The sequence below is a fragment of the Mycoplasma sp. 6243 genome (assembly GCF_051200785.1).
Taxonomy (GTDB): domain Bacteria; phylum Bacillota_I; class Bacilli_A; order Mycoplasmatales; family Metamycoplasmataceae; genus Mycoplasmopsis.
In genome coordinates, this window is sequence record NZ_CP195154.1 from 807,401 (window position 1) to 865,071 (window position 57,671).

46 protein-coding genes and 1 tRNA gene (1 of these 47 cut by a window edge) are annotated in these 57,671 nt (G+C 28.8%); 18 read left to right on the forward strand and 29 right to left on the reverse strand.

All coding sequences use genetic code 4. The annotated features are described in order from the left end of the window. Positions 1–56: 56 nt before the first annotated feature. Positions 57–671: a nuclease-related domain-containing protein gene (locus tag ACR82Z_RS03330; RefSeq protein WP_435128769.1), complete on the forward strand. Its 615-nt coding sequence runs from the start codon at positions 57–59 to the stop codon at positions 669–671. Continuing rightward, positions 652–2,799 carry a Tex-like N-terminal domain-containing protein gene (locus ACR82Z_RS03335; RefSeq protein WP_435128772.1) on the forward strand — a complete coding sequence of 716 codons (2,148 nt, stop codon included), beginning with the start codon at positions 652–654 and terminating at the stop codon, positions 2,797–2,799. Before ACR82Z_RS03330 ends, ACR82Z_RS03335 begins: the two co-directional genes overlap by 20 nt. 86 nt (positions 2,800–2,885) lie before the next feature. Here the strand turns inward: ACR82Z_RS03335 and ACR82Z_RS03340 are convergent, their stop codons facing one another. Genes ACR82Z_RS03340 through ACR82Z_RS03380 form a run of 9 tightly spaced genes read right to left on the reverse strand, consistent with a single transcriptional unit; the run spans position 2,886 to position 10,411 of the window. Further along, positions 2,886–4,253: a M17 family metallopeptidase gene (locus tag ACR82Z_RS03340; RefSeq protein ID WP_435128774.1), complete on the reverse strand. Its 1,368-nt coding sequence runs from the start codon at positions 4,251–4,253 to the stop codon at positions 2,886–2,888. After that, the gene (locus tag ACR82Z_RS03345; RefSeq protein ID WP_435128777.1) at positions 4,241–4,627 is read right to left on the reverse strand and encodes a YigZ family protein; all 387 of its coding nucleotides are present in this window, start codon (positions 4,625–4,627) and stop codon (positions 4,241–4,243) included. Before ACR82Z_RS03345 ends, ACR82Z_RS03340 begins: the two co-directional genes overlap by 13 nt. Next, positions 4,620–5,471, reverse strand: coding sequence for a ribosome biogenesis GTPase YlqF (ylqF, locus tag ACR82Z_RS03350; RefSeq protein ID WP_435128780.1), 852 nt, complete (start codon positions 5,469–5,471; stop codon positions 4,620–4,622). The genes ACR82Z_RS03345 and ylqF overlap by 8 nt, the downstream gene beginning before the upstream one ends. Then, on the reverse strand, positions 5,458–5,745 hold the full coding sequence (locus tag ACR82Z_RS03355; RefSeq protein ID WP_435128783.1) for a hypothetical protein: 288 nt from the start codon (positions 5,743–5,745) through the stop codon (positions 5,458–5,460). The genes ylqF and ACR82Z_RS03355 overlap by 14 nt, the downstream gene beginning before the upstream one ends. Continuing rightward, positions 5,745–6,461, reverse strand: coding sequence for a TrmH family RNA methyltransferase (locus ACR82Z_RS03360; RefSeq protein WP_435128786.1), 717 nt, complete (start codon positions 6,459–6,461; stop codon positions 5,745–5,747). Before ACR82Z_RS03360 ends, ACR82Z_RS03355 begins: the two co-directional genes overlap by 1 nt. Beyond that, positions 6,448–6,987, reverse strand: coding sequence for a tRNA (cytidine(34)-2'-O)-methyltransferase (locus ACR82Z_RS03365; RefSeq protein WP_435128789.1), 540 nt, complete (start codon positions 6,985–6,987; stop codon positions 6,448–6,450). Before ACR82Z_RS03365 ends, ACR82Z_RS03360 begins: the two co-directional genes overlap by 14 nt. 8 nt (positions 6,988–6,995) lie before the next feature. After that, on the reverse strand, positions 6,996–8,852 hold the full coding sequence (locus tag ACR82Z_RS03370; protein WP_435128792.1) for a hypothetical protein: 1,857 nt from the start codon (positions 8,850–8,852) through the stop codon (positions 6,996–6,998). Next, entirely contained in the window at positions 8,842–9,717 is an 876-nt protein-coding gene (locus ACR82Z_RS03375) for a DNA adenine methylase (protein WP_435128795.1), read from the reverse strand. Before ACR82Z_RS03375 ends, ACR82Z_RS03370 begins: the two co-directional genes overlap by 11 nt. Beyond that, positions 9,707–10,411, reverse strand: a complete 705-nt coding sequence (locus ACR82Z_RS03380) for a DNA-methyltransferase (RefSeq protein WP_435128798.1) — start codon at positions 10,409–10,411, stop codon at positions 9,707–9,709. Before ACR82Z_RS03380 ends, ACR82Z_RS03375 begins: the two co-directional genes overlap by 11 nt. Before the next feature lie 172 nt (positions 10,412–10,583). On the opposite strand from ACR82Z_RS03380, the gene ACR82Z_RS03385 reads away from it, so the two are divergent. The 3 genes from ACR82Z_RS03385 to ACR82Z_RS03395 all read left to right on the forward strand — a co-directional run bounded on the left by ACR82Z_RS03385 (position 10,584) and on the right by ACR82Z_RS03395 (position 12,364). Continuing rightward, positions 10,584–10,736, forward strand: a complete 153-nt coding sequence (locus ACR82Z_RS03385; RefSeq protein WP_435128801.1) for a hypothetical protein — start codon at positions 10,584–10,586, stop codon at positions 10,734–10,736. Between the two features lie 11 nt (positions 10,737–10,747). Then, a complete protein-coding gene (locus ACR82Z_RS03390; protein WP_435128804.1) occupies positions 10,748–11,131 on the forward strand; it encodes a hypothetical protein in 384 nt (127 codons plus the stop codon). A 138-nt stretch (positions 11,132–11,269) separates the two neighbouring features. Further along, positions 11,270–12,364: an Eco57I restriction-modification methylase domain-containing protein gene (locus ACR82Z_RS03395; protein ID WP_435128807.1), complete on the forward strand. Its 1,095-nt coding sequence runs from the start codon at positions 11,270–11,272 to the stop codon at positions 12,362–12,364. 672 nt (positions 12,365–13,036) lie between these two features. Here ACR82Z_RS03395 and ACR82Z_RS03400 read toward each other — a convergent pair. Then, on the reverse strand, positions 13,037–13,180 hold the full coding sequence (locus ACR82Z_RS03400; RefSeq protein ID WP_435128810.1) for a hypothetical protein: 144 nt from the start codon (positions 13,178–13,180) through the stop codon (positions 13,037–13,039). Between the two features lie 782 nt (positions 13,181–13,962). On the opposite strand from ACR82Z_RS03400, the gene ACR82Z_RS03405 reads away from it, so the two are divergent. From ACR82Z_RS03405 to ACR82Z_RS03425, 5 genes are all read left to right on the forward strand, one after another. Continuing rightward, on the forward strand, positions 13,963–14,862 hold the full coding sequence (locus tag ACR82Z_RS03405) for a Cof-type HAD-IIB family hydrolase (protein WP_435128813.1): 900 nt from the start codon (positions 13,963–13,965) through the stop codon (positions 14,860–14,862). Continuing rightward, positions 14,862–15,557, forward strand: coding sequence for a ribonuclease HIII (locus tag ACR82Z_RS03410; RefSeq protein WP_435128816.1), 696 nt, complete (start codon positions 14,862–14,864; stop codon positions 15,555–15,557). The genes ACR82Z_RS03405 and ACR82Z_RS03410 overlap by 1 nt, the downstream gene beginning before the upstream one ends. A gap of 69 nt (positions 15,558–15,626) precedes the next feature. Continuing rightward, positions 15,627–17,096, forward strand: coding sequence for a lysine--tRNA ligase (gene lysS, locus ACR82Z_RS03415; protein ID WP_435128819.1), 1,470 nt, complete (start codon positions 15,627–15,629; stop codon positions 17,094–17,096). Positions 17,097–17,225: 129 nt separating this feature from the next. Further along, positions 17,226–17,301 (forward strand) — tRNA-His (locus ACR82Z_RS03420). A gap of 131 nt (positions 17,302–17,432) precedes the next feature. Further along, the gene (locus ACR82Z_RS03425; protein WP_435128822.1) at positions 17,433–18,356 is read left to right on the forward strand and encodes a site-specific integrase; all 924 of its coding nucleotides are present in this window, start codon (positions 17,433–17,435) and stop codon (positions 18,354–18,356) included. A gap of 95 nt (positions 18,357–18,451) precedes the next feature. Here ACR82Z_RS03425 and ACR82Z_RS03430 read toward each other — a convergent pair whose 3' ends face one another. From ACR82Z_RS03430 to ACR82Z_RS03445, 4 genes are all read right to left on the reverse strand, one after another. Beyond that, positions 18,452–18,997, reverse strand: a complete 546-nt coding sequence (locus ACR82Z_RS03430; RefSeq protein ID WP_435128825.1) for a restriction endonuclease subunit S — start codon at positions 18,995–18,997, stop codon at positions 18,452–18,454. A 615-nt stretch (positions 18,998–19,612) separates the two neighbouring features. Then, positions 19,613–20,296 (reverse strand): deoxynucleoside kinase, encoded by a 684-nt coding sequence (locus tag ACR82Z_RS03435; RefSeq protein ID WP_435128828.1) that lies wholly within the window; start codon positions 20,294–20,296, stop codon positions 19,613–19,615. Further along, entirely contained in the window at positions 20,287–20,961 is a 675-nt protein-coding gene (locus tag ACR82Z_RS03440; RefSeq protein ID WP_435128831.1) for a deoxynucleoside kinase, read from the reverse strand. The genes ACR82Z_RS03435 and ACR82Z_RS03440 overlap by 10 nt, the downstream gene beginning before the upstream one ends. A gap of 217 nt (positions 20,962–21,178) precedes the next feature. Next, the gene (locus ACR82Z_RS03445; RefSeq protein WP_435128834.1) at positions 21,179–21,601 is read right to left on the reverse strand and encodes a hypothetical protein; all 423 of its coding nucleotides are present in this window, start codon (positions 21,599–21,601) and stop codon (positions 21,179–21,181) included. 97 nt (positions 21,602–21,698) lie between these two features. Here ACR82Z_RS03445 and ACR82Z_RS03450 point away from each other — a divergent pair, with 97 nt between their 5' ends. Next, a complete protein-coding gene (locus tag ACR82Z_RS03450) occupies positions 21,699–22,277 on the forward strand; it encodes a thymidine kinase (protein WP_435128837.1) in 579 nt (192 codons plus the stop codon). A gap of 40 nt (positions 22,278–22,317) precedes the next feature. On the opposite strand, the gene pgmB is transcribed toward ACR82Z_RS03450, so the two are convergent. The 15 genes from pgmB to ACR82Z_RS03525 form a co-directional block, all read right to left on the reverse strand. Then, complete coding sequence (gene pgmB, locus ACR82Z_RS03455) at positions 22,318–22,980, reverse strand: beta-phosphoglucomutase (RefSeq protein WP_435128840.1); 663 nt, start codon at positions 22,978–22,980, stop codon at positions 22,318–22,320. Continuing rightward, complete coding sequence (locus tag ACR82Z_RS03460; protein WP_435128843.1) at positions 22,973–25,351, reverse strand: glycosyl hydrolase family 65 protein; 2,379 nt, start codon at positions 25,349–25,351, stop codon at positions 22,973–22,975. Before ACR82Z_RS03460 ends, pgmB begins: the two co-directional genes overlap by 8 nt. Positions 25,352–25,358: 7 nt before the next feature. Next, positions 25,359–26,993 (reverse strand): alpha-amylase family glycosyl hydrolase, encoded by a 1,635-nt coding sequence (locus ACR82Z_RS03465; protein ID WP_435128846.1) that lies wholly within the window; start codon positions 26,991–26,993, stop codon positions 25,359–25,361. Further along, positions 26,974–28,995 (reverse strand): alpha-amylase family glycosyl hydrolase, encoded by a 2,022-nt coding sequence (locus ACR82Z_RS03470; RefSeq protein ID WP_435128849.1) that lies wholly within the window; start codon positions 28,993–28,995, stop codon positions 26,974–26,976. Before ACR82Z_RS03470 ends, ACR82Z_RS03465 begins: the two co-directional genes overlap by 20 nt. 204 nt (positions 28,996–29,199) lie before the next feature. Next, a complete protein-coding gene (locus tag ACR82Z_RS03475; RefSeq protein ID WP_435128852.1) occupies positions 29,200–29,907 on the reverse strand; it encodes a GntR family transcriptional regulator in 708 nt (235 codons plus the stop codon). 23 nt (positions 29,908–29,930) lie between these two features. After that, the gene (locus ACR82Z_RS03480; RefSeq protein WP_435128855.1) at positions 29,931–31,691 is read right to left on the reverse strand and encodes an alpha-amylase family glycosyl hydrolase; all 1,761 of its coding nucleotides are present in this window, start codon (positions 31,689–31,691) and stop codon (positions 29,931–29,933) included. Between the two features lie 85 nt (positions 31,692–31,776). Beyond that, positions 31,777–32,445: a hypothetical protein gene (locus ACR82Z_RS03485; RefSeq protein WP_435128858.1), complete on the reverse strand. Its 669-nt coding sequence runs from the start codon at positions 32,443–32,445 to the stop codon at positions 31,777–31,779. Continuing rightward, positions 32,445–33,665, reverse strand: coding sequence for an ABC transporter ATP-binding protein (locus tag ACR82Z_RS03490; RefSeq protein WP_435128860.1), 1,221 nt, complete (start codon positions 33,663–33,665; stop codon positions 32,445–32,447). The genes ACR82Z_RS03485 and ACR82Z_RS03490 overlap by 1 nt, the downstream gene beginning before the upstream one ends. Before the next feature lies 1 nt (position 33,666). Next, entirely contained in the window at positions 33,667–34,626 is a 960-nt protein-coding gene (locus ACR82Z_RS03495) for a sugar ABC transporter permease (RefSeq protein WP_435128863.1), read from the reverse strand. Continuing rightward, the gene (locus ACR82Z_RS03500; protein ID WP_435128866.1) at positions 34,626–37,808 is read right to left on the reverse strand and encodes an ABC transporter permease subunit; all 3,183 of its coding nucleotides are present in this window, start codon (positions 37,806–37,808) and stop codon (positions 34,626–34,628) included. Before ACR82Z_RS03500 ends, ACR82Z_RS03495 begins: the two co-directional genes overlap by 1 nt. Positions 37,809–37,811: 3 nt before the next feature. Further along, positions 37,812–38,330, reverse strand: coding sequence for a hypothetical protein (locus tag ACR82Z_RS03505; RefSeq protein WP_435128869.1), 519 nt, complete (start codon positions 38,328–38,330; stop codon positions 37,812–37,814). A gap of 12 nt (positions 38,331–38,342) precedes the next feature. Then, positions 38,343–40,832, reverse strand: coding sequence for a hypothetical protein (locus ACR82Z_RS03510; protein WP_435128872.1), 2,490 nt, complete (start codon positions 40,830–40,832; stop codon positions 38,343–38,345). A 39-nt stretch (positions 40,833–40,871) separates the two neighbouring features. Continuing rightward, entirely contained in the window at positions 40,872–41,315 is a 444-nt protein-coding gene (locus ACR82Z_RS03515; RefSeq protein ID WP_435128875.1) for a hypothetical protein, read from the reverse strand. A gap of 184 nt (positions 41,316–41,499) precedes the next feature. Then, positions 41,500–43,356 (reverse strand): alpha-amylase family glycosyl hydrolase, encoded by a 1,857-nt coding sequence (locus tag ACR82Z_RS03520; protein WP_435128878.1) that lies wholly within the window; start codon positions 43,354–43,356, stop codon positions 41,500–41,502. 47 nt (positions 43,357–43,403) lie between these two features. Beyond that, complete coding sequence (locus ACR82Z_RS03525) at positions 43,404–44,075, reverse strand: hypothetical protein (protein WP_435128881.1); 672 nt, start codon at positions 44,073–44,075, stop codon at positions 43,404–43,406. 213 nt (positions 44,076–44,288) lie between these two features. Between ACR82Z_RS03525 and ACR82Z_RS03530 the strand changes: the two genes are divergently transcribed. From ACR82Z_RS03530 to ACR82Z_RS03560, 7 genes are all read left to right on the forward strand, one after another. Continuing rightward, complete coding sequence (locus tag ACR82Z_RS03530; RefSeq protein ID WP_435128884.1) at positions 44,289–45,257, forward strand: ribose-phosphate pyrophosphokinase; 969 nt, start codon at positions 44,289–44,291, stop codon at positions 45,255–45,257. Between the two features lie 294 nt (positions 45,258–45,551). Then, the gene (locus ACR82Z_RS03535; RefSeq protein ID WP_435128887.1) at positions 45,552–51,059 is read left to right on the forward strand and encodes a PDxFFG protein; all 5,508 of its coding nucleotides are present in this window, start codon (positions 45,552–45,554) and stop codon (positions 51,057–51,059) included. 8 nt (positions 51,060–51,067) lie between these two features. Then, positions 51,068–54,109, forward strand: coding sequence for an ABC transporter substrate-binding protein (locus ACR82Z_RS03540; protein WP_435128890.1), 3,042 nt, complete (start codon positions 51,068–51,070; stop codon positions 54,107–54,109). Then, complete coding sequence (locus ACR82Z_RS03545) at positions 54,110–55,165, forward strand: ABC transporter permease (protein WP_435128893.1); 1,056 nt, start codon at positions 54,110–54,112, stop codon at positions 55,163–55,165. Beyond that, complete coding sequence (locus ACR82Z_RS03550; RefSeq protein WP_435128896.1) at positions 55,166–56,218, forward strand: ABC transporter permease; 1,053 nt, start codon at positions 55,166–55,168, stop codon at positions 56,216–56,218. Positions 56,219–56,226: 8 nt separating this feature from the next. Beyond that, entirely contained in the window at positions 56,227–57,534 is a 1,308-nt protein-coding gene (locus ACR82Z_RS03555; RefSeq protein ID WP_435128899.1) for an ABC transporter ATP-binding protein, read from the forward strand. Further along, positions 57,527–57,671, forward strand: the 5' end (the start) of a protein-coding gene (locus tag ACR82Z_RS03560; protein ID WP_435128902.1) for an ABC transporter ATP-binding protein. It continues 1,178 nt past the right edge of the window; 145 of the gene's 1,323 nt are visible here — the first part of the coding sequence; its start codon is at positions 57,527–57,529; its stop codon lies beyond the right edge, outside the window. Before ACR82Z_RS03555 ends, ACR82Z_RS03560 begins: the two co-directional genes overlap by 8 nt.

Here is a 57,671-nt window from a genome sequence, read left to right on the forward strand (position 1 = left end):
CCATCTTTTTTATTAGTTTTTTTACTTTACTTTTTATAACCCTTGTGATTTGATATTTGATATGAAAATACAAATACGATTATAAAAACAATAAAAAAGGACATATATATGAACAAAAAGTTTCGCAAGCAATCAAAAAAGCATTAGTTAAAAAGAGTTTTGAATATGTAAATGGTGGAATTTTTTATTATCAACAAAAAGCATTTGAAACAGATGGATATTTAATTTCTGATTCTTTTTTAGTCATATGCGAAATTAAGTTATATCAAGGAGAAATAGTAGGTTCAAGCACAGATGATAAACTTAAAATATATAACAAAAATCACAAAAAACCAAATTTTGTAAATAACCCAATCTTACAAGCACAAAGAAATCTTAATCATACCTTCAAAATTATTGGTAAAAATGTTCCATATGCATATTTAATTATTGTTCCAAATATTTCAGATATACAGATAAAGGATTTAGAATCTCATATTATATTTATAACCGATGATAAAATTGATGAAACAATTTCAATGCTTGATGATTTTGCTAAAAAACAAATACCAATTATAAATAAAGGTGATGTTAAAACACAGTTAAATGCAATGAAAGCAAAAACAAATAAAGAAAAAAAGGACTTTAAGAAACTTATTCAAAAGGAAAAATATGAATCAAAAAGTAATTAATTTATTATCCGAAAAACTAAGAATTACAACATATCAAGTAAACAAAGTTTTATCGATGCTGCAAGAAGGAAATACAATCCCTTTTATTTCTAGATACCGTCAAGATGAAACAAAGGGTTTAAATGAAGAACAAATTTTTGAAATAGAAAAAGAATATAAGTATAATGTTGAACTTGAAATGCGCAAAGAAAGTATCATTGAAATACTTAAAGAAAAAGATTTGCTAACAAATGAAATCAAAAATGCGATTTTTAAAGCACAAACAAAAAGCGAGTTAGAAGCAATCTATGAACCCTTTAAAGTTGGTAAAATTACAAAAGCCAGTCATGCTATTTCATTGGGTTTAAAACCACTTGCAGATAGTATTTTAAATAATAAAAATCCTAAATTTAACATCCGCAATGAGGCCTCAAAATATTTAAATGATAAGATTACATCAATAGATTTTGCTATTGAACAGGCTAATTTCATTATTGCTCAAAATATATCTCAAGATGTTAAAGTTAGAGATTTTGTTAAAAAATATATCATTAAGAATGCTCATTTAAAAACTAAACGAAACAGAAGTGTAGAAGACCCTGAAAATAAGTTTTTAAGTTATTATAAATTTGATCGACACATTAGAGATGTTAAAAACTATAACATACTTGCAATTAATCGAGCAAGCAAGCTAAAAATCATAACTAAAAACTTTGAATATAAAAAAGAACCTATTATAAATGGTATTTTAAGGATAGTTGATAAACATAAAATTAACGAAAAAAAACTACTTTTACCATTACAGGATGCTTTAAAACGACTTATTTTAACTTCGATTGAAACAGAAATATTTAATGAACTTTTTGAAATAGCACAACATAAAGCAATTCAGATTTTTGCTAACTCAGTTGAAAAACTTCTAACTGCTCCTGCAACATACGGACATACAGTTTTATCAATCGATCCTGGTTATAAAAATGGTTGCAAAATTGCTGTTTTAAATCCAAACGGAGATGTTTTAAAAGTAGATAAAATTTTTCCTTCTTTTACAAGGTTTTATAGTAAAGAAAACAATAATCAACCAAGTGCTACTGGCAAATTAAATGAATTATTTTCTCAGTTTCCACAAATAGATATAGTCGTTATAGGAAACGGGACTGCTTCACAAGAAACCGAGAGATTTATCGCTGAATTCATCAAAAAAAGAAAAATGAAAGTTAAATGAACTGTTGTTTCAGAGGTTGGAGCTAGTGTTTATTCTGCATCAAAAATAGCCCAAGAAGAATTTCCAAACTTATCCGTTGAAGAACGTAGTGCAATTAATATCGGACGCAAATTCTTGGATCCACTAAATGAACTAGTAAAAATCGATCCTAAATCAATTGGTGTGGGGCAATATCAACATGATGTAAACCAAAAAGAACTCGAAGAATCACTAAATCATAAGGTAAATAAGGTAGTAAATGAAACTGGAGTTGACTTAAACTCGGCAACAAAATCAATTTTGTCTTATGTTTCAGGTTTAAACAAATCAAATGTTGAAAAAATACTTGAACATCGTAGAAATAATGGTGTATTCACAAATCGCAAGCAACTGCTATCTATCAAAGGATTGGGTGAAAAAACTTATCAACAGTGTATAGGTTTTTTGAGAATCTTTAATTCAGATAACTTTTTAGACAAAACCTTCATCCACCCTGAATCATATGATTTAGCAAATAAAATTATTAACAAATACAATCTAATACCAAACGAAAAAGGAATAGATGTTTCACATTTAAATATTGAACAACTTATTGATGAATTTAATTCAAACGAATATGATATTAAACTGATTCTGGATGCTTTATCTAATCCGATAAAGAATTTTGACAAAGATAAAACTGGTTTTTTGGTAAAAGATTTTTATCTAGATGAATGAGAATTGAACCCAGGTAATAAATTAAAAGGTACAGTTGAAAATGTAACTGATTTTGGTTTATTTATTTATATTGGACTTAAAAAACATCTTTTTGTTCCAAAAAAAGATGCTAATTTACTTGGTAGCTCAATCTATGAAAAATTTTATGTAGGAATGATAGTAGACACAGAAATAGTCGAAATAGATGAAAAAAGACATCGTGTCAGCGGAAAGATTATAGATAAATAACTATATTAAGTAAATCAGGACAAAAAGATTAATAACTAATTATGATAATATTTTTCCTGCTTTAGCGATAATATAAATAAATAAGTTTAATTTTGCTGCAACCTTAATATCGCTTCAACCAATGTTGCTACCAATTCTCCTTGTGGTATCCCGTTTTTATCTGCTGTGCCAGCAACATCACAATGAATAAAATCCACTCCTTTTGTAAACTCTTTTAGAAATAATGCAGCTTGATTTGAATCGGAACGAACCTTGCTTGATCAATTTGCTAGATCAGCAACTTTTGAACCTTTATTTCCTTTATCAAAGTCTTTATGAAACGGCATTCTTCATACTTTTTCTTGTGCTATTTTTGCTGATTCACTAAATACATCTCATTTTTTATCACATGTAGATCATATTCCGGTATAAACATTTGATAATGCTGTCAAAATTGTTCCAGTTAATGTTGCTACATCGATAATAGTAGTAGAATTTAATTTTTCAGCTGCATAAAAAATCCCATCAGCAAGCACTAAACGACCTTCTGCATCAGTGTCAACAACTTCAACCCATTTACCAGACATCGATTGATAAACATTTTCTGGTAGAGATGCATCACCATCAAGTCTGTTGTCTGTAATACACATAACAGCATATGCATTAACCTTAGCTTTCAATTGAGCAAGTGCTTTCACAGCATATGCAACTATAACTGAACCTGACATATCATATTTCATTCCGTTCATATGATATCCTTTTGTATTAACTCCACCTGTATCAAATGTGATTCCTTTACCTACAACAGATGTGATTTCCCGGCTTTCTGGATTTGCTAAATATTTAACAATAACAACTCTTGGTTCGTGGGTGCTTCCTTGATTTACGGATAAAATAAGTCCCATATTTAGTTCTTGTATTTCTTTTTTAGTTAAAATTTTAACTTCTAAATTTTCTATTCCGCTAAAGTCACTTGCAATATGTGCTGCTAATTGCTCAGAATTTAGGAAGTTTTCTGGTGTAATTTGTAGATTTCGGACATCTGAAACTGCTTTAGCAACTATTTTGAAGTTATTAAATATTTCAAATGTTTTCTCATCTAAATCTACATCTAAAATCCCGATGTTTTTTTCAACTTTTTCTTCTTGCTCATAGTGTTTTTGGAATAATTTTGCTTTTGCAAAATATATCCCAAAAACAAATAAACGAAGTAACTGTTCTTTGTTAAAAAGTGATGCAAATGCCTCTAAATCAATTTGATAATCAAAATTTAAATTGCTTGCAAAGTTTTTAATTCACTCTTTTAAAGAAAAAATATTTTGATCTTCTTTCTTAATATATACATATACTTCTTTTGTAGCGTGATTGTTAGTTACACAAAACTCTTTCTCACCTACATAATCAGGAAAATCCATTCCTTCGAATGCTGGTTTTAACAATAAAGAATCATCTCTTTGTTTGGTTAATTTAATCATTTTTTCTCCTTAAATTTATCTATTGCTAATAAGCTTGCTTGTCTATATGCTCTAATTAAACCACCCGCACCTAATTTTATACCACCAAAATATCTTACAACAACAACTAAAATATTTTCAAGCTTCATAAGCTGTAACAGTTGATAAATAGGTTTTCCAGCAGTGTTTTTTGGTTCTCCATCATCGTTATAACCTGCTGATTGAATACCGTTTTGTGAAGTTATATAAGCATATACTATGTGACGAGCTTTTTTGTGTTGGTTTTTAACAAAATCTAAATATTTTGGTATTTGTCTTTTAGATTTTATCGAAAATACATATCCTATAAATTCAGATTTTTTTATAAAATATGATACTTTGACAAAATTAATCAAATGTAACACCTTTTAATTTTTTTACCCATTGTACAAAATGATTTTGTGCTTTTGGTAAATCAATTTTACCTTTTTCTTTATAGATATTAAATTTTTGAGCATAATCATAAAACAGATTATAAATTTTGCTAACATCTTCTTGTGGTTGCATACCTATTTCGATTAATTTTTGTGGATAATATTTAGATAATAGTGCTCATATTTTGTTAGCAACGCTCGCTATGGGGAAATTTTCTAATTTTATTGAACCTATAGTGAGTAATTTAACAGCTGTTTCTTGATCATTAAACCTTGGTAATAATATCCCTGGTGTATCTAAAAACAAAAATTCATTATTTACTACTCATTTTTGTTCTCTGGTAACTCCAGGGAAATTAGCAACTTTTAACGTCGCTTTTGATGAAACTAAATTAATCAATGTACTCTTTCCACAATTAGGTATTCCCACAACAAAAGACTTAATTTTTGTTTGAATAATTCCTTTGGTTTTATCTTTTGCCATCCGTTCCTTGTTCATCTGTTTTAGTTTATTTAAAATTATATTTTTTGATCTCTTATTCCTCAAATCAAGTCATAAAAGTTGTTCATTAGCAAATCTTTTTTGTATTTGTTGTTTTTTGCTTACATCCATTAAGTCGCTTTTTGTGATAATAAAAAGTCTTGGTTTTTGTGGTGAAATTTGATCAAAATCTTCATTATATGAACTTATTGGACATCTTGCATCTAAAACCACAATAAATATATCTGCCAATTTTGAATTTTCTTTTATTTGTCTAAAACCCTTTGCCATATGTCCAGGATATCATTGGATTAGTTGTTCAAATTCATTTTTATTTTCGATCATTTTCGTCCTTTTTATATAAACTCAGCTTATTTGTTAGTCTGTTCTTTTCATAATCACTTTCGCTTAATTGCTTTTGTAGTTTTTTTATTTCATCATTTAATGTATTTATTTCTTGATCTTTTTGCTCTATTTTACTACTTGCAATTAATAGTTCGTCAATAATTTCTGAAAAAATTTTATTTACTTGTTCAGGACTATATCCTTCTAAGGTGATATTTACGGTTGAACCATCAATTTTTTCATAAATTTTTTTTAATATATCATTTATTTTCATTATCCGTTCCTTACTTTATTCATTATTATTGCTGCTGCAGTTGCAACATTTAAACTTTCAAAAGAAATAGGTATATAAATATTGTGATTTGATAATTTCAGAATTTCATTTGAAGTACCTTGCCCTTCGTTACCAAAAACTATTATGATGTTTTTCTCTCTAAAATTAACATTATTTAGTGACACTGCTTTGTTATTTAATGCTGTAGTATAGATAAAAAAGTTATTTTTTATGCTTATTAAATATTGATACAAATTATTTGTAGTGATAACATTAACATCAAATATTGCACCCTGACTTGAACGAATTACTTTATCCGAATATACATCTAGATTTTCAACAATAACTGTATCAAAATCAAATGACTTAGCGAGTCTTATTATTGTTCCTACATTTCCAGGGTCTTGTAAGTTATTTAATGCCACTATTTTATTTGATCTTTGATTTTTAAGTTTACTTTTATCACATAATGCAAGGCATTTTGATGGGGATTTTGTTTCTGATAAATATTCTATTAAGGATTCGGATATTAATGTAGATTTGGGATAAAGTTGTTGTGATGGTGTTTCAAATATTTCAATTACTATATCTTTTTTTAATGCTTCTTCTATTAAATGTTGTCCATATATAAGAAATTTCTGTTCTTTCTCACGATACTTTTTTAACTGTAATTTCTTTAAGAACTTGATTTTCTCGTTTGCCCTACTTGTTAACATCTTGAAATTGTAATAAAAAATCCTTTCCCTTTTCTACTTCGTATCTTGATAAATTTTGAAAATTAAGTTGTCGCATTACTTCAAAACCTAAAATACAAACACTATTTGCTAAATTTATCGAACGCATTGCTGAAACCATCGGAATACGTATGCAGTCATCTAAATGGGATGCTAAAATATGTTTATCAATGCCTGTCGATTCTCTTCCAAACATTAATCAAACTTCATTTTCTTCATCATAAACTCTTTTATAATCAATGTCTGTATAACTTTTTAAACCATATCTAGTTACATAAAAAATTTTTTTATCTGTGTATTTTTTAGCAAAATCTTTATAGCTAAAATGAACTTCATGAGGTATATCAGAAAGCATTCTACCAGCACCATAACGTCTGAGTCATTTTGGGTGCAAATCAAAGGATATCGGCTTAATAATATGCAATTTAGCCCCGATAGCATAACAAGTTCTGATAATATTTCCTGTATTAGGACATATTTCCGGTTGGTATAAAACAATATTTAACATTTTTCTCCTTATTTTGTAATTGCTTCTATAAACATTAATTCTGTTACATTATCATCATTAAAATTATCATTATTAACAATTTGTTCTTTAATAAGATTATTAGTTTTTTCTATATTTTCTAAAAGTTCTATTATATGGTCAGTGAAATTATTAACATTTTGAAAATATTCTTGAATTAATATTGGTTTTATAGTAATCATTTTGGATGTATTTACCCATAAATTTGTATTATTTTCTTTTATTAAATCTTTGCTTTCATCGAAAGCAAAATATAAATATTGCAAAAAACTCTTGAAAATTGTTTCGCTAAATAATAATACTATTGTTTTAACTTTATTATTTTTCCATATTTCAAATGCATGTCGTTTATTAGGTTCAATTTCATTTTTTATTAATTGACTTTTGTTATTTAAAATTGTAGTTTCTACAATAATATTTAGTTCTTTTGAAACAAAAGATGCATCTGGTTGTCCACCAGGTGCTGTCATTTTAGGATATAGATTATAATCTAGTAATGTGTTAGCAAAGTCTTGAAATTCTGGAAAATTATCATATCAATATTTTTCTTTTGTTATATATCAAACATATAAATTAATAAAATATTCAGTTAAAATTGCTCGAGAAATACCATTTAAATGTTCTCATTTTTCTTTAGATTGGTCTAATTTTATCTTATGTAGATAAGTATTTATATTTATACCATTTTTAATAAAGCTAACTACTTCTCATAAATCAAAAGGTGGTATAAGTGCTTTTTGATATTTTTGAATATTTGTTTGATTAATATAGATCTCAAATATTTTTAAAATTTGTTTAACAAAATCTTCTAGAGATGATGTAGTCAAATTATTTAAAAGCATTTTTCTATCTTCAAGAATAAGAAATTTAAAAAAATTTCTTATCTCATCATTTCTAAAAGTTAAATATTTTTCGTTATCATTATAATCTATTGTAAAAATTTCAAGGTTTTTTAATCAATATAAAGTTAGGTTTAAATATTCTTCCTTTGCTGTTAATATATCAGAATAATAACTAACTTGTTCATTAAATTCATTAAAAGGTATATTCTTAAAAAAATCAATAATTTGTTTTCGATTTTGAACTTTTCATTCAAGATGCAATCTTTTTTTTACTATTAAAGATAAAATTTTTATAATTTTTTCCGAATTTTTTAATGAAAAAATTCTCTCAAAATTAATTTCTCATTCTTTATCATAATTTTTATCTTTAATTTTTTCACTTAAAGTATTATAAAATTTTCAATTTTTTATTTTCTTTCTAAAATTAAATTCTTTTCATTTTTCACTTCGGTTTTCTTCAATAGCAAAATGTAAATTTATTAAGTTATCTTTAGACATAAATTTTCTTTTACATAATGAAGAAAAGAGTTCATAAAACGGATATTTACTTTGAAATTTATCATTTATATCTTTTGTATTAAATTTCAAAAATAAGCAGATTCAAATAAAGGTGTCTGATGAAATACCAAAATATTCTCCAAATAAATCTAATAATCTAAAAATTTCGCTATTCCCTTTAGTTCCACCAAGAATATTGTAAAAAAAACTACCATCCCGATTTTTCAAAAGTGTTATATTGTTTTCTTTTTTTTCATTCTTTTTTATTAAGCTAAAGTTTCTTAAAGTCTTAAACAGTAAATTTATATCTTTTTCTAAATAACTTGTATTTTTTTGTTTAAATCCTTCTTTTACACAAACATTTCAAAAGTTTTGATATTCGCCTAATAAATCAGAAATTATATTTTGTTTATATATATAATCTATAACAAAATTATACAATGCGATTTGATTATTTTTTCTCCATGATGTATCACCTATCTTTCATAATTTGACTTTATGCTTCATAATTTTTTACTAATATCTCCGTTGTATTTTTTGAGATTCTTTGATAATTGCTACTTTTATAATTTGTGTGAATTTCTTTTATAACAAGATTTTTATTTTTTTCTAAAAATTCTTTTAATATATTATTTTCAACATCTCCGTTTTTTATAAAGTTAGATAAAATAAATTTATATTTTTTATCATTTAATTTTTGTAATATTTTTATCAACCTTTTTTCATCATCAATGTTTCAATTATTATTATATGTAGCATTTGAAATAAGGTATGGGGGATCAAAATAAAATATAATTTGATCTGTTTTATACTTTGAAATTAAATCAAGCACTAAACCTTCAAAATCTAAATTATATGTTTGAATTAATTTAGTTTTGGATAATTCTATAAATTTTATTAAATTACTTCTTCTATATTCGGTATAACCACTTTTTCCTATTGGAACATTAAAAAAATCTTTTTTATTGAAGCGCAATTCTGAATTAAAACTAAAAAATACTAATATTATTAATAATATTATATCCTTAGTTTCGTTATAGTCGTTTCTTATAACTAAATACTTCTCTTTATTCTCTTTATACTTTTTTTTATAACTAAGTTGATATTCTTCTAGTTTTTCATTGATTTTTTTGTCTATTATGTCAAAATCTGTGTTTAAAAAATATGTTAATATTTTAAAAAGTGCTTTATCATATTCATTGTAAATAACATTTTTAAAAGGGTTATTTATACCAACATTAAAACTACCACCAAAAACATCAACAAATTTCGTACTAGCCTGCATACTAGGTAAATTAGTAAAAATAATGTCTAAAATACGATATTTATTACCTAAATGATTAAGTGGAGAACGTATATATTTATTTTGCATTTTTTAATAATCTTTTCTGTGATTTTTTAAAATAGTCATCACTTATTTCACTACCAATAAAATTTCTTCCTAATTTTATTGCTGCTATTGCTGTGCTTCCACTACCCATAAAAGGATCAAGAATCAAATCACCCTTATTCGTATGTGTTTTAATTAATTCCATAATTAGTTTTTCTGGTTTTTGAGTCGGATGAATCCTTATGGTTTTAGAATTTTCAACTGCAAAATTATATTCAGGTTTTTTATATGGATAATCTTTGTTATTGTCAAAATTAAAAATTCATTTTTTACCTGGTTTAACAGCTCAAATAATAAATTCAAAGTCTGTTATATACCTTCTATTAATATTTCGGGGCATCGGATTGGGTTTAATTCAACGAATTAAATCCTTAACAATTAAACCACTTTGATTTAGTGTTTCAGCAATTACTCCAAGGTTTTTCCAATCATTAAATATCAAAATACTACCACCAGGTTTTAAAAGCACTTTAACTTCTTTAATTCAGTGTGTTTGATCAAAATCTTTATCTCAGTTACCAAAGTCAATCCCTTGTCTTTTTATAGTATGAAAATTATTTTTACGACTTATATTATAAGGTGGATCTGCAATAATGCAGTCAACACTAATATGACTTTGTTTCATTTGCTTGAACAAATTGATACAGTCTAGGTGGTAAATTTTATTAATTTGCATTTTATATCCTTTTATTAAAATTTTATCATATTGGATGTAAAACTTCCTGAATTCTTTATGTTTGTCTCGTTTAATATTGTAATTTATTTTTAGTCACAAGGTAATTCACAACCAAAATTTTTATCAGTTATTTTAAAAATTTATAATAGAATATTATATATAAGGATAATGAATGAGAGATATTGAGCAACTAAAACAACTTTGTAATAAAATAGATGAATCAACATATGAATCAAAAATTGGTGTTGATTATATAAATGCATTGAAAAATTTGTTTTCTTTGAAAAACAAAAATGACTCCCCCTTTTATATCAAGATGTCATAACTCAACCTAAATTGTCAGATTTCAAGTTTGAAGGAATTAAAGATTTTCAATTTATTTGTAAATTAAAAGCAAAACCGTTAATAATTAAGGATGACAAACGATATAATGAAAAAATAGTAGCTTTTGATTTTCATAATGAAAAAGCAAAAGAAATTTTCGAAAACGAAGTGGGTGTTGTTTATATGATAACAGCATATATAGATAATAATGAATATATTATTAAGTTTGGTCAAACTAGAACACCATTTATATATAGATTGCAATCTTATAATTGTGGTACTGTTGTTAACTGAAGAACTGCATCTACAACTAATATAAAGATTTTACAATCCTTTGTAAGCACAAGGTTAGAATTCAAATTATATCTATATCAACCTCAAAACCACTGCAAGTAGAATATTATGGTGAATTCGCTTTTGTTGCTTCTCCTGCAAGCATTTTCGTAGAAGATAGGTTATTAAACATATATTTAAATCAATTTCATCAAAAACCAATAGCAAATATTCAATCCAAAATGACTAGAAAGAAATAGTATGAAAAAAAATAATATTAATAATACAGAGGTAAACAATCAATTTGAATACCAGAAAATAAAAGAGTTCTTAAATAAACTAAATGAAGATCAAAATCATATAAAATCTCGGGATGATATATGTACTCCAATGGAATGTGTTGAAAAAATGATAAATTATATCCCAAATGAGTTATGAAGCAGGAAAGACTTAAAAATTCTTGATCCGTGCTCTGGAAATGGTAATTTTGGTGCATATTGTGCTACAAAAACACAACTTAATAATATTTATTTTAATGAAATAAGCGAGTTAAGAGTTGATAATTGCAAGGAATTATTGAATCCACCACATCTAAGATGTGGTGATGCTTTTGATTTAAATGATGAATTTAATATAAAATATGATTTAATATTAGCAAATCCACCATATTCAGGTGGCGGAAACAAAAATAGAAGTTTATCAAATAAATTTATTGAATATTCTATTGATTTATTAAAGGATAATGGATATTTATGTTTTATAACTCCGAACAATTGAATGTCTTTCAACAACCATAATACTACATTGAAAAAACTTCTTAAAAATGGGAGTTTTATTGTGATTGACAATGATGTAAAAAGATATTTTAATAAAGTCGGTTCTTCTTTTTGTGTTTTTGTATGACAAAAAGGTATTTTTGATCATAAAACCACCGTATATAATAGTTTTCTTAAAAAAGACATTCAAGAAAATGTAGTAATTTATCCAAGTTTACCATTTATACCTTTATACATATCACAAGAAACATTAGATTTAGTTCAATTATTAATCCATAAAGACCCTACAGGATTTAAATATCGCTGTGATTTACACAACTTTACTAAAAGTATATTGCTTAGTGATAACCAAGATCAAGAATTTAAATATCCGACAATTCATACTATTAAACAAATAAGATATGCAAAAATTAAACAAGATATCTTTGATAAATATCTTATTATAGTTCCGCTTTCTACTTATTTCCTTCCTTTTATAACTACAAATTTTAATGTTACACAATCTGTGGGTTTTTATCAATTTGATGATAAAAAAAGAAGCAGAATATTTTTTAAAAATTCTAAAGCAAGATATATATAAAGTTTTGGTACATATTAGCAGATTTGGTAATTTCAATAATATAAAAGTTCTTAAACATCTCAAATATAATATTAATACTTTTGATCATAAAATAACTTCTAAAGTTGCTCAATTAGTCAAATTAATAAAATATTAAGGCTATTTATGTTTTAAATGTGTGTTTTTAAATAATTTTAAATGTTTTTGTTAAAAAACTAAAAAACAACTTATTATTTAATTTAAATTCTTATTTTTTGTTATATTTTAAGAATCCAAAAAATCTTTTTGTCTTATTTTTACCTGCTTGTTAAAAATTTATTTAAAGTCTATCATCATTGAATAATGATTTCCTTTGTTTATTCTTGTTCACTTTACCCAATTTATATACTTATCTAAATTTTTACTTGAAACTCCGTTATATACATTTTCAATTAATTCTTTAATCTTGCGATGAAAATTATTAACATTTTGTATATGTAATTTTTCCCTTACACTTTTTGTTTTATCTGAATTTTCTTTATAAACAAAAGATTTTTTCTTAGAAGCACCAACAATATAATGAGATGCACCTATCTTATTTATAAAAGGTTTATATGATGATTCCCCATCAGTTATAAATTTTGCAGATTCAGGATTTTTAACTTTGTATTTAAAAGCAAAATATAGTTTTTCTGCAGAAGGTTTTACCTTTTCCTAAATAAGAAATTGCGATTCCCCATTTCTATCAACCATAGTAGAAACACAATCTAAATCACTATTTATACCTCTTTTTGAGTTATAGTATAAAGATTTTCCACGTTTTCTTGCTGCTCTACCTATTCCGTTCTTGTGTCTCACCTTTTTTACATCAAGAAAATATATTTCGTCAAGTCTCGATTATTCCACTACTGACATCTGATTCTTTTTGCTTAGATTTAATAAAATCTAATAATTTATGTCTTCAAACAAAAGTCTGTTTTTAAATTAATTCCACAAATCGCTGCAGTTTCTTTAAGTGTTAATTTCTTTAAATGACACTCAAGAAACATTTGATATTTAAATTGATGTGTTTTTCTTAAGCCTTTCAAAAACTGTTCCAGTGCAATTACTAAAAGTTTTCTTACAATCTAAACATTCTATAACGAGGCGATGTTGTTTGTTGAACCGTGCTTGTGTATCTTTACAGATCCACTATCTATGACAATATTTAGGTTTTTCTATTGTTATATCTTTACTATTATTTCATGAAGTAATATAAGATGCTAATACTTCTTTAACATCATTCGGAAGGTCAGTAAATGACTTTATTCATGAATTTTATATTAATTTTAGTTGTTTGAGTTTTTCATCTTTTGTTGACATTACTAAATTATACATTATTTTCAAATAAAACACATTTAAAACATATATAGCCTATTTTTATTATAAAAGTTATTAATAAATAACATATAAGTCGTGATTATAGGTACAACTCTCCTGAGCTGGGCACGTAAAAAAAATGGTCATTTTGCGATATGCGTTTCCAGCTACCGAGTACGTGGTTTATCTGCTGGATTTTTTAAATCAAAAATCTCAACAAAAATGTGTATAATTTAATATATTTAATTATTTAACTATAAACAAGATAAAAAAGGAGAAAAATGGATAAGGAAACATATTTATTTGCCATCGACTTAGATGGTACAACATTGCAATCCAGTGCTACCGGGGAAGTGCACGAACAAACTAAAAATGCAATAAATCGTGCTGTTTCAGAAGGTCATATTGTATGTATTTTAACAGGTAGACCATGAAGAAGTACTAAAAGTATTTATGAGGCATTAAAATTGGATACGGTTGTTTCTAATTATAATGGAGCACACATTCATAGACCTTATGATGAAAGTTTTATCCCTTATATAAAATATTTAAACTTAAATGAGGCTCTTTATATTTTAGGTGATGAAAAAGTGCAACAGGAAGTTTCAAATATCGCGATTGAAGGACCCGATTGAGTGCAATTACAACATCGTGACGAAGACTTAGAAAAAGTTTTTGGTTTTTCTACAACAGCAAAACTAAAAATAGGACTAGACTTTCATAAAATACCTTTAATGCCAACAGGAATAATTTTTGATGTTAAAAAAACAACAGATGTTGAATCGTTAAGACAATACTTAAAATCAAGATATGGTGATTTAGCAGAGTTTTCATACTGATCAAAAGGGGAGGGATTAAGTCCTGTGTTTGATATGACTAATATTACTGCTAACAAAGGGAAAGCATTGAGTATGTTGATTCGTTACTATGATGTAAAAATTGAGAATACAGTTGCAATAGGAGATGGTTTTAATGATGTTCCTATGTTTAAGGTTGCTAATGTTTCTGTAGCTATGGGAAATTCAACTAGAGAAGTAAAAAGATATGCGACTGTAAAGATTGCAAAAACAAATAAAGATGGTGGAGTAGGTTGATATATAAATAAATTTTTAGATAATCCAGAACTTGAAAAAGCTAAATCAAATGAAAAACGTAGAAAGAGAAGTCAAGAGGAAGATTAGTGAGATTACTTGATGTTTTTAATCAATTATATAAAAATAAGGAGATAATAGGTATAGATGAAACAGGAGTAGGTGATTTTTTCACCCCTGTCATTGGAGTTTGCGCATTTTTACCTAAGAATTTACATTCATGAGCAACTGAATTAGGTATAAAGGATTCAAAGTTATTAACTGATAATAGAATCCAGATATTAGCAAAGGAATTGATAAAAAAGATTCCATATACTAAATACATACTCACTCAAAGTGGATATAATAAGTTAGTATCAAAAAAATATAATGCAAATGAAATCAAATATTTTGTTCATATGCATTGTTTAGAACATTTTTTTGATAAATATAATAATATAAATGTAAAAGATCTTGCAGTATTAGTTGATCAATATTCAACTTTTAACTCAATTTTAAAGTATCAAAAAAAATTTAATGAAATAAATTTATTTAATGATCTTGATAAAAAAGATATTGATATTATTTATCAACCAAAAGCCGAATTTATAAACTTATCCGTTGCAAGTGCATCAATAATAGCTCGTTATTATTTAATAGAGTATATGAATAAACAAAGAAGTGAATGAAATTATGAATTTGCCTATGGAGCAAGTTCAAAAGTAAAACAACAAGTGAAAGAATTTGCTTTAAAATACGGTGAAGAATCGTTAGAAAAAGTATGTAAAACCAGTTTTAAATTATAAAGCGGCATTTTGCCGTTTTTTATCAACAATTATAAAGATTTTGATAAAATAAATAAAAAGGAGAAATTAATGGAAAAATATAGTGATCAAGAACTAATCCGAAGAAGAAAACTACAAATATATGAACAATTAGGAGTTAAAGCATTTGCTAAAGCTGATAACCTAAAAGAACTTTCTTATTCAGATGATATTGAAAAAGCATACTCAAATGTAACAAAAGAACATCTTGAAGAAAAACCGCATTTTCTTGCTATCGCAGGACGTATTATGACTATGCGCGGACCTTTTATTTTATTGAAAGACTATCACGGAAAGATGCAGGTATATTTTAATAAAAAACAAGATGAACAATTAGCAAAATTAGTTGATACCTTAGATTTAGGTGATATTATCTATGTTGAAGGTAGTGTGATGAAGACAAACACGGGTGCTGTGACTGTTAAAGCAACACATATAAAATTACTTACAAAAGCACTAAAACCATTACCTGATAAATATCACGGACTAAGTGATGTAGAAGAAAGATATCGTAAAAGATATGTGGATTTAATTGTTAATGATGAAGTCAAAGATGTATTTTGAACCAGAACAAAAATTATTTCACAAATTCGAAAATACTTTGATGCTCTAGAATATATGGAAGTTGAAACACCATTTTTAAATGATTATTTATCAGGTGCTGCTGCTCGTCCATTCACTACGCATCATAATGCCCTTGATCAAGAATTCGTTCTCAGAATCGCAACTGAAATCCCACTTAAAAAGTTAGTAGTTGGTGGAATAGACCGTGTTTATGAAATTGGTCGTATATTTAGAAATGAAGGAATTGACACTACACATAACCCTGAATTTACTTCAATAGAGTTTTATGAAGCATACTCTAATTTAGAAGGAATGATGAATCGCACTGAAACATTATTAAAAACAATTGCAAGAAATCTTGGTAAAGAAAAAGTCATAAATAAGGGTGTAGAAATTGATTTATCAAAACCTTTTAAACGTCTAGATATAGTAGATGCAGTTTCTGAAGCAACTAATGTAGATTTTAGAAATATTTCACTTGAACAAGCAATAGAAGTAGCAAAAAACAACGGTGTAAAGATACAAAAATTTTATAAATTAGGTCATATCATAAATGAACTGTTTGAAGAATTAATCGAAAAAACCTTGATACAACCAACCTTTGTTTATGGGCATCCAATTGAAATTTCTCCTTTAACAGCTAAAGCAAAAGATCCAAGATTTACCGAACGTGCTGAATTATTTATAAATACCAAAGAATATGCAAATATGTATACCGAGTTAAGTGATCCAATCGATCAATTGCAAAGATTCCAAGAACAGTTACAAGAAAAAGAAAACGGAAATGATGAAGCAAGTGATATAGATTGAGATTTTGTTGATTCGTTAGAATATGGAATGCCACCTACTGGTGGATGTGGAATAGGAATTGATCGACTTACAATGTTATTGACTGAAAAAGATTCAATTCGCGATGTACTTTTATTCCCTACATTAAAGAGAAAAAATCATAAATAATAAATTTATATAGGTATAAAAATTTCATATTTTATTTTTATACCTATATAATAGACATAAAAAACATAGTTATAAAACTATGTTTTTTAATATTTACGGTATAATATACTAGCAATAACCAAGATTATGGCGGTTGTGGTGAAGTGGTTAACACAGCGGGTTGTGGTCCCGTCATCCGCGGGTTCGAATCCCGTCAACCGCCCCATTGGTTATTTTTTTATATCACTTTTTTAACTTGATAGCTTTAATAGTTGTAGATATTTAATTTTATATCTTATTCTTGTCTTGTTATAATATTATAATTTTACATAATCATCGTGGGTTAAAAGGAGAAGAATGAGAAAAAAATCAGATATACTATTACACAAATTTTTTGAAAACTGAATCTTAGTATATAAAAAAGATTCAATAAGAGATGTAAGTTATAAAAAATATGAACTAAGCTTAAGATGACTTATTAAGTTAGCACCCAATCTTAAACTAAGAAATTTAGATCGCTATGTGTATCAAAAATTATTAAACGAATATGCATTAACCCACGAAAGACAAACAACTATGGATTTTCATCATCATCTTAAAGGTTGCATATTAGATGCACTAGATGATGGTTATTTACAAAGCGATCCGACTCGAAAGGTAGTCATTAAAGGAAAAAATCCTAGAGAGAAAAGACAAAAATACCTTAATCAATTTCAACTGCAATTACTTCTTAAAACACTGAAATTAGATTCACAATTAAATATAGATTGATTGATTCTACTGATAGCTAAAACAGGATTAAGGTTTTCTGAAGCATTGGCTATTACACCAAAAGATTTTGATTTCGTGAGACAAACCTTGAATGTTTCAAAGACATGAAATTATAAGGAAAACGGAGGATTTCTACCAACAAAAAATAAATCTTCAATTCGCAAGGTACAACTTGATTGAATGACTACATCACAGTTTGCGATGATAATAAAGGACTTAGATCCAGAAAAACCTATCTTTGTTTTTAAGGAACGAATTTACAATTCCACCATTAATGACACTTTGATTCGCAGGTGTAATAAAGCAAATGTTCCAGCCATAACAATTCATGCCCTTAGACATACACATGCATCATTGCTGTTATATGCCGGGGTATCAATAGCTTCCGTTGCAAAGCGACTTGGTCATGCTAGTATGAATACTACCGAAAGAATTTATTTACATATCATTAATGAGTTAGAAAATAAAGATATCGATCTAGTGATGCGATCGATATCAAGTCTTATCTAAATTTTAAAACCCACGAAAATTAGGATATCAATGAATGTTTTGATATCCTACATTTTGCAATATTTTGTGTGTTCTGACTTAAACAAACATTTTTTCTAACAATTTTTCTTAATATTTTTAAGAATAGTTGACTTACGCTGATGAAGTGAAAGGTAAGAGTCTAGGGAAGTGAAAAGTTTGGAGATTTTTTGTTGTTCAGGGAGTGAAGGGGAAGTGACAATGAATTGACTTATATCATTATATACAATAAAAGGTATACCACCATTTGATATTTTTCTCTGAATATCTATTCATAAATTTTTTAATAAATTAAAGTAAAGAAAATCGGTATCTCAAATTTCGGTTTTTAATACATATGTTCTTTGATAAGCATCAAACTTACCACTTGCTCTATGCATATAACCCATATTAGCACCATTTCCTGCAATTGTGACAGCCTCACCTTCAAAACTTCAAGTATTTATTTTAAATATTTCTCTACCAGAAGTATAAAAATTATATTTTCCACTTATTTCCATTTTGTTAGCATTTAATTTTCCGTTTTGTATACTAACAACACTGCTGAGAAATCCTTGTTCTCAAGCGTGAGTAAATTCAGAGAAACGAATATTAGGAAATTTTGAATTTTGATCAGGGAACATTTTAGATAGCAATGTGAGACTTGATGTTCATTAAAAAGTCATATTTTCGCTTATGAAGTGAAAGGAAGGAGTCTAAGGAAATGAAAAGATGAGAGATTTTTTGTTGTTCATGCTTTGATGTAGTCTTCAACAAATTCTTTTCAAGGCTCATTTAAATTAATATTTTTTCCTTGTCTTAATCCGTAAGTTAAAGGAACAAGAGAATTTATGAACTCACTACTTTTGAAGACATACATTCAAAAATTTGGATGATGTTTATCTATATCTCTAAATCTTAGAACATTGTAAACAGGTGATGTAAGTCCTTCAAATTTAGAAAAGGCTTAAACCACTATTAAAAGACGAAAGATGCAAAACAAAGTCGTTTGGTAGAACCCTTTTAAAACTCTCAAGTGATTTAACTTTCTTTTTGGATTCTTTTAGTATCATCCCGTAATTAATAGATGCTAGTCAAAAGTGGTAGATAAGCATAACCTCTCTCGTCTATGCGAAATAAAATTTGTCCAAAAGCCTTCCCGTTCTCACTCATCTTCAAATCCATTAAACCTCAAACTAGGTACATTTTTGTCCATTTCTATCCTTTCTTTTTATAATTATATTTAAAAATATCAATTTTTAAATAGACAAAAATAGATATCAAATAATATCTATTTTTCATCAACAAATCGATCTATAATTTTTGTTGCTTCTTCAAACACCTGATAGTGCATCTAAATCATTTGTGTTAATTATTTTATAAGGGATATTATATTTTTGCACCAATTGTTCAAACAAAGGACGATAAAGGCGATGTAATCTTTTAAAATAATCTATATTCAAATCAAAGTTTTCAATTTCCACATCTCTACCCCTTTTTAGGATGCGATTTTGAATTACATCAAAATCAGCATCTAAAAAAATTGCTAGATCAGGGTTATCTTTTAAATCTATAATATAATCGAACAAAGCATTAAATGCATTTAGATACTTTGCTGGTTTTTGCTCAAGTGTAACTGTTGCAAAGATATGATGTTCAACATTAAAGCGATCTAAGAAGATGTGGTGTCGTTTATGATTATGATTTTTTAAAAATTCTGCTTCAGCATTTTTGAATCTTTCTGAAATAGATTCAATGATGTATGATTGAAATGCAATATCGATATTAGGATATTTTTGATAAATTCATTCTAAAAAAGTATTAAAAATATCATCATTTGAATCTAGTTCTTCTAATAACATTGAATTTTGATAATGATTAGCAAGTTGCTTGCTAAGTGTTGATTTACCACATCCAATCATTCCACTAATTGCTATTTTCATACTCGCTCTTCTGCTTTTGATAAATTAAAATTATCAATGATTTCAATTGCTTTTGCTAAGACTTCTGCTTCTGTAAGGTTGTTGGTATCAACAATAACATAATTTAGATGATATTTATCAGCTTGCTTGATAAACAAGTCCTTATACACCCTATAAAGGTTTTTAAAGTAGTCTTTGTTCAGCTCGTAATTTTTTATTTCAACTTCACGACCTCGTTCAAATAATCGCTTTTCAAAGGTTTCATAACTCATATCTAAATAAATTGCTAAATCAGGAATTTCTTCATCTGTAATCATATGTTCAAATAGAGCATCATAACCTTTTAAATAATTTCTTCCTTTAACTTTCAAATTAACATGTGCAAAAATATAATGTTCAATACTAAAGCGATCTAAAATTAAGTGATTATTTTTTAAATCGTTATGTTTTGCAGCAAATTCTGTAAATAACTCTTGTAATTTAGTTGTATGATTCTCCACAACATAAGTCTGTAAAGCCATTGTTAGGTTAGGTTTCTTTTCATACAATCATTTTAAAAAGGTATTGAAAACTACATCGTCTTTATCAAATTCATCTAAGATAACAGATGTTTTATAATGTTCATTTAATTTTTTGGATAATGTGCTTTTTCCACTACTTATCATCCCACTAATTCCTATTACCATTTTTCCTCCTGTGGTTTTTAAGTATAGCAAAAAAACAAATGCAAAACTAGCAATTAATTAAAAAGTTGATTAAAATTAATTATAAAAATTATTCATTTTACTTTTTTTATCTTACTGATAGATAAAAAAGTTTTTGAAAAAGTTTCATAATTAAAAATTATCTAAATCATCTTAATTTAGATAATCTACTGAATTAATATTTTCATCGCTACTTCTATTAATTTTGTGGTTCTGAACTTTTTGCAGTTCCTTTTCCCTTAGCAATGTTTTGTAATTGCTCTAATAAAGTAGCATTACTTTTTGGATATTTTGCATCTGCTGCAGCATATTTTGCTGTATAGTCTGGAGCATTTTTATCAAACTGCATAGTTTCTTGGTAAAATGCTAATGTATCTGCAACAACATCATCTGCTACATCTTTTAACTTATTTTGCATCTCAGTTTTTGCTTCAGTTTCTTTGCTTTCTATAAAGTTATAAGTTTTTTTAGTTTCTGTTAAAATTGCATTTATCAAATCATTTTTTTTGCTAGATTCGGTTGCTTTTGCTTTTTCACCTGAACCACAAGAAACAGCAGCGGCAACTGGAACTAACGATAAAGTAGCGGCAGAAAATGCTCAAATTTTCTTTTTATGTTTCATCTTTTTTCCTTTCTTTAAAATTTTATCAAAATTTGATAAAAGATATTTAGGAATTTTATAAAAGTTTTATAATGATATAACACACTTGAAAGGAAGAATGAACTTAAAAAGACCAGAAGGAACCTTAGATGTAATTACTGGACCAATGTTTTCAGGTAAAACTGAAGAATTACTTAAAAGACTTAAAATTCTAGAAATAGCAGAAGTAAAAACTATAGTATTTAAACCACATTTTGATACCAGATTTGATAAAAATAAAATTGTAAGTCGCACAGGAGCAAAGACTAAGGCAATTGTTATTAAGCAATCAAAAGATATTCATGATCACTGAAATCCTGAATATCGAGCTGTTGCAATCGATGAAACTAATTTTTTAGATGATGGAATTTTTGAAGTTATCGATAAATTAGTATTAAGTGGAGTTAGAGTAATTGTAAGTGGATTGGATATGGATTTTTTAAGGCGTCCGTTCGGAGTTATGCCTGGGTTGCTTGCAATTGCAGATGATATATGTAAGTTAAAAGCGGTATGTTTACAATGTAAATCTGATGCGGCCTTTTCATTTCGTAAGGATGCGAACAATGAGTTAAATGTATTAGGTGATAGCGAATATGAAGCACGCTGTCGCAGATGTCATATTTTAGGTGAAAAACAAAAGTATAAGAAAAGAAAATAATTTATTTGCCTATAAGCAAATAAAAACAGACATATGTCTGTTAGTTGAATTTTGCTAAAATAGTATCTAAATTTAATTGCGATGTAGATGTTAAAACAATATCTGCATTTTTAAATTCTTCTGTATTTGCTGTGATTGCAACAGCTTTCATCTTTGCATCTTTAATCCCTTGAATTCCAGCAACTGCATCTTCGATTCCGAAGCACTCACTTACATCTAAGGATAAACCTGCTGCAGCCTTAATAAAGATATCTGGCGCAGGTTTACCGTTCTTGATATCTCCCGGATAAACAATGTAATCAAAAAGGTTGATAATACCTAATTTTTCCAAGATAGTAGGGGCATTATAACTACTTGATGCAATAGCAAGTTTTAAATTTTTATTTTTTGCATCGGATAAAAATTTTGTTATCCCTGGTAAAATGGATTTTTCATTAATTTGTGTTTGCAAAAGTTCTTTATAGAACAAATTTTTTTGTTCACTTACTTCTAGTAATTTTGAATTATTTAGCTGCAAACTTGGTTTTTTAAGTTTTAAAATAGCTTTTAAGGTTTCGATGCGTGGTAAGCCACGCAAAAGTTCATTATCTGCAAAAGTATAATCGATATCAAATTGTTTAATAACTTTTGCTCAAGATTGATAGTGTAAAATTGCTGTATCAGTAATCACCCCATCTAGATCAAAAATTATTCCTTTAATCATGGATAACCTCAAAAGTTTGTGGATTTTTATTTATATTTCTTTTTTGTCCATTGATTCAGATATAACCGTTAAATTTAGTATCTAAAATAGTTCTAATGCTAAAGTTTTGTTGATTTAAAACAACTTCAAATGCAGCATTTTGGTATTTAAATCGATATGTAAGTTTACTTCAATTTTTTGGAAGTAGTGGTTCTAGATGCAATGCATCATTATGTCAATTTAAACCTCCAAAACCAAAAACAATCATATGATAAATTGCAGCTAATGAACCAGCATGAATTCCTGCATCGGATGTATGCATTGCAGGACCTAAGTCCACATTAATTCCATATTTAAATAACTGGTAGGCTTTTTCGATCATTTTTAATCTTACTGCTTCAATGGTATATGTAACAGGAGACAGCGATGAATCGTGTGTTGTAACAGGTTCATAGAAATTAAAATTCGCCCTTCTTATTTCTTTAGAATATAAATGTGGCAGGATGTTTAAAAGCAAAATTACATCGGCTTGTTTAACCAGTTGACATGAAAGCAATGCATTTCCTTCTTGGGTGTTAAATAGTTTTTTACCTGCATCACCTAGCATCTGAAATGGTAACACATTACCACGATGTAGTTGTAAAAACTGGTCATTTTCAGCGATAACTAAATTCTCGTTTGGTTTTTGTTGCTTGAGTTTTTCAGAAACTTCTTTAAGTTTTGTTACATTAATTGGATATGGTATTTTTGATTTGATAATAGCTCATCAATAAGGTTTTTTCTTTTTTAATAAATTTATATATTTTAAAGCTAAATCAATATTGAACTTTGCTAACATATTGATATAAGCACTATTATCAATATTTCCTTTATATTCATTTGGACCCATTACATCTAGAATATGATAACTTCCATCACTTTGTTTTTCAGCACGTGATGCATAGAAAATAGCTGTATCGATAATCATTTCATATCCCATTTGTTCCATGAATTTTTCATCACCAGTAATTTTATAATATTGATTTACTGCAAAAGCAACATCAGCTGAAACATGAATTTCTTGACGACGTGAAGCGATGGGAATTTGTTTACCAGTCATCACATCAGCTTGCCCTCAATATGGACATACCTCTCCATCAGTTGGTCAGGCCATTTCTCAAGGGAATTGAGCTCCTTTTAAATTACTTTCTTGAGGTCTTTCTTTGATTTCTCTTGCTTTTGCACGAGCTCCTTCGATACCTTTATATCTATATGTTAGTAAGTTTCGAGCAACTTTAGCTCGATTGAATAAATAAATTGGATTAATAAAGAACTCGGTATCTCAATATGTATGTCCTTGATAACCTTCACCTGAAAGTCCTTTAGCACCCACATTTAAGTTTGTTGAATGTCTAGGTACAAACCCGTTTAGATGAAAGATTGCAAAATCAAGAGCGAGTGAATCGTATTTGCTTTCTTCATCGCCTTCGATTTTGACAAAGAACTCTTTTCAAATTTGAGAATGCATTTTTTCAATTGATTCATTTTTAAGTTCTTCATATGATTTATTAAGTAGTTGCTGATGTTTTGTATTTGCATTTTCACGAACAACTTTTTTCGGTAATAATGAATTTTTGCTATCAACTGATGTATGAACCGACATTAATTTTTCTAGTTCAATTACATCGCCTGCTTTAGCATTTAATTTGATTTTAAAACCTACATAACGACGCTTCATTTCGATAACATAGTCGTCATTTCCACCCCTAATAAACTCACCATTTAAATAAAGTTTGGTGATAAGGTTATGAACTGCTCAACGCTTAGAAAGTGTAGTACACTGCTCCATTTGCAGTGATTCGGTAGTGATTCGGGTTTTTGCGCCTTCTCCAAAATGTTGAGTTCCAGAGTTGGTGACTTGTGCATTAATAGCAGGTTTGATAATAATTTCTATATTTTTATTATCGGTTGTTTCTAAAACTTTAATCTTAATTTTTTGTGCATAAACATTAGGATCATTTCTAGAAACAAAACGTTCAAAAATAAAACAGTATTTTCCGTGATCACGTTCTAATAAGATCTTACGTTTTAAAAAACCTTCTCGAATGTAAAGTGTTTTATTATACTCGTCACGGTTTTTAACATCAAAAGTTATACCGTTAATGATAATAGGAGTAGTCATTAAATCTGCTAAATTTACTAACTCAGGCGAATCGTCTTTGGTATCTTTATTAAACATCCCGTTAACAAAAAAGTCTTCTTTGTTATATGATGCTCTTTCTTCGTCTGCACTCCGTATTCCCATATATCCGTTACCTAATGCAAAGATGCTTTCAGTTTTTGCAGTTACTGAACGGTTGAATTTAATTTGACTAATCCGTTTTTTCTCTAAATCGTATTTTAAAAAATCCATGTTTTCCTTAATTAACTTTGATTAATACAGATTCGTAAGGACGAAATGTGTTTGTTATTGGTTTATTATCACTATATGTTGATAAAATTTGTTGTCCTGTATCGATTTGTTCAAAAATTTCTTTGTTTGTAACATTTAAATATGCAATTAATTTTGTGTCTTGATACTCGCGAACGATTTTAATAAGTCCGCTGTAAGTAATTTCAAGATGTGAAGAACCTAATACAAAAACATCTCTATATGTTGTTTTACGCATTGAAATAAGGTTTTGATAAAAGTAAAAAATACTATTTGCATCTGCTAATGCAGTTTCAACATTGATATGTTCACCGTTTCTACCTAAATTGATTCAAGGTTTTGAACCTGCATTAAATCCGGCATTGGTTTGCTTGTTTCATTGCATTAGCGATCTTCCTGCATCGCGTGAATTGATATTTAGATATTTGATAAACTCTGATTCGCTATAAATTTGGTTTTTATCTACTAAATCAGCGAATCCATTTTCAATATCGCAATCACGGAATTGAGATCTGTTATCAAAATGAGTATTTAATAAACCGATTTCTTCACCATAATAAATGCAAGGAATACCTTTTAAAGCAAAAAGCATTAGAGCATGAGATTTGGCTGCTTCGCTATGAAAAATACCTTCATCTCCCCATCTAGAAATGCTACGTGATGTATCGTGGTTAGATAGGAAGTTGGTTAACATTTGTGTGGTAATGTTGTGATTGTGTTGAAAAGGTTGTTGCTGATAAACAAACTCTTTATAGTCTCAATTAGCATCATATCCGTTTCTACCTGTTTTTCTACCCCAACCGATTCATCATCAAGCAAAATTGAAGTAGTTTTGTGAAACTTGATTGTCACCTTTTGCATATTCTAATAATTCATCTGCTGTTATTCCTGAAGCTTCCCCTAATGTGTATGCATCTGGTTTGTTTTTAAATGCTTGTTCATTGAATTTTTTAAGATAATCAACTGCTCCATCGCATCAAGCAAAATAAGGGTTAGCAGCAACATTATCAAAGGTTTTTGCTACATGTTTAATAGCATCAAGTCGAAAACCACGAACACCTAAATTGTATCAAAAATCTATAACATCAGACATTGCATCAATGGTATTTGGATGTGCTCAGTTTAAATCAACTTGTTCTTTTGAAAATAAGTGAAAGTAGTATTTTTGAACACTTTGAACATATTCTCATGCAGAACCACCAAAAATACTTTGTGCTTTTGCTTCTTCATCGGTAAGTTTTTCTCTTCAAATAAAGTAGTTATGTTCAACGTTTTCAACCGATTCACAGGCTTTTTTAAATCACTGGTGTTCATTTGACACATGATTTAGCACAATATCCATAATAATATCAATTCCATATTCTGCAGCTTTTGATGACATTAATCTAAAGTCTTCTAAGGTACCAAATTGTTTTCATACTGATTTATAATCAAGCACATCGTAACCAGCATCGACGAAGTTAGTATCATATGTTGGACATAATCAAATAGCATTTATTCCTAATTTATGTAGATATGGAAGTTTTGTGATAATCCCTTGTAAATCCCCATCTCCATCGTTATTCGCATCATAAAACGATCTAGGGAAAATTTGGTAAATAATTTTATCTTGCAGTTTTATCATTTCTTACCTCTAATAATACTGATGAGTGTGGTGATAAAATACCATTTTTATACTCAATTTTTGAGTTGAATAAAACTTTTAAGTCTTTGTCATAGGTATATTCTTCATCAGAGAAGTTATGAATTACCTGAACAACTTGTTTTTGATAAGTTATTTTGAAAATTATGATTTGTTTTAAGGTATCAACATCAATAAATTTTAGACATTGGTTGATTAATCTATTGCTATGGAGTCTAAAAAATGGAGTTTTATTACGGTATTTATTTAATTTTTTAAAGAACTCAAAAACATATTTTTCAACTTTTGCATTCTTTAGGTTTTTTCATTTGATTCCGTTGGTGTAGTCAGTTGTTTTATATGAATTTGACTGGTATGCAGACTTATCTGGATAATACTTAAAATCATCATAGGTTGATACCACACAGCGATCACATTCGCTTCCTGATATATCACAGGGTTTACTTTGAAGAAGTTCTGTTCCGGCTAAAACAAGTTGTTTTCCTTGAGTAAATATTGTCATCATTAAAGCTTGTCGATACATTTCAATACGTTGAATTAATGTTAAATCCTTAGTTGTAGTGTTAATTTTATCTCATAAAGTCATACCATCGTGACATGCTGCATAAGCTAAATTTACTGAAATATCATTGGCAAAAAGAGCATACGGATCTTTTGAATAATATATATTTCCAAAATTGTAATCCTTAATGCCACCTACAATGCTTGTTACATATTGACGAAATAGTTCGATATCAAATTTTGAAATTAAGCCAGGTGCATATTCTGAGTGTTCATCACCTTTGATAGCATTACGAACCGAATCGTTAAAGTATCCAAAAGCAATGTCATTTCCGGTTACTCCTTTGATGTAGCTGATGTCATGTTTTAAATCACCACATCTTCAGGCTTCACCGTGTAAGATAAGTTTTGGATTTATTTTACGCAGTTCCTTAGCAATTTCATTAAATGTTTCAGCATGCATAAAGCAAGAAAGGTCGAAACGAAAACCATCAACTCCGAATTCTTCGACAAAATATTTTAGCGAATCTAAAATAATTCGTTTTACCATATATCTTTCATCAGCAAGGGGTGGATATGTAACAGGTTTAACCTTAGCATTATCTCGATAATAATAACCAGGTAAAACATTATCATAGATGTTGTTGGTCATCATATGATTATAGACAACATCTAAAATAACTCCAACTCCTTTTTTATGTGCATTTGAAACTAAATTACGAAATTCAGCGATTTTTGCATATGGATCTTTAGGATTACTGCTGTATTGAGCATTTATTGCAAAATAATTATGAGGATCATATCCTCAGTTGTAATTAGTAGTTCATCCACTTCCTTGTCCTTTTTTAAGGATGTTTTGGTTATTTTCATTTAATGCATATGTGCTATGAATAGGTAGAAACTGCACGTGTGTGATACCGAGTTTTTTGACATATGAGAATAAATCTGCTTCTAATAGAGCATTAAATGTCCCTAGTTTACTTTTAAACTCTTTTTGACTTTTTAAACTAGTAAAGTCACGAACATGTAACTCATAAATTAATGCATCGGTGCTATTATTAAGTTCGGTAGCGAATTTTTTAGGAACAGAACCTGCTTTTTTTGAATTTATATTAACCAATGCTCCATAACCTACTTTATCTTCTTTACCTTCTCAATCAAATGCAGCTAATGAAATAGCATATGGGTCTAAAGCATTTGTAATGCTACCATCTGAATGTCAAATTTTATATTGATAAAAATATCCTTCAAAATGTAATGGTATTTGTGTTTTTCAAACTGTATCTATTTTTAATGAATCAAATTTTTGAACAAATTTTAAATTACTATCATAGAGCATCACTTCGACTCTTTGAGCAAGTGGCTGTCAGAGCTTTAGTTGAATATGAGAGTCTAAAAATTTAATTCCTAAATCAGGTTTTTTATATGCATATTTTTCATCAAAATCTGCATAAAACCTTTTGTTTTTATTCTTAATATTCATATGCGATATTATAAATTTATTTTGTCTTTTTTAGGTATAAATTAATAATTTTCTTGACATATCAAAGAGATAATTTTATGCACCTAAAATATAATAAAAAAATTAAAAACAGCATAAAAAATGTGCTAGTTTTTAACTTTTTTTCAATAAATCAAATTTCTTTTATTACTAAGAGCAAGAAAAAAATAAATTTTATTTTAAAAATTATACATATAATGAAAATTCTTGATGATAGAATTTAAAATGTTCGGGTTTTATATAATATTTTCCCGCTATACAAATGCTATCGCTGTCATAACCTCAAAAAGCAATAACAACCATGTTATCAACACCAAATTTATTTACTTTTTCATATTTTAATTCATAAACAATATTTTTTAGACTATGTCGATCAATTAGAATGTTGATAATTGGTGTTCTAGTATCAATAGGTTCGAATTCATCAATGTTTTTAGTAGAAACATATATATCACCTTCAGCAATAATCTCACCTGCCTTTTGATAGTTCATTTTAAAAGAACGATGTCCTTCGGTAAAAATAATATTTTTATCTTTAAATCAATTCGGCAAGGTTTCCTTAGTTTCACTGCCAAGAATTCTATCAACCCCGATCAAATAACTTATAGGTTTAATTAGGTTATGAAAATTTTCTGCTACAAAGTGGCCACGTTTTGAAATAGAGTAAATTGCACCAATAGAAAAAAGTTTCTGATAAGCAGATACCACAACAGAACGTGAACAATTAAATCGATTCATAAGTTGATGTTCAGAAGGCATAATCATATTTATAGGAATTTTTTTAGTCGAAATTAAATCAATTAAATACTTAATCAAATTATTAGTCTTGGTTTGATTAAGGTTTGTTTTTTCATTTGTGTCTTTTTGATACTTAACTGGACTATTCTTTTTCATAAATATATTTTAACAAAATAAAATTATTTTCTAATTAACTTGAAAATAACATATCCACCTTGTTCGATTCAGATTCTTCATGATTCGTTTTTTGCTTTATATAGCAAAATTTGTTCAAAGTGATAATTACGAGAAATTTTTAATAAATCAAGTTTTTTATGTTGATAGTTACAAAAAGCAAATAATAAGTATTCTTTTTGTTGTCCTAAGTCTTTTCGGATTATAACACTACTATAATCAACTGTATCAACAAAATCATAAGGATTTGCTATCGTATCAGCATCAGTTAGTGATAAAAAAGGATAATCTTTTCTTAGTTTTGCCATAAACTGAATTAGTTTGTATGCTTGTCCTTGTTTGCTTTGCACATCAGCGCTTTCTAAATTAAGTGCTGATGTAAACATTATATGATCACCAAAACTTTCTTTTACTTTCGGATCATAAATAAAGCAGTTATAAGTATTATTTTCCCATTTCATTGGTTCTCTTAAGGTAGGATCACCATAATATCTAGTTGAATAATAATAAAGTTCATCTGCTGCATAAATAATAGGTGTGGCAGGTAACGCTAAAAGCACAAATAATGCAATATTTAGTGCTTCTTTTTCTGATGTTGTAAGATTATCGTTAAATTTATATCATTTTTTCTTACTGATTTGACTGCGATATACTTCAAGTCATCTACGCACATCATGGTTATCTAAAAACGGGATTCATTTAGCTTTTTGCGATGTATTTTGATATTCAATTAACATATTTTTTAGTTGATTATATTCAATTCTAACATCTGGATTGTGTCTGAAAAATTTTCCACCATCATAGATTGTATCTAACCCGATGTTACCATCTGCATCCTTTAAATACATTAACCCTTTGACAGCATCTGAATTAACTCACTCACCCATCATAAACACTTCTTCTCTGTTTTCTGCATCAGTAATTTGTTTTGATGCATCCCTTAGAAGGTGAAAAATTTTTGCTTCATTAAAATTGTTTTTAGTTTCAATTTCACTTGAATAATATTCTGCAAAAGCATCGTAACGAAATCCATCTACACCAACAGCTGTTCAAAATTTTTGAATATGAATCAGTTGTTCAATGACTTTATAATTATCTAAATTTAAATCAGGCATCCCGTAAGAAAAACGTGCTAAGTAGGTTCGATTAGTTGCATTTATATCTGTGGTAAAGGGATATTTGCTTTTTATTTCCAGGTTATCAACTTTAACATCTGAATCATATAAATTTATATCAAGACGATAAAAGTCACTGTATCCATCATTAGCAAGTGCTGCTTGAAATCAAGGATGTTCATAAGAAGTATGATTGAATACCATATCTAAATAAACTTTGATTCCGTGTTCATGTGCTATGTTTAAAAAATCAATAAAAGCATTCATGCCACCCAATCGTGAATCAACATTGCAATAATCAATAACAGAATAGCCGTGATAACTTGACGCAGGATGGATTGGGCTTAATCAGATTTGATCGACTCCGAGGTTGCTAATATATTCAATTTTATCTTTTAAACCGATAAAATCCCCGATTCCATCATTATTTCCATCAGCAAAGTTATATATTAAAACTTGATAAATTATGTTGGTATTTTTGTAATTTTCTAACTTCTTTGCCTTTGGAGCAGTTAAAAACAGATTTTTATAGTCTGTATGATATTCATAATCGACGCGATTGTTATCTCATGATGCAGGAGTTTTAAAAGGTTGTTTTTTAAGCAAATATGAATAATATAACTTGTAAAAAGTTTTACTAAAAGATTTCATAGGAATAAATGATATCATAATGGATTAATAATTTTTGTATAAACTTGACAGGTTAAGAAAAACCAAGGGAAACCCTTGGTAAATATTATTTTGAATTGTTTGATAAAGCATTAATTTCAACTTTTAACTTTTGTGTATCATGAGTTTTGGTTGCTAAAATTTTATCTTTTTTAACAAATCCATATCTTTTCTTAGCAACTATTATTAAAACAATACATATAAATGCTAAAATCATCGCAATTCATGATGTTGTATAATTGATTCTAGGTAAATCTCCTGTTTGAATTGGTGTATATGATTTTGCATTATCAGTTATAATAAGTGTGTAATTATTTTTAAATGTTTGATCTGGTTGTAAAGCATTTATAAAGAATAAAGCTATAAAGATAGCAGGTATCAAAGCAAATAAGTAAATAAATGTTTTATCGGAATTTGATTTATTTTTATATAACATAACTTGCATATAAATCAAGGTTAATAAAGCAACCAATGAAAGAAAAATACTGATTGAATTTAAACTTCAAAAGACTTCTTTTAACTGATATGAAGGTGAGTTAGCATAAACTTGTGCAGGGGTAAATCCGGCTGCTGTATCGCTGTTTAAAATGTAGTTATATTCAAGTTGAATTTGTGCATAAAAGCGAGTGTATAAGGTTGCTTGCAAAATTATTACAATTGCTAAAAACACAGAAATAATTGCTAAATAAATTTTACGTTCTAAATAGTTGTTTTTAGTATCAAAATACTTATGCATTAGTTAATTCTTTCTTCGCTTTGACTATCAAATAAGTGGATGCGAGATACGATAAATTCAACATAAACATGTGAATATAATTCAAATTCTTCAGAGTTAGAAGCATTAACAATAAATTCAATATCTTCATTAATTCGCACTGTGACTAATTGATCTTTACCGATTAATTCAATATTTGCAATTTTACCTAACACACGGTTTTCAGCATTGGAATAACTTATTTTTAGGTCCTCACTACGAAAACCAGCAACTACCTTTTGGTTTTCTTTTAATAATGCAGCAGTTTCTGTATCAAGTTTAATTTGAATTTTTTGATCTTTAGATATCAATAAATTATCTTTATATATAGCATCAAAAGTATTCATTGTAGGTGATCCAATAAATTTAGCAACAAAAATATTAGCAGGTTTAAAGTATAAATCTTTACCTTTTCCATTTTGTTGAATTTTTCCATCGTTAAAAACAACAATTTGATCACCCATTGTCATCGCTTCGAGTTGGTCATGAGTAACATAAATACTTGTGGTATTTAACATACGATGAATGTTAACTATTTCGCGACGCATACTTTCGCGTAATTTTGCATCCAAGTTAGAAAGAGGTTCATCCATCAAAAATACAAGTGGTTTACGAGCAATTGCACGACCAATAGCTACACGTTGGCGTTGTCCTCCTGATAAATCACGGGGCTTACGGTAAAGGTAGTCATCAATACGTAAAATTTTTGCAACATCTTTAACACGACGATCGATAACATCTTTACGTTCGCGGGCGATTTTTAATCCGAATGAAATGTTGTTGTAAACATTCATATGTGGGTATAAAGCATAAGATTGAAACACCATTGCGATATTACGTTCATTAGGTAAAAGGTTGTTATATCTTTTGTTATTAAATAATAAATCACCTTTAGTAATTGAATTTAATCCAGCAATCATCCTTAATAAAGTTGTTTTTCCACATCCTGAAGGTCCTAAAAAGATGCAGAATGTTCCAGCTTTAATATCTAAGTTAATATTTTCAAGTGTATATTTTTCGTTTCCTTCATATTTTTTTGAAATATTAACTAATTTGATATCAGCACCATTGCTTGATTCATAAATTTCACCTACTTCAGAAACAAGTGTGTCAATATCGATAGTTTCAAAACCGCTTGTATCATCTAATTTATCTTCTGTTACAACAGAATTATTTGTGTCTTTTTTCTTTTTAAAAAACATATTATCCTTTCACGGCTCCATCTGAAAGACCACCGACAATGTATTTTTGTAAGTACATAAATAATGCAAATGCAGGGATAGAGGCAAGAATCGAACCAGCTGCATATGCTCCTGCATTAACATGTTTTGGTTCAGCTGATAAGAATTGGTCTAGTCCAACAGCTAAGGTTTTTTCTTTTGAATCAGCAAGTACGAATTTAGGTAAGATAACATCAGTAAATGGTGTTAAAAACGATCATAAAGCCACCATAATAAGTGCAGGACGAATAACAGGAACTAAAATTTTAAAGAATAATCCTCAGTTGCTGCATCCATCGATTTTACCTGAATCATCAAGTTCACTTGATACTGTATCTAAGTAGGACTTAAGCATAAAGGTATTTGCCGAAATGGCTCCACCTGAATAAATAATAACTAACATAAATATTGATGGTATCCCAATGCTATTACCTAAACGAACCAGTAAGAAAAGTGAAATAATAGCAGTTGTTGCCGGAATCAGTTGTAACATCATTATTATCATTAATGAATTTTTTGATCCAGCGAATTTAAATCTGGAATATGCATAACCATTTAATGCCACAGCAACAGTTGATATCACCATAGTTAAAACAGCAATTATGATGGTATTTTTATACCAAATCAAAAAGTCGCTACGAGGACTGGTAAATAAGTAAGAGAAGTTGTCTCAACCAAATTTAAATGGAACAACCGCAACAACACGTTCATTATTTACATTGAATGCTGAAATAATTAATGAAACTATTGGAAAGAGAATAATTATTGCTCAAAAGATTAAGAATAAGTAGTTAAAGAATAATCAGAATATTTCAAGTGCTGTTAAGGGTTTGGTGTCAGTTTCGTTAAAATTAATTCGTCTAGGAGTTAATTTTTTATACGGAACTTTTACTTTATCAAAGGTATGTTGATAAAATCTTTTGCGTTTTCATTTTTCGAACATTAATCTCTCCTTGACATAGTTTTAATAAACCCTCTTGCACCAATAGCAATTGAAATAAGAGCAGCAAAGGTTGTTAAGGCAGCAGCAAATGCTTGGTCACCTGGGATGTTGGTTGCTCCTTGTGCGATTTTGAAGACAAATGAAATAATAATATCAGTTGATGCTTCATTGAATGCAGATGCTTTAGCAAAGTTTGGCCCACCACCAGTGAAAATAGAAATTGTAGTGAAATTATTAAATGCTCCAACAAATTGACCAATTAGCATCGGTGCAATTGAAATAAGAAGAGATGGTAAGGTAAGATGTCAGAATAGTTGTCTTCCTTTTGCTCCATCAACAGCACCTGCTTCATAAATATCTTTTGGTATAGATTGTAAATTACCAGTTACAAGCATAAAGATAAATGCATAAGCAATTCATGTTTGCACCACGATTACCAATACACGAGCAGTACCGATTTCACCTAATCAGTTACGTGGCTCCTTTAGTAGTCCGATTGATAACATTATTTTGTTAATGTATCCAACTTCACCACCTTGAAATGATGATCTAAGAAATGATAAAGTAACGAATGCTGGAATAGCTCATGGTAAAATATAAATAAGTCTAAATATTTTTTTGAACTTAATGCGTTGGTTATTTGTTAAAATTGCAATTATAATACCAAGTGAAATAGGGATAAAGGTTGAAAATACTGTTCATATTGCTGTTCAATAAAATACACGTCCTAAACCACTAAAGATACCAGTGTTACGAAATACTCATCAATATCCTCAGTTTTTAAGCCCTACTCAGTTAACAGTTTGTGCCGGAGCATAGTGCTCAAAACCATAGTTAGTAAATGAAACAAGTACTGATGTAATAATAGGTGTAGCTACTACAAAAAGCATTAATACTCAACCTAAAATAGAGATTACTCAGGGATATCCACCTGTCGAAATTCATCGTTTGGTATGTGATCATTTACTTGGACGAGAACCATATTCTAAGTTTTTTGCTACCCGATAACTACTAAGCGATGATGTAGCAAAGTATATTATAACTATTACCATTAAAATAACACTTATAACACCACCAAATAAGTATATCCGAGCATCTGTTAAAATACCTTCTGCATGGTTAAATTTGCCTGCTCCTAAGTCGCTAAAACCAGGAATTCCACCCATTTTATCTCAGTAAGCACCAAATGAAAATGGAACAATTAGTGCTCATAAAAAGATGCTTCCTAAACTAAGTAAAATTCCTTTTATGTATTGTTTAAAGAACAATAATTCAGAAAGACCAGGGAAAATAAATCCAAGCACTAAAGCAAGTCATCTGAAATTTTTCATTGTTTCAATTGGTATTGATTTTTGTGCTTCATTAATTTTGCTATCATATATTTTTGAATTAACTCGCATTTCAGCGAATTCACGTCAAAACGAAGTTTTCAAAATTTCTTTGTTAGATAAAACTTTTGATTTTAATTTTGCTTCTGTAACAGCCTCTTTATAGTCGATTTTGTATTCAATTTTCTTGTTTTTGAAAGCTACCTTAGTAATTTCTTTTGTCTTAATTTTTGCTTTTAAAGCTGCGATATTTTCTTTATAAGTTTTTTTATAAAGTTTTTTAGATGAAGCAAAAACTTGTTTTTCTGCTTGATATTCAGTTATAGGTTTTTCTTGTTTATTAATATTTGGATTGACATCATTATCATTTAGTTTTTGGATAAGATTATCAATTACAGTCATTAGATTCTCAAAATCAGAAGAGTTTTGGTTTTGATTTGATAAATGCTTAAGATTATATAAAGAAACCTTTGATTTAATCCGTTCTTCGCAATATTTAATGCGAGTAAGTCGATAATCAATAAACTTTTCTCTTAATGCTTTTGATTCTACCTTGTGAAATTCACCTTCATATGTATATTTAACTTTTGCATCTGCAAGCAGATTTTTATATTGGGATTTTAACAATATTGAAAATTCATTTTGAACTCTTAAAACATTAATAAAATTTAAATATTCTTTTAAAGCGATATTAATAAAAGGATAATCATTGGTTGCTTGATAAGCATTAAGAATATTAAGAATTTTGTTATTTTTAACTTTTAAACCTTTTAGATCTAGGTTCTTTATGCTAAAATCAATTTTTGGTAAGTTATTAAAGTTTTTTGAAAGTAATGAATATAAGTCTTTATAATTTTGCAATCTTGCCCGTTCTTTAAAAAATGGTTTGATGGATTTATATCATTGCTTAATTTTTATAACTTCTAAATTTGATTTATCAACAATTTCTTTAACAATTGTTTTATTAGCAACTTCAGCTGATAAAATTTGTTCTTGTTGTTGCTTTATTTTTTCTAACGAAAGCAACTTTTGTTGTTTAGCTTGACTTTTTCGTTCTTGCAGTTTACTTGTGTATTCATATTCAATTTGTAGGATTTTTTGTCTGTTTTCAAGAATAATATTTTCTTTTTCTTTTGTATATAACTCTTTTTGTAAAGCATATGTAGATTCATATTGACGTTTCAATTCTTGACGACGAGCAAATAAACTTAATCTTTGTTTTTCTAAACCTTCATAGAAGTTTTTAAAGAAAGTTTTTGCTGAATCTCCTAATCTTTGGATATATGCAAGTTCGTTAGGTAGCAATAAATTATGTATTTTTTCGATATCAAATTCTGTATCTTTAATATTTTTTAGATAAAGTTTAAGAATAGAAAAGATAGTGTATTTTTTAAATGTTTGCACTTCTGAAAGACGAGTTGAAGTCTGTAGTTTTTTAATACTTTCAACTTTAATTTCTAAATCATCAGCAGATTTTGTTAATGAATAAACAAAATCTTTTGCATATGATTTAATGTCTTTTAGTTGTGCATTAATTTTTTTAAGTTCAAAATTTATCAAAGAAATCGAAGAGGTACAAAAAGATAATTTCTTAATAGAATCTTTAAGAACTATTATCTTGTTTTTATAAGCAACTTTGTGCGAATTTAATTCGCGTTTTAAGTTGTCTTGCAGTTTTGTTCTTGCTCGTAAGAACAAATCTTTGTCTATTTTTTGTTGGTTATTAATGCGATCTTGTGTTCTTAAGAAGACATTTTTAACCTGTTTTTTATAGGATTTAAGATTATCGGCACTCTGAGGTAATATTGAATCGAATGATTCACCGTATCAGTTGTACAGCTTTAATTTTTCCATAAATTACCTTGCCTTTCTTTTGTGTATTTTAACCCATTCATAATAATGAAGTTTTCTTTGAATATGATATTGCATACTGAATGTAAATAAAGCAATAACAGTTGAAAAAGAGAAAATAGATATAAATGCACCTGTTATTATTTGAAAGTTACTCATATAAGATGTTCCCCTAAAAAAAGGTAATCCTGTAAGTAAAATAAAAACAATAATTCAACACGTGAAAAAGATATATCCTGCTTTCAATTTGCTTCTTAAAAGTAGTAAATAAATCATAAAGAAAACTAAAACTAAGGTATTTGCAATATAAGCAACTAATGTTGCGATGGCATGATTTTTTGCAAATTCACTTAATTTATCTGCATCACTTCTTATTTCAATAGGCACCGATTCAGTATTAATTCCATATCCGAATGGAATTAATACCCATATAAGAAGCACTGCTGTAAGCAGTGCTAATAGTATTAGTAAAATATAAAACTGTTTTTTTTCGATATTTATTTTATATTTAGTATAACTGTACATTTAGCTTACTTATTATTTGAATACTACTCTAACTGGTAAGTTACCAGAATTTATTGCATTAAGTGTTTCAGTATAATCAGCTGATAATTTATCTTCCATTGCACTTAAAAACTTATCTTGTGTTTGAAGTTTATCACCTAATGATCTGTATCATTCTGCTGAACCAAAAGTTTTATCGTTTCAATTTGATCAAACAGTTTTTAGGTTTGGATTAGAGTTATCAAATCTGGTTGGTTGTACTTGTAGAATACCTAATCCTTGTTCTTGAAGTTTTTTGCTTGATGTTAGAACATTAAACACAAAGTTTACAGAAATTGATTTATTGTATTCATCAATGTTATTTTTAGTGGTAGCAATGGTAACATCAGATAATGTTCCATCTTTCTTTTGCATCTTAGATGACATAAAATCATCAGCAAAAGTTGAAATCTTAGCAAAGTTTTCAAATCCAGCTAAATAAAGTTTTACAATTTTACGGATTTGTTCATCAGAAACAGTTGTAGGAGCAGCAGTATTAGAGAAGAATTTTGCACGAGCAAATACTTGATCTTCAAATTCTTGGAGTTTATTGTCTTTCATCGCTTGTTGAATCTTTGCAATTAAAGCGACTTTTTGACCATTGTCATCTCCGTTAACCCCGAAAATAAATTGTTCAATTTTTCTTAAGTGGAATGTTCCGTTGTTACCATTTTCATCTGGTTTATCTTGAACCATATCAACAAAACCTAGATTTTCAAACTTATCTTTGTTTGTTAAGGTAGCAAATGCTCCCGCTTTCATCTTGTCTGCACCAAGCTGTCATGGTTGTGCAGGTGTGCTACCAACTAATTCATCGCTTCATTTAGTTGTGAATCCCATTAATCCAGCAAGTGTATTTCTGAGTGGCAATGCATTTACCAAAGAATTATTTAGTTCATCAACTTTTGCTTTTGTTTCAGCTGAACCATTGAATGTAATTTTCATCTTATCTTTTGAAACTTGGTTAGCATCTGCGATAGGATTGTTTTCATCAGCCTTTGATTCTCATAAACCTCATTTTCCGTAGCTTCCTTTTAATTCATTAAGTTCACTTAAAACGGTTGCTAGTTTACTATTAAGTTCATTAAAATCAGCATAACCTAAATTTTTTGAAAAATTTTGTATCTTAGTTTCTTCTGATGTATTATCTGATTTGATTCTATCTGACATTCTAGAAAATAGAGCTTCTGAATAAGGTATTTTAGAATCTTGTTTAAAGTATTGATAGTATGAATCGAAATTAAATGCTGCTTTTAAAACTTCTTCAAGTGCTTTCTTTCTTTCAGGTGATGATCCGTTGTTTCTTGAAGAAATACCATAACCTCAACCACCGGCTGCCTGAATGTATGGAGCTCCATCATCAACAGGAACTACATTGAAGAATGATAGTGCATTTGCTGCATCTCTTGAGTTTTGAACATCTCATGTCCCAATTAATGCATAGTCAAGTTTTTTATCTTTCATTGCACTAAAAATAGTTTGGTTAACAACACCCATATCGCTTCCGTACATTGCTTGTAAATCACCTTGACTTAATCCGTTTTTAGCTCAAACAGTTTCTTTGTATGCCTCTGGTGTCATTCCATAAGCTGCATGAATAATTGGATATAAAACATTAGCAACTTCTTTTAATCCATCTTTAAGTAATCCATGTCATTTATCACCTTTTACAAATCATGATGAAACTTGTCCTTCATTATTTTTGTATAAGTTCTTTTGGAAGAATGATTGAGATAATGAATCTCCACCTAATTCATCTTGTTGCACTTGTGTGTATGATTCTCATGCTTTTTTGATTCCACCATATAAAATACCATTACCATATCAAAAGTCTTGTAATCTTAAGACTAATTTACCTTTTTCAACTAGTTCTTTCAATGTATCTGTATCTTTATTTGTAAGTTCAGCTCTTGTGTCTGCTTCATCTTTGTTTGAAGCTAAAATAAGACCTTCTTTGTTATGACGAACTGCTAAAAATTTATGTGTAGGTTTCTGATTTTGTGTACCGTTAATAGTTCCGAATTTAACAATATCGGCTTTTTGGTCATTAGGTAGCGATACAACTTTGTTTAAATCATCTAGTACTTTTGGTGTATCGTTTACTTTGTCTCCAAAGAAAGTATCTAAGTCAGCTAAATAATTATTTTGTGCAAATTCTGTAACACGGTCTTGAGGTAAATAGAAAATATCAGGAACTGTTGGGTCGTTTAATCCTTGTGTACCAAGGTTTAATGCATCGAAAACACCTTTTTGAATAAATTCAAGTGTAAATCCATCTTTTGTGTGTGAATCAGAAGCATCAAAAAGTTTCTTAACTTCATTGTAAAAGTCCTTTTGTGCTCCATCCACAGCGATGTAAATTTTCTTTGAACCTTTTCCAGTGTCTTGTTGTGATGAACCACTTGTTCCACAAGAAACAGCAACTCCTGCTGCTCCAAGCGATAATAATCCACCTGTATAAACTAATGCTTTTTTTATTTTCATATTTCAATATTCCTTATCTATTGTTAAGTAATTACAGGATTATTCAAATGCAATTTCATTTTTTTGATATGCAATAAAAGAAAAAATAATACAAATTGGTGAGAGTAATAACAAACCACTTATACAAGCAACATAACCTATCCAGTGATTAAATTCTGTTTTTGACATTATATAAATTACATGAAGAGTTATTAAAGCAATCGCTAAATAATTTATTACTAATACAGCAAACATTATACGTACTCAATAATTTTGCAAGGCTTTGAAAAGTTCAATATTAAAAACATTAGGAGATTTACTGAGATTGATAATAATTTGGATAAAAATAATTTCTATAATAAGTACAACAACGTTTGCAAAGAGTAAAAATAAATATTCTAGGATTTTTGGAGTATATTTGCGTTCAAGAGGTAATTTACCTACTCAAAACCACCTAAAACGAGTTTTAAATGGTGGTTTTGAAAAATGTATATTTTTCTTCATAATCCTGATTAAATTATAATATAGCAATACAAAAAACACATAATAATTGTGAAAATATGATATTAATTCCTTTGATAACTTGATATGTCAAGATATTTGTTCCATAATTTACTTATTTATAGATAGATTATGACAAAACAATTTTATTTTTTTGTAAATAAATTGGTTTTTATTCAAGTGTTAGTTATTGTTTTTTAATCAAAAACACTCCGACTTTTATGTGTGAATTGCTTTTCAATGATTTTTCACTCATTTGAAAACTTTGATTGATTAAATCCTTATCAAATTTATATCCATCTTTTAGGTTAATCTCGAAACTACCTAAATTGTCACTATATACAACTAATAAATAACTTCCATCATGGTTATCTCTTAAGGTTAAATTATTAGGATAATTTGATGCATTTTTGATAATGTCTGATGGTTTCTTAATATATTTTATATCTTGATCTCTAAGTGATGGATATTGCTCGCGTAAATGGATTAATTTTGAAACTAATACATATGCACCGTTTTTATCAGAAACTAATGATTCAACATATCCTTCGCCTTTTGAATCCTGTGTTTGAATAATATCACTTCCTGATCTTTCATCCTTAAAATAAACTCTTTTGTGCAAATCTTTTCATCAATATGCTTCACGAATTTTATCATCACCTTTACTTTTATCTCCACCTTGCATTAATATTTCATTTCCGTCATATAAAATAGGTGTTCCACCACGAGAAAGCAAAGAAAATAATGCCGCTAAATAACCTGCTCTTTCTTTATCGTTAAGTTTATGTGGTGTTCCTAATGGTGTTTTTGTTACATTTTTTTTATAATTTGCTATTCAACGATCGATATCATGGTTATCTAAAAACGGTAATCAATAACTCATACCTTCATCGCTGTTAAGATAATTGATTAAGTTTTTTTCCTCATCAGAATTAATAAACGGATGTATTTGATATTTATAATGTTTTCCATCTAAGACACTACCAAGAGCTTTATAATTCGACCTTCCATACATTAAATATTTTGATGCATCATAAACACTTTTTCATCATTCTCCGAACATAAATATTTCTTTATCAGAACGAGAAACATTATCTTCTATTGCTTGCTTAATTTCTTTATCAGACACATCACGTCAATCAAAGAATAATTGTGATGTTCTTGATCCATCACTATCGGTAGGTTTATGTGAATTTTCACTTCCAAAATAATGGTAAAAAGCATCATAGCGAAAACCATCGACACCTTTTTTGATTCAGAATTTATGAATGTATTCTATTTCTTTTAAAACATCTGGATTAGTTAAATTTAAATCAGGCATCCCTTTTCAAAATTTTGCTGCATATCTTAGATTTGTATCAGGTTTTTGGTTTTGATGATAATTAATATTTTTAAAGATTATTCTTACATCTTTGTCTTCTCCATAATCTTTATCGTTTGTTGGTTTGTTGTCATAAAAATAATAATATTTTTGATATTTTTTATCTCCATCTAAAGCTTTTTGAAACCATGGATGCTCATAAGATGTATGGTTTAAAACCATATCTAAAACAACTTTAATTCCTTTTTCGTGCGCCTTAGTTATAAAATTATCAAAAACTTGCATTCCACCAAGTTCGGGAGCAACAGCAGTATAATCGATAACATCATATCCGTGATAAGATGAAGATGGATGAATTGGGGATAGATATAATGTGTCTATTCCTAGATTCACGAAGTAATCCAAATTATTAGTTAAGCCAATAAAATCACCAATTCCATCATCATTTCCATCGGCAAACGAATATACAGTTAACTGATACATTACATTCGATTTTACCTTAGCGATAAAAGGTGCTTGAATTTTTGCATTTTGATATTCATCTTGGTAGCTTACGTTATTCAAACTTTTTTGGTTCTCTGCGACAAATTCATCATTTCCTCACCCTTTTAATCTTTTAACAGTTGATACATCATCATTTTGTTGACTGCATGAAATAGCAGTTGCAATAAATGCAGATGATGTTAAAAATAAAAATTTTTTTATTCACCTTCTATGTCTCATATTTACTCCATTAGCATAAAAAATCTACTATAAAGTAGATTTTTACTCTATTTAGCAAGATTTAAGATATCTTTTCTTAATACTTCAACTTTATCTAAATTACCTTTAATTTTTTGTCAATTTGATATCAATTCATTAAGTTTTTCAGATGTAATTTTGTTGTTCTTTTCAAGGATATCAAGGTTTTTTAGGATTTGTTGCATTGATGATGATTCGAAATATGCATTATTAATTAATTTTAAAGAAGTTGCTTTATGAATTTCGTTTCTATAAAAATTTACAATGCTTTCTTGAAAACTTTTTAAAGTATTAGAAGCATTCTCATGTAGTTGTAATTTACCGATTTTATCAATGTAATCCAAACTTTTCTTCTTACTTCTTTCAATAAATCCATCGTTTAGTTCTTTTAATAAAGCATCAAGTTTAGCTATTTTTTGATCATTAGTAAGGTTTTTGTCATCATAAAAACCTTTTACTCTTGTGTCAAAACTTAATGCTCAATCAGTATCTTTTGGATTACTATTAATTATACTAATTTTAGTATCTAAAAACTGCTTATATGTTTGACGTAATTTGCTTACATCTTCTGGAAATGATTGTACATATTTTAAATTATGTGTCGGTATTGCTATAGCAGCTGAAACACCTGCAGCACCTAAGACGAATCATGAACCAATAAGCACATTTTTCATAATATTACTTTTCTTTTTGTCTGTCATTATATTCCTTATATTTAATAATTATATATTTTTACTTTATATATACTTATCTATCACATTATTAAATTTTTTCTTTGATATATCAAGTCATAAACAATTTCATAATTTTTCTAATTATCTGGTAATGTTTACACCATATAATACACAAAACACAATATTTAATTATCTTTTAGTTTAAAATATAAATAAGGTAAAATTATAATGAAAGGAAAAATGGATAATAATATTGTTTTGTTTGGTATGCATAATTCGCTTAAACTTGCTCAAAAAGTTTCAGAAATTATTAATATACCACTTTCTAATGTAGAACGAACTGTATATGCTGATGGTGAAGTTATGTTGGTTTCTACTCCAACTGTAAGAAATAAGGATGTTTATATAATCGCAAGCACATCAAGACCTGTAAATGATAATATTATGGAACTTTTGATGTTTGTTGATTCGTTGAAACGTGCTAGTGCTAAAACAATTAATGTATGCTTAAGTTACTATGGATATGCTCGTCAAGATCGCAAGGCCCGAGGAAGACAACCTATTACAGCCAAATTAGTTGCTGATTTGTTGCAAACAGCAGGTGTTTCTAGAGTAATTTGTGTGGATTTACATAATCCTTCAATTCAAGGTTTCTTTGATAAACCAGTTGATGATTTAAGGGGACAATATCCAATCGCAAAGGCATTAAAAGCAACAGGTGAAAAATTTACAGTTGTTTCTCCCGATCATGGTGGAACTGTGCGTGCACGTAGATTAGCTGAATTAATTTCAGAAAGTGTGCAAATATGCATCATTGATAAGCGCCGCACTGGTGTAAATCAAACAGAAGTAATGGGGATTTTAGGTAGTGTAAAAGATAAAAATGTTGTAATAATTGATGATATCATCGATACTGGTGGAACTATTTTAAAAGCAGTTGAAACTTTAAAAGCAAATGGTGCTAAAAAAGTTATAGTTGCTGCAACACACGGAATTTTTACCAAGGGTTTTGAAGTTTTTGAAAATCACCCTGATGTTTCTAAAGTAATTGTAACAGACAGTATAGATAATTATGAAATGTTAGACAAGTTCTCAAAATTGCAAATAGTTTCACTTGGTGAATTTTTAGGTAAAGTAATTAATGCATCATTAGTTGGGGAAAGTGTTTCAGAAATTTACCGCAGTTATGAAAAAGAAATATCAAGTTAATTAGCATCCATAACACACTTTTGTGTGTTTTTTTTATATTACAGTTTATCAGCAAAAATTTATATTTTATGATATTACAAATTTTATGCTGATAAAACAAATTATATGAATAATAATGTAAATAATTACTTAAAAACAAAATTATTTTAAAAAATTATTAAAAAATGTTAAAAATGCTCAAAACATATGATATATAGCACTCTTTAAAAACACAATAAATATATAAATATGAAAAATTATGGTAAAATTATATAGAATATTTATTCAAACCAACTTATAATAAAGAAAGGAAGTATGAAAAAACTAAAACTTAGTTTAAAAGCAAAAGTTTTACTTTCAGCCAGCATAATAACATTTACATCTGCTATAACTGTAGCAGCAATGTATGGATATGCAAATAACTCAGATGAGGTGCGAGGTTCATCGCTGCCTGTAAGTAAAGAAGAACTGAAAAACGATTTTTCTAAGTTATATAATGAAAATCATGAATTAACACCTGAAATCTTTATCACTGATCCGTCTAAAGAAAATGCAGTTGGATTTATTTCACCTGACTATAAATCATTTGGATTCAATGATAACAAAAGCAAACTTTATTCATTTGAAGACTTTTTTAATGAGTACTATAAAAGATACAATGAAAGTTTTATCTTAGCAGTTAAATATGGTTCATTTACATTTTATGATGAATATGTTTTAGCAGTAAAGCCAGATAAATTTATCGACTTTAGCAAGTGATTTATTAATAATGTTGCATGAGGACCAGATTTATTAACCTTGGATAGTTTTAGATTGGTACCAGGAGTAGAACAAAACGGAAATGCGATTACATTAGGATCACATTCTACTTTACATAAAGAAGTAAGCGAAATTAAATTCTTTCCTGATGCATTCTTTGGTTCGATGCCAGTTTACTCAGTAATAGGTGGAGCAGGAAACCGAACTGATTCACTTACATATGCAACATTTAAAGATCAACAAGATAAAGTTGCTATTGATAACTTTTTAGCAACCATTCCACTTGCTTCTGCGATAAAAAATTCTCGTTCAGCAAATAATCTACCATTTTTATCGCTTTATAATCCAAACAGATTATTAGGAGAAACCTTTAAAATCTTTATTCCAAAAACTACACGTTTAGAAGATACATTGATTTTACCAAAAGATCTCACAGCATATACATTTACATTAGAAACCAAAGATGTTAATTTACCAACATCTGATAGTTCAGGGCATTCAGATGCCCTGAAAATAACTTATGATTCATTAGTTGATGCAAAAGTTACAAAAGTAACATCATCTAAACCGAATAATAGTGATAATCGAATCTTGAGTATCGAATTTTCTTATAAGGATGCAGATGGTAAAGATGCAAAATTTGTCTACGCAGCAGTTGAAAACGAAATTGATCCATATTCTGAAATAAATTACAAAACATTTAAAGCTATTTTAGATCCAAAATTAAAACATTTTCTAGATTTCTTTGATGTTAAAGCATTTGAAGGACAAACACTTTGAATTTATGCTGATGAAAATGCTAATTTATCTGCATATGCATCAAAAGTCGAAGCGATGAATTCGATTGATTCATTGCGTGACTGAAGCAAAGTTCCCCAGGAAAGCAAAAATCGTTTACGTGAATTTAAAGTTAAATCAATTGATGTTAAAAATAAACGTCTTGAAATTACATTAGAAAACACTAATACAAATATTCCACTAATTATCACTTTTGATGCGATGCATATGAGTGATGCCGAAAATAAATTATTCGAACAATTTAAAGATGCAGTAGGGTACAAAGGTTCAATTAATCCAATTTCAATTAAATCAGGCCCAGAAGATATTAGCATCGTTGATAAAAATGGTAGACCTCTTAGAGGATTATCGACTCGTAAATATCAAATTTATAACGAAGTATATACCGGTTTAGTTGATAAAGTTCTTAAAAAGTTTCCACAATTAGCAAAAAAACTAAATGGACCACATATTCAAAGAACAATTAACGATCAAGGATTTTATGATTATAAATTAGTCGAAGGTGACTATTATGGATTACGCGATAGCGATCGTATAGGATTGCCGTTATTGCTTTCTGCTACAATAGATAATTACGAAGGGATATCAACTGACTTCTTAAAATATGTTGCAACCCATGAATATGGACACCATTATACACTTGACCAATCACAAGCACTTAATCAAGATAGTAATGCCGTTGTTGTTGGAGGGATTTCTACTCGTGGTGGTTTAACTGAGACATCTTATTATTCAGCAAAATCATTGCGCAATTATTTAAAAGCACGTACTAATTTAGATTTTGTTCGTGTTAACGCGTTAGGGCAACAAACTGAAGATACTGATACAACAGGACAATACATTCGCTTCTTATTTAAAGATAAAAACGGAAAATTTGTTCGTGAAACAGACAAGCAAATTTGAGGAAACCCAATTCCAAACAGTGATGTGTTCAGTGTTTTGGATGAAAAAGATCGTAGATTTTTACAAGACTTTAAAGGAATGCAAGAAGCTGCAAAATTACGTGGAGCAAGATTAGGTGATTTATTTATAGCTAATTCATTTGATGAAAATTCAGGTACATTAAATCCATTTATCGAGGGTGTAAACAAAACTTTTGAGAAAAAACAAATAGACGGAAAAGATGTTTATGTTTTTAAAGAAGTAGCAATCTCTGATATTGTTGAAAATATAAGAGATGGTTTAGGAAAATCACTTAAAGATGTGATTAAAATTGCTTCCCCAAATTCAATAACAATTTCAGTAGTTGAAACGCAAAAAGATGCAAATGGCGCTACTATAGCAACCAAAATTAATGTCTTTGATAAAGATGGAAAACCAGCAATTAATGTTCCATTAAATGAACCACTTGATGAAAAAAGTCTTGATTATATAAGTGAACAAACAAATATTATTAAGAGTACAATTGAGAGTTTATTAATTACCCGTTTTGCAGATTCAGGTTGAAACACCCGTGATACAGATTTTGGTGGTGTAATTGGTCCAATTCGTAAAACATTGCTTCAAGGAACCAATTTTACAGATAACGGATTTGTTGATTCTTTAAAATACCGTTCAGATGCAGTTGAATTAGATGCAGATTCAAACAGAATCGATCAAATTTACCAAAATAACACAAAACGACCAGGAACCCGTCGCGCATTAGAATATACAGCATTAACAGATAAAGGTGATTTATACACAAACCTCAGTGAAATAATTGATACATATGTAGGATTTATTTTAGAAAACCAAAATCGAGGTTCACAATTTCAAGATGGTTATTATTCTCAATTGTTAAATGTTTTTGCTTTTGTTAAGGATGGAAAAATTCAAAAAGGATATACATTCCCGTTAATACTAAACAATCATTTTTCAAATAAAGTACTTTATAATCCAGATGAAAATGGACAATCTGATTTATGACCATATGCTAGACAGTTTAACAGCGATAACAATGCTAGTGGTCGTCCACAAATGAACCCGGCTTACGGAATAATGTTTAGTGGTTTTGGTTTATATAACATTGATCGCGACAAAAAATTTGTTCCGTTTTTAGCTGGTATTGATGCAGATGGTAATGTTGTTTCAAAAGATACCTTCCAAAGCGTAATTCGTAATCCTAGAGGTTTTTCTGCTCTTGTTAAAAAAATAGCATTTGTTAACTTTAATAAAAATACTGTAAAAAACTATAATTTATACAACTCATTTAATAAAGAATTTTTAGCAACAGTTAAAAATGGAAATCAAAGCGAAACAACAGCAGCATTTGATAATTTCGAAAAATTTATTGAATTTACATCGATTGATTATTCTAAAGCATCATTAGAACCATTAACTGTTAAAGACGGTGCTCCCGTAATTAAATTTGATTGAGATGTTGATTACGTAAAAACTAAATTTGATTTTGATGCATTTAAAGCAGCAGTAGCAACTTCAGATGAATCAGCAGAAAATAAATCAAAAATTGCAGCAGCAAGCGATCAAGAACTTGCAAATGAATTAATGTTAAGATTTAGAAATTCAGATTATTTCTGAACAGTTACAGACTTTAATCCAGCAACTCAGTTAAAAGAAAATCAAGCAATTTTTTCATCTAAATACGGAATCGATATTTTAAGTAATACTTTTACAGACAGCTTTTACTTTGATAAAAAATTTATGGTTGATAATGAACTTATCACACCAACACAAGAACGTACATCATATGATGCACTAGAGTTGCAAAAAATATTCTCTGATTATATAACTGGCATTGTAGGTAAAGATTCTGCTGCTAAGATACTAGAATTTACTAATACACAAGACTTATATCAATTTGTAGGTAATATCATTACTTACTTAGGACAAGGTTATCGTGATAATGATCGCATTTGATACCTAAGAAGAGCGGTTTATACTGTATTTAACAATGGATATCCTTCTTCTGATATTCTTGAATATAATTCTACACGTGTTGAAAACTTGTTAAATGATAAATTTACTGACTATATATATTCAATTCCAGAAACTTTAACTCGTGATTATGTGCAAACTACATATGTCCCTGCCACAGCTGATTTTGGTAACTTGCCTACATACTTAACTAATGCAAACGAAGCATATACAGGACAAGATTATGTAATTGATGCAACTAAGTTAAAAATTTGAAATGAACATAAAAATAGTTATTCAAATATTATTAATGCAAGTTTTGATGCAGTTAGAGCAGAAGCATTTGATAAATTATTTAATCAAACCAAGGATATTTACTTTAAAAATTCATTAGATCGTCAAATCAAAGAATCATTAGCATCAGAAAACCAAATTGAAATACAAAAACTCGATAATCGAAATGCACAAATTGATAAGGAATTGAAAACTCAAATCACGGATGAGCAAAAGAAGCAATTAGAATCTGAAAAAGCAACTAGTATAGCATCTAAAAATCAATTACAAGAAGCTAACAAGAAACTTAATGAAGAAATTGCTAAATTATTTGAAGAGCAAGACAAGCAACTACAAGATACATACGAAAAAGTAATTGGTGTATATAAAGGTAAATTATCTGATGTTTCAGATTCAAACGGAAGAAACGAGGATAGATCCTCATCATATTTTGGAAAACTTATAACCAAAAGCAACGGTTACTTCCAAGATCGCTATCAAAAAGTCGCTATTGGAATGCAACTTTATGATGATAATGGAAAAGAAATTATGGATGATGACATCCGTCTAAAGGACTTTAAAAATCAACCAATTAAATCACGTCCGAGAGCTTTCTTTATTTCACAATTACGTAATTTTGGTATCGGAGAGAGAACTGTAGCTGGTATCTTTAGAAATAAACGTATTGATTCATTAGCATTATACGGATATGTTTCTAACGAAGATGCTAAAAAGATAAAACAACTTCGTTTTACAGATGTTGAAACAGGTGAGCAAAAATTCTTACCAATTAATATTAAAGGAACAAATAACGTCTTTTATCTCAAACAACAAGGTGATGCAAGTTCTAAAGTTAGAGTAGAAGATGAAGGATATACTTCATGAATATCTGATTTTGGAGTTATGGCTAAATACCGTAATACCTTATTATTACCAAAGCATCAATACTACATTCAATTTGTAGATGAAAATAATAAAGTTGTTTCCGATTTTACCTTAGGTGATGTAACTCAATTAGCAGAAAACGGAAAAACAGGTACACAAGCATCAGTAACTATAAGACATAATGAAGATTCAAAAACACAAGATAAAGGTAAAGCAATAATCAAGATTGATTACCAATTTAACATAACAGGATAGGAGCTAATTTGAAAAAAAGGTTATGATATTTATTTACCACAACCGCTGCACTTTCATCAGCATCCTTGCTAGCAATAGCGTGTAGCACCAGTGGAAATAACACAACAAATACAAAGAGTCTAAATGAAGTTCATAGTCAAAATTCAGTAATTGATTATGATCTTGGTTTAGCAACTGAACCAATTAATAACTTAAACTATATAAAATATAAATCAGTTGATAAAATATTACCTTCATTAGTCGACTCATTTCTTAAAAGTGGACCAAACAGTGATTTAAAATCTATTACTAAAACAAGTCCGTTAAATATGGTTATGGTAGATACCGATGGAACTGTTAAAACAACAGAAGATAAAAAAACTGAACCAAGTTCAAACTTTGATGATTTCTTCAAATTTAAAAATAAATTAGAAGAAAGTGATGGTTTTGGTAGAGTTCGTGGTAGTTGATACGGATTACATGACTTTGGTATTACTGGTGGTTTAGGACGTGCAACAATCGGTGATCCACAAAGAAATGCAAGTATTTATGCATTCCCTAACCCAAAAAACAGCAACAACTATATGGCAGTAACTGGATTTCTAAACAACGGATTAAATCGCTGAAGTAACGGAGATGTTTCAACAGCACAAGATTTACGCGATTATTTAGAATATATTTTGGATATTAATACCGGATCACAAAAACTAGATTCTGTATTAAAATACTCAATTCGCGGGGCCGAAAAATTTGTTGCTGCTCAAAAAGACTATGTTGATAAATTTGGTGTACCATATAAAAATCCATGAGGTCGTAGAAAATACATTAAATTAGCTGATGGTAGTTACATTCAAGATCCAAGTGATAAAGAGTGACAATCACAAGTTTCTAAAAATAATGTACCTGCTGATACAAAAGAAGTTGAAGCAATTAAAAAAGCTGCATTAGATTTTGGTTTTTATACAGGTCAGTTATATTTAGATTATAGTCTCGAACAAGTTAATGAAAGTATGGATTTAAATCCTAATTTCAAGATTGAAAAAGAATCACAAAGTTTTACATTCAGGGATCCGAAAGATAAAACTAAGACTTTTGTTCGCACATTAGTAAAAAATGTTTATGCAAATCCTTACCAAAATTTTAAATTTGATGAAGATGCAAGAAAAATTAAACCTACAATTGAGACATTAGCAAATAATTTAAATACTTTTACAATGATTTTTGATGAGAACAAGACACCAGGTTTATCATATATGCTATTTACTATTTTCTTCCACCTTTTCCCTGTAAATCGTAAGTATATTGAAACAGTTGCAGGTGGAATCGATGTCTTCGGATCACAAAAACAACACTTTTTAACAAATGGGCCATTTTTGATGAAACCTGAAAATGTTATTTTAGGTCCACAGGGATCATTATTGTTAGAAAAAAATCCAGATTATTTCGATGCAGAAAACACCATTTCAAACCGAATAAAAATTTATTTTTCAACTGACAGAAACACTAATGCAACATTCTTTGAAGATGGTTATATTTCACAAACTTATATTCCGGCTGAAAAAATAACACAATATTTTGCTAACCCTGAATACAAAAAATATCTAAATAAAAACACAGGTTATGGAACAATTGCTTTTGGATTTAACCTTGATAACGAAACAAACGCACAAAGTTATATACAAGATGAAGACCTTAGAAACGCAATTTTCTATGCAGTAAATCGTGAGAACCTGCTTAAAGTAGTTGGATGAGACTTTTCATTTCCAGTAAACACCTGAACAGCATATGGACAATATCGAACATATGATGGGAAAAATATCGAAACCTACTTTTCAGATATGAGTAGTGATGCAAAAGATGGAGTAAAATTCCCATTACAAAATTATGATTTTGTAACTCATCTTTCAAAAGGATATACTTTTGAGAAAACACATCGTTATGATCAAACATATGCACCAAAAACAGCACAATTTTATATTGAACGTTTTAAAGCAAGACACAAGGCATTAAAATCTGTAACATTAAAATTTTTAAACAACTCTAGTGATGAACAAAAGAAAGCAGGTGCATACTTAAAAGAAATATTAGGTAGAACTTTCGATGGTTTTGTAAACATTGATATTAAGAGTTTACCTGAAAACTCATTTGCTTCATTTATTGAAGAAGGAAAATACGACATTATCTATCAAAACTATGATAGATTAGGTGGAAATAGTGCTCAAGACTATGTTGCAGTATTCTTCAAACCCGATGAAATAGATAGTTTTAACCAAAAAAGTATTGCCTTTAAAACAAACCCAGTAGGTTCTTACACATATGCAGATTACATTCGCCAATTATATGTGCAAGCAACCAATTTAGATGTAGATAACTACATCGAAACAAAATTACAAACTCCGTTTTTAGCTTTAGTTAATGCATCACAAAGCGCAAAAGATGCATATGAAAAAGCTAAAAAAGGAGATAAGAATCATATAACAGCTTTTGAAGAAGCAGTTAAACCATTAATTGAAAAATTAAACAAAGACACATCAAGAATATTTAGTGACCGTTTAATTAAAAATTTAATTGAATATATGCTAATTCAAAATCCGAATATTAAAGCAGGACGTAAGAAAAAAATTCTTAATGAACTGTTATTAATGTTTGAGGGAATTGATAAATTAGCAGATGCTACACGTGCTACTGCAGATCGCTTACATATTCAGTGATCATTAGGAAAGATTGATACAAAAATAGATTTTTGACGTAAATTTATTGATTTATCTTTCATTCGTCCACAAGAAGATTCGCAAAGTTATACTGATAGAATAAATGCATTCTTTACCGGAAACTTTACAAATGCTGAGGCAAAATTAAAATGAACCCAAGAATATGTGTACATCTTCATCGGAGAACTTGAAAAAGTCATTCGTGATGCATCGATTGTTGTACCATTAATGGAAGTTGATACCAACTGAGAAATAACCAGAGTAGGTGGTGTAGATAGTCTTTATACATTTGCGCTGCAATATGCATATGATTTTACTAGACCACCAAAACCAGGATTACCAAGAGGGAGGGCAAAATAGATGAAATGATCTAAAACAAAAGAAAATAACAAAACTACTTATGTTGATGATAACTTTATAGTTTTTTCAAACAAAAGAACTAAAGATGCAACATTTGTTGAGAAATTATTTAACATTAATTCACCTTTATTAATTTCTTCTTGAAGATTTTTTAAGATTATTGCCGAATTCTTTATTATTGGATTAATTGTTATTACTATTACATTCTTTTTAATTAATGCCGTTCCTGGTTCAAATACTTTAACAGCTGGTTTAGATGATGCAGCAAAAAAAGCAATAGAAGCAAAATACGGTTTAGATCAGCCGTTAATTATAAGATACTGACACTATATAGTAAGACTCTTTCGCGGAGATTTTGGTATATCATTATCATTATTTCCTGCACAAGAAATAAATTCATTTATTTGAGAGCGCTTCTATAAATCATTTTTAGTAGGAATTTTTTCAGTATTATTAACTGTTGTAATAGGAATTTCTGTAGGAATATGAGTTGGTAAAAACCCAGGCGGAATAGTTGATAATGTATCAACTGTGTTAGTAAGTATTTTTTCATCGGTTCCTTCGATTATTTTTGCTTTAATATTAGTATTTATCGGTCGTTTAATTAACTTACCATATATCTTCGCTCAACATAATTTCCTAACATATATCCTACCTGGATTAGCGCTTTCTCTTGGAAGTATCATTGTATATATCAAATATATTCGTACCGAATTAAATCGTGAGTTAAACTCAGTGCATGCTAAATTTGCATATTTAAAAGGATTATCAAAAAACCGTTTTGTATGAAAACATGCACTTAAACCTTCACTCTTCCCAATCGCAACATTCTTCCCTGCTGTTATTTTCGGTTCATTTATCGGAAGTATCTTCATTGAGCAAATCTTCTTTATTTCTGGTTCTGGTGCAACATTACTACAAGCAATTCAAACAAAAGACTATAATGTGATTTTATTCTTAATTATAATGTTTACTTTACTTACTATTTTATCTTATGCAACTCGTGATATCTTATATGAAGTTATAGATCCAAGAGTGCGTAGAAAGGGGGCATAATTGGCATTCAATGATAAAAAAGAATCTAAATTAGTGTCTTCTTTTAAAAAGTATTTAACTAAATTAAAGCAACGTCAACAACTTGGTCCAACAAATGAACTAACTAAGGATGCTGCTCCAAGTATGATATTGCAACCGTTTCAATATCAAGCATGAAAAATAGTAGGTAAAACTTTTGATTTCCATGCTGATGCACATATGGGTGCAGAAACGAAGGTATTTAAAGAATTTGTATATCGTTATTCAAAGAGTTTTGCAGGTGTATTTGGTTTTGTTTTATTAGTCGTGATTATTCTTTTATCATTTATTATCCCATTTACTACACAAGATCCAAACTTATCCAATGTTGATGCAAGGTTCTTAACATTTAACCAAACAGACGAGCAAACAGGAATTTATCATATTTTTGGAACCGATTCAATTGGTCGCGACATTTGGGCACGTTTATGACACGGATTGCGATACTCGATTGCATTAGCATTAGTTGTTACATTTATCGAAGTTATCATCGGGCTTACCATTGGGATTTTAATGGGTCAATATGAGCGTTTTGATCGTGTGATGACATTTATAATTAAGGTTATTTCAGTAGTTCCAACAATCATTATTTTGATTTTGATGACTATTGTTGTTAGTCCTAGTTTCTGAGTAATTGTATTTTCTTTATCATTTACATCATGAACAGGAATGGCTAACCAAATCCGTGCTCAAGTTAAGCGTGCAAAACACTTTGAGTGAGTTGCAGCTTCGAGAGTTTTAGGTACACCAGCATGAAAAATTATTAAAAATTATGTTCCTGTTATCTTGCCAATACTGATTACTCAGTTAGTATTTACAATTCCTGGGGTAGTGCTTTCAGAAACATCATTAGCTTTCATTGGTTTAGCAATTGATGACGTTCCAACCTTAGGTAACCTTATTTCAGAAGGTCAAAAGGTCTTTCCTACCTATTTAAGATATGTTTTTGTTCCATCAACAATGTTGATTTTAATTACAACTAGTGTGCAATTAATAGGAGCGAGCGTCCAAGATGCCTTGAGACGTCAAAGATAGAGGTTATTGTGAGAAAAGAACAAAATAGTAGATGATTTAGACGTTTTGATACAAAAACTAACAAAACTACTAATGATTTAAGTTTAAAAAACCAAAATCAAGAATCTTTAAATCAACAAACTAACATTGATACAAAAACCTATGAACAACAAGTTTCAAAAAAACAAAAGAAATTTTCTTTATTTTCCCGTTTCAAACGTTCTTATTTCAATTGAGATAATTTTTATAAAAATGTACAATACCGAACTTTTGAAGATGGAAGTAAATTAAAAATTGCTGCAGAAATAAAAGATATTAAACTTTCTTTTACTAACCCAGCTCGTCCAGGAGAAAAAAATATTGTGCTTCGTGGAACAAGCTTGCAAGTTTATGAAGGTAAAGTTCATGCAATTATCGGTGAATCAGGATCAGGAAAATCAGTAATAACATCACTTCTATATGGACTTACTGGTGATAATGCTGTTATCGATGGTGGAGAAATTCTTTTATACAACAATAATGTTGAAAAATTCTCATTTCGCGATTGAGAGCGCTCACATTATCGTGGTCGTGTAGTTTCTGCTGTATTCCAAAACCCAATGTCAACACTTAATCCTACAATGAAAGTAGGAACACAAATTATGGAAGGGATGCTGTTAAATAAGGTTGTTAAAACCCGTAAAGAAGCTTATGATCGTGCTGTAGAGTTTTTAAAACTAACTAAAATAAATGATCCTGAAGCAGTTATGAAGTTATATCCACATGAAATGTCTGGTGGTATGGTGCAACGGGTAGTTATTGCTGCAATAGTTGCATTAGAACCAAAAATTCTAGTTATGGATGAACCAACCACTGCCCTTGATCCAACTGTGCAAGCATTAGTTTTAGACGTTATTAAAGATTTACAAACTAAATTAAAGTTATCTATCGTATTTATTACCCATGATTTAGGTGTTGTTGCATCGATTTCAGATTACATTTCTATTATGTATGCAGGACAAATCATAGAAGAAGGAACAGCACATGAAATTTTACACTATCCACAGCATCCATATACATGGGGGTTAATCCTTAGCATGCCCGATGTTAACAAAGGAAGTCGTTTATCAACCATCCGTGGAAGTGTACCATCAAGTTTAAATAACATCAAAGGTGATGCTTTTGCGGTAAGAAATGATTATGCATTAGGGCGTGACTTTGAAATTGAACCAGATTTTTATTATGTTTCAGAGACTCACCGTGTTAAGTCTGCTTTATTAGATCCACAAGCTCCAAAATACCAACCACCTGAACTTATCCAAAGATTATGAAAGGAATTTTTAGCTGAAAATGAGTAACGAAAGAACATTATATAAAGTTAAAAGATTCTTATTTGGTGAAAAAGAAGTTTGACGAACTCAAACTAAAGGTGTAGCAGAAATGCTACGCCCAAAGCATGGTGAAAGTGAATTAGTAACTATGCGCAATGTTGATA